General features: G+C 58.6%; 42 protein-coding genes and 2 pseudogenes (2 of these 44 running past the window's edge). 33 read left to right on the top strand and 11 right to left on the bottom strand.

What is annotated here, in order from left to right; all coding sequences use genetic code 11:
• The 9 genes from LJU29_RS15150 to LJU29_RS15110 all read left to right on the top strand — a co-directional run.
• On the top strand, positions 1-1884 hold the 3' portion of the coding sequence (locus tag LJU29_RS15150; RefSeq protein ID WP_257110879.1) for a translocation/assembly module TamB domain-containing protein. It extends 1797 nt beyond the left edge of the window; the window shows 1884 of its 3681 coding nt (coding positions 1798-3681); the start codon falls outside the window, past its left edge; its stop codon occupies positions 1882-1884.
• A gap of 105 nt (positions 1885-1989) precedes the next feature.
• Positions 1990-2907 (top strand): LysR family transcriptional regulator, encoded by a 918-nt coding sequence (locus LJU29_RS15145; RefSeq protein WP_057454064.1) that lies wholly within the window; start codon positions 1990-1992, stop codon positions 2905-2907.
• A 90-nt stretch (positions 2908-2997) separates the two neighbouring features.
• Positions 2998-3498, top strand: a complete 501-nt coding sequence (tpx, locus tag LJU29_RS15140) for a thiol peroxidase (RefSeq protein WP_005743607.1) — start codon at positions 2998-3000, stop codon at positions 3496-3498.
• A gap of 150 nt (positions 3499-3648) precedes the next feature.
• Positions 3649-4950: an MdtA/MuxA family multidrug efflux RND transporter periplasmic adaptor subunit gene (locus LJU29_RS15135; RefSeq protein ID WP_057424114.1), complete on the top strand. Its 1302-nt coding sequence runs from the start codon at positions 3649-3651 to the stop codon at positions 4948-4950.
• On the top strand, positions 4947-8057 hold the full coding sequence (locus LJU29_RS15130; RefSeq protein WP_257110878.1) for an MdtB/MuxB family multidrug efflux RND transporter permease subunit: 3111 nt from the start codon (positions 4947-4949) through the stop codon (positions 8055-8057). The genes LJU29_RS15135 and LJU29_RS15130 overlap by 4 nt, the downstream gene beginning before the upstream one ends.
• Positions 8054-11161: an efflux RND transporter permease subunit gene (locus LJU29_RS15125; RefSeq protein WP_257110877.1), complete on the top strand. Its 3108-nt coding sequence runs from the start codon at positions 8054-8056 to the stop codon at positions 11159-11161. The genes LJU29_RS15130 and LJU29_RS15125 overlap by 4 nt, the downstream gene beginning before the upstream one ends.
• Entirely contained in the window at positions 11158-12627 is a 1470-nt protein-coding gene (locus tag LJU29_RS15120) for an efflux transporter outer membrane subunit (protein WP_257110876.1), read from the top strand. The genes LJU29_RS15125 and LJU29_RS15120 overlap by 4 nt, the downstream gene beginning before the upstream one ends.
• A 168-nt stretch (positions 12628-12795) precedes the next feature.
• Positions 12796-14907: a putative bifunctional diguanylate cyclase/phosphodiesterase gene (locus tag LJU29_RS15115; RefSeq protein ID WP_257110875.1), complete on the top strand. Its 2112-nt coding sequence runs from the start codon at positions 12796-12798 to the stop codon at positions 14905-14907.
• 102 nt (positions 14908-15009) lie between these two features.
• Positions 15010-15756 (top strand): SDR family oxidoreductase, encoded by a 747-nt coding sequence (locus LJU29_RS15110; RefSeq protein ID WP_002553686.1) that lies wholly within the window; start codon positions 15010-15012, stop codon positions 15754-15756.
• A gap of 48 nt (positions 15757-15804) precedes the next feature.
• Here the strand turns inward: LJU29_RS15110 and LJU29_RS15105 are convergent, their stop codons facing one another.
• Positions 15805-15963, bottom strand: coding sequence for a hypothetical protein (locus LJU29_RS15105; protein ID WP_080394727.1), 159 nt, complete (start codon positions 15961-15963; stop codon positions 15805-15807).
• A gap of 293 nt (positions 15964-16256) precedes the next feature.
• Here LJU29_RS15105 and LJU29_RS15100 point away from each other — a divergent pair, with 293 nt between their 5' ends.
• From LJU29_RS15100 to glgB, 3 genes are read left to right on the top strand one after another with little or no spacing between them, the layout of a single operon-like run.
• Positions 16257-18275 carry an alpha-1,4-glucan--maltose-1-phosphate maltosyltransferase gene (locus tag LJU29_RS15100; protein ID WP_257110874.1) on the top strand — a complete coding sequence of 673 codons (2019 nt, stop codon included), beginning with the start codon at positions 16257-16259 and terminating at the stop codon, positions 18273-18275.
• A 19-nt stretch (positions 18276-18294) separates the two neighbouring features.
• A complete protein-coding gene (gene treS, locus LJU29_RS15095) occupies positions 18295-21621 on the top strand; it encodes a maltose alpha-D-glucosyltransferase (protein WP_122321384.1) in 3327 nt (1108 codons plus the stop codon).
• Positions 21618-23843, top strand: a complete 2226-nt coding sequence (glgB, locus tag LJU29_RS15090; RefSeq protein ID WP_257110873.1) for a 1,4-alpha-glucan branching protein GlgB — start codon at positions 21618-21620, stop codon at positions 23841-23843. The genes treS and glgB overlap by 4 nt, the downstream gene beginning before the upstream one ends.
• Before the next feature lie 30 nt (positions 23844-23873).
• On the opposite strand, the gene LJU29_RS15085 is transcribed toward glgB, so the two are convergent.
• Both LJU29_RS15085 and LJU29_RS15080 read right to left on the bottom strand, forming a co-directional pair.
• Positions 23874-26534, bottom strand: coding sequence for an autotransporter family protein (locus LJU29_RS15085; protein ID WP_257110872.1), 2661 nt, complete (start codon positions 26532-26534; stop codon positions 23874-23876).
• 252 nt (positions 26535-26786) lie between these two features.
• Positions 26787-27980, bottom strand: a complete 1194-nt coding sequence (locus LJU29_RS15080) for an MFS transporter (protein ID WP_257110871.1) — start codon at positions 27978-27980, stop codon at positions 26787-26789.
• A gap of 164 nt (positions 27981-28144) precedes the next feature.
• Here LJU29_RS15080 and LJU29_RS15075 point away from each other — a divergent pair, with 164 nt between their 5' ends.
• Positions 28145-29278 carry a lactonase family protein gene (locus LJU29_RS15075; RefSeq protein ID WP_054996418.1) on the top strand — a complete coding sequence of 378 codons (1134 nt, stop codon included), beginning with the start codon at positions 28145-28147 and terminating at the stop codon, positions 29276-29278.
• A 63-nt stretch (positions 29279-29341) separates the two neighbouring features.
• On the opposite strand, the gene LJU29_RS15070 is transcribed toward LJU29_RS15075, so the two are convergent.
• Together LJU29_RS15070 and LJU29_RS15065 are read right to left on the bottom strand one after the other, a co-directional pair.
• On the bottom strand, positions 29342-30931 hold the full coding sequence (locus LJU29_RS15070) for an ABC-F family ATPase (RefSeq protein ID WP_002553692.1): 1590 nt from the start codon (positions 30929-30931) through the stop codon (positions 29342-29344).
• A gap of 415 nt (positions 30932-31346) precedes the next feature.
• Entirely contained in the window at positions 31347-32177 is an 831-nt protein-coding gene (locus LJU29_RS15065) for a WaaZ-like lipopolysaccharide core biosynthesis protein (RefSeq protein ID WP_054994942.1), read from the bottom strand.
• 857 nt (positions 32178-33034) lie between these two features.
• On the opposite strand from LJU29_RS15065, the gene LJU29_RS15060 reads away from it, so the two are divergent.
• From LJU29_RS15060 to LJU29_RS14995, 14 genes and pseudogenes are all read left to right on the top strand, one after another.
• The gene (locus tag LJU29_RS15060) at positions 33035-33736 is read left to right on the top strand and encodes a DUF3053 domain-containing protein (protein ID WP_005732846.1); all 702 of its coding nucleotides are present in this window, start codon (positions 33035-33037) and stop codon (positions 33734-33736) included.
• 96 nt (positions 33737-33832) lie between these two features.
• Positions 33833-34399, top strand: coding sequence for a GNAT family N-acetyltransferase (locus LJU29_RS15055; RefSeq protein ID WP_162233761.1), 567 nt, complete (start codon positions 33833-33835; stop codon positions 34397-34399).
• Positions 34400-34516: 117 nt separating this feature from the next.
• Positions 34517-34942, top strand: coding sequence for a DUF3830 family protein (locus LJU29_RS15050; RefSeq protein WP_054994943.1), 426 nt, complete (start codon positions 34517-34519; stop codon positions 34940-34942).
• A gap of 115 nt (positions 34943-35057) precedes the next feature.
• Positions 35058-35501 (top strand): hemerythrin domain-containing protein, encoded by a 444-nt coding sequence (locus LJU29_RS15045; protein ID WP_057453527.1) that lies wholly within the window; start codon positions 35058-35060, stop codon positions 35499-35501.
• A gap of 49 nt (positions 35502-35550) precedes the next feature.
• Entirely contained in the window at positions 35551-35910 is a 360-nt protein-coding gene (locus tag LJU29_RS29350; protein ID WP_004665522.1) for a hypothetical protein, read from the top strand.
• Positions 35911-36256: 346 nt separating this feature from the next.
• Entirely contained in the window at positions 36257-37108 is an 852-nt protein-coding gene (locus LJU29_RS15035) for a transporter substrate-binding protein (protein ID WP_002553699.1), read from the top strand.
• Positions 37109-37171: 63 nt separating this feature from the next.
• Positions 37172-37834, top strand: coding sequence for an amino acid ABC transporter permease (locus tag LJU29_RS15030; RefSeq protein ID WP_002553700.1), 663 nt, complete (start codon positions 37172-37174; stop codon positions 37832-37834).
• A gap of 9 nt (positions 37835-37843) precedes the next feature.
• Positions 37844-38495, top strand: a pseudogene (locus LJU29_RS15025) (amino acid ABC transporter permease).
• The gene (locus tag LJU29_RS15020; RefSeq protein ID WP_002553702.1) at positions 38492-39283 is read left to right on the top strand and encodes an amino acid ABC transporter ATP-binding protein; all 792 of its coding nucleotides are present in this window, start codon (positions 38492-38494) and stop codon (positions 39281-39283) included. The pseudogene LJU29_RS15025 and the gene LJU29_RS15020 overlap by 4 nt, the downstream one beginning before the upstream one ends.
• Before the next feature lie 40 nt (positions 39284-39323).
• Positions 39324-39710: a RidA family protein gene (locus LJU29_RS15015; protein WP_002553703.1), complete on the top strand. Its 387-nt coding sequence runs from the start codon at positions 39324-39326 to the stop codon at positions 39708-39710.
• A gap of 59 nt (positions 39711-39769) precedes the next feature.
• On the top strand, positions 39770-40534 hold the full coding sequence (locus LJU29_RS15010) for an IclR family transcriptional regulator (protein WP_005732851.1): 765 nt from the start codon (positions 39770-39772) through the stop codon (positions 40532-40534).
• 16 nt (positions 40535-40550) lie between these two features.
• Complete coding sequence (locus LJU29_RS15005; protein ID WP_057453530.1) at positions 40551-41756, top strand: amino acid deaminase; 1206 nt, start codon at positions 40551-40553, stop codon at positions 41754-41756.
• A 28-nt stretch (positions 41757-41784) separates the two neighbouring features.
• Positions 41785-42708: a 2-dehydro-3-deoxygluconokinase gene (gene kdgK / locus LJU29_RS15000; protein ID WP_002553706.1), complete on the top strand. Its 924-nt coding sequence runs from the start codon at positions 41785-41787 to the stop codon at positions 42706-42708.
• Between the two features lie 129 nt (positions 42709-42837).
• Positions 42838-45330 carry a UvrD-helicase domain-containing protein gene (locus LJU29_RS14995; protein WP_257110870.1) on the top strand — a complete coding sequence of 831 codons (2493 nt, stop codon included), beginning with the start codon at positions 42838-42840 and terminating at the stop codon, positions 45328-45330.
• 10 nt (positions 45331-45340) lie between these two features.
• Here LJU29_RS14995 and LJU29_RS14990 read toward each other — a convergent pair whose 3' ends face one another.
• Positions 45341-45607 carry a DUF1652 domain-containing protein gene (locus LJU29_RS14990; RefSeq protein WP_002553708.1) on the bottom strand — a complete coding sequence of 89 codons (267 nt, stop codon included), beginning with the start codon at positions 45605-45607 and terminating at the stop codon, positions 45341-45343.
• Positions 45608-45995: 388 nt separating this feature from the next.
• Between LJU29_RS14990 and LJU29_RS14985 the strand changes: the two genes are divergently transcribed.
• Positions 45996-47075 carry a polyamine ABC transporter substrate-binding protein gene (locus LJU29_RS14985; RefSeq protein WP_257110869.1) on the top strand — a complete coding sequence of 360 codons (1080 nt, stop codon included), beginning with the start codon at positions 45996-45998 and terminating at the stop codon, positions 47073-47075.
• Positions 47076-47094: 19 nt separating this feature from the next.
• On the opposite strand, the gene LJU29_RS14980 is transcribed toward LJU29_RS14985, so the two are convergent.
• The 4 genes from LJU29_RS14980 to LJU29_RS14965 are packed head-to-tail and all read right to left on the bottom strand — an operon-like array spanning position 47095 to position 49890.
• Positions 47095-47808: an ABC transporter ATP-binding protein gene (locus LJU29_RS14980; RefSeq protein WP_005743637.1), complete on the bottom strand. Its 714-nt coding sequence runs from the start codon at positions 47806-47808 to the stop codon at positions 47095-47097.
• Entirely contained in the window at positions 47809-48660 is an 852-nt protein-coding gene (locus LJU29_RS14975) for an ABC transporter permease (protein WP_257110868.1), read from the bottom strand.
• The gene (locus LJU29_RS14970) at positions 48657-49667 is read right to left on the bottom strand and encodes an aliphatic sulfonate ABC transporter substrate-binding protein (protein WP_005743639.1); all 1011 of its coding nucleotides are present in this window, start codon (positions 49665-49667) and stop codon (positions 48657-48659) included. Before LJU29_RS14970 ends, LJU29_RS14975 begins: the two co-directional genes overlap by 4 nt.
• A complete protein-coding gene (locus LJU29_RS14965; RefSeq protein ID WP_257112919.1) occupies positions 49582-49890 on the bottom strand; it encodes a hypothetical protein in 309 nt (102 codons plus the stop codon). Before LJU29_RS14965 ends, LJU29_RS14970 begins: the two co-directional genes overlap by 86 nt.
• Before the next feature lie 278 nt (positions 49891-50168).
• On the opposite strand from LJU29_RS14965, the gene LJU29_RS14960 reads away from it, so the two are divergent.
• Positions 50169-50855, top strand: a complete 687-nt coding sequence (locus LJU29_RS14960; protein WP_011168719.1) for a hypothetical protein — start codon at positions 50169-50171, stop codon at positions 50853-50855.
• A 19-nt stretch (positions 50856-50874) separates the two neighbouring features.
• Here the strand turns inward: LJU29_RS14960 and LJU29_RS14955 are convergent.
• Positions 50875-51869 (bottom strand): annotated as a pseudogene (locus LJU29_RS14955) (aldo/keto reductase).
• A 181-nt stretch (positions 51870-52050) separates the two neighbouring features.
• Between LJU29_RS14955 and lexA the strand changes: the two are divergent.
• The 4 genes in view from lexA to LJU29_RS14935 are tightly spaced (at most 7 nt apart) and all read left to right on the top strand, a layout consistent with a single transcriptional unit that may run on beyond the window.
• A complete protein-coding gene (gene lexA / locus LJU29_RS14950; protein WP_010202582.1) occupies positions 52051-52668 on the top strand; it encodes a transcriptional repressor LexA in 618 nt (205 codons plus the stop codon).
• A complete protein-coding gene (gene imuA, locus LJU29_RS14945; RefSeq protein WP_005758443.1) occupies positions 52668-53288 on the top strand; it encodes a translesion DNA synthesis-associated protein ImuA in 621 nt (206 codons plus the stop codon). Before lexA ends, imuA begins: the two co-directional genes overlap by 1 nt.
• A gap of 7 nt (positions 53289-53295) precedes the next feature.
• Positions 53296-54711: a Y-family DNA polymerase gene (locus LJU29_RS14940; RefSeq protein ID WP_122322289.1), complete on the top strand. Its 1416-nt coding sequence runs from the start codon at positions 53296-53298 to the stop codon at positions 54709-54711.
• A protein-coding gene (locus LJU29_RS14935) for an error-prone DNA polymerase (protein WP_257110867.1) crosses the window boundary here: on the top strand, positions 54708-57671 show its 5' portion. It continues 132 nt past the right edge of the window; 2964 of the gene's 3096 nt are visible here — the first part of the coding sequence; the start codon lies at positions 54708-54710; its stop codon lies off the right edge, out of view. The genes LJU29_RS14940 and LJU29_RS14935 overlap by 4 nt, the downstream gene beginning before the upstream one ends.

Here is a 57671-nt window from a genome sequence, read left to right as displayed (position 1 = left end):
GGCATTCAAGCAGGCGACACCGGGTTGGGTACGTTGCTGGTGGACGGTCAGGGTACGCTCAAGGCGCAACAATTGAAGCTGGACCTGCAAGGGCCGTTGCTCAAGCTTGCGATCGCATTGGACGGCGGCCTTGACAAGGGCGACTGGCGCGGTCGGCTGGCCAGCGGCACCGTACAGAGCGGCGGACAGAACTGGCGTTTGCAGCAACCGGCGAAGATTGAACGCCTGGCCGATGGTCGGCTGAACTTCGGTGCGCATTGCTGGCTGTCCGGCGCCTCCAGCCTGTGCGGTGGCGATCAACGACTGATGCCGGAGCCACGTTTGCGCTATCAGCTAAAGAACTTTCCGCTCGACAGCCTGGCGCAATGGATGCCAAAGGATTTTGCCTGGAAGGGCGCGCTGAATGCCGACGTTCAGCTTGATCTTCCCGCAGCGGGCCCCTCCGGCAAGGTTACGATTGATGCCGGAGGCGGCACGCTGCGGGTGCGCAACAAAGACCAGTGGCTGGACTTTCCGTACCAGGCACTCAAACTCGACACCACACTGGCACCCAGACGTATCGATACGCGTCTGGATTTCGAAGGCGGCAAGCTGGGCCGGTTACTGCTCAATGCGCAGATCGATCCACTGGCCAGAGACAAGCCTCTGTCAGGCGATTTCAGTCTCTCCGGGCTGGACATCTCGGTGGCACGACCCTTTGCGCCAATGGTGCAGAAACTCAATGGCCGCCTGAACGGCAATGGCCGATTGTCAGGCAGCTTGCTGGCACCTCTGGTCAATGGCAGCGTGATACTTGAAGGTGGTGAAGTGGCGGGTGCCGAGTTGCCGATGGAACTGCATGACCTCAAGGTGCAGGCGTTGATCGCCGGGGAGAGCGTACAGCTCACCGGTGGCTGGAAAAGTGGCAGCACCGGGCAGGGGAGCATCGGCGGTCAGGTGGCCTGGGGGCAGAATCTGAACGTTGATGTGAGCCTCAAGGGCGCGCGTCTGCCGATCAATGTCGAGCCCTACGCGGAAGTGGAGGTAGCGCCTGACCTGAAAATTTCCATGCAGGGTGAGCGATTGGCTATTTCCGGCAAGGTGCTGGTGCCCAAGGGGGCGATCACCGTGCGTGAGCTGCCGCCGTCTACGGTCAAGCTCTCGGGTGATACGGTGATCGTCGGGCAGCAGACCGAGGAGGGCGCGCCACCGCTGGCAGTGGCCATGGATATCGATGTGGAGGTTGGTCAGGAAAAGCTCGCCTTCAGCGGTTTCGGGCTTACTGCCAATCTGGTCGGAAGGGTGCACATTGGCGACAACCTGGACACCCGTGGTGAGCTGAACCTGAACGACGGCCGTTACCGTGCCTACGGGCAGCGGCTGACCATCCGCAAGGCGCGCCTGCTGTTTGCAGGCCCTGTGGACCAGCCCTATCTGGATATCGAGGCCATTCGCCAGACAGATGACGTGATCGCAGGCATTCGTCTGACCGGCAGTGCCGAGCAACCCACCACCGAAGTGTTTTCCGAACCCGCGATGAGCCAGGAGCAGGCGCTCTCCTATCTGGTCATGGGCAGACCGCTGAGTACCTCGGGCGAAGACAACAACATGGTCGCTCAGGCTGCACTGGCGCTTGGCGTTGCCGGTAGCTCGTCGACCACCGGCAAGCTTGCGGACAATCTGGGTATCAAGGACTTCGAGCTGGATACCTCGGGAACCGGCGACAAGACCAATGTGGTTGCCAGCGGCAAAATCACCGAGAAGCTCAGCCTGCGTTATGGTGTCGGCGTGTTTGAACCGGCCAATACCATTGCGTTGCGCTATCTGCTCAGCAAGCGCGTGTACCTTGAGGCTGCAAGCGGTGTTGCCAGTTCGCTGGATATTTTCTATAAAAGAGACTTCTGAATATTGGCCTGCGGCTGTAGTGGCGCTGGCCTGCGTTCAACCGGTTTACCCTGTTAAAACAGTGTGACCCTTCTCACGCTCTCTCTATTCAGGCTGCCGGTAATCATGGATCGATTCAACGCCATGCGCGTATTCACCCGTATCGTCGAGCTGGGCGGTTTCGCCAGGGCGGCCGAGAGCCTGCACATGCCCCGTGCATCCGTGACGATTCTGATCAAACAACTGGAAGCTCACCTGGGCGTGCAGCTCTTGCAACGCACTACGCGTCAGGTCAGCACCACGCCTGACGGCAAGGCCTACTACCAGCGCTGCGTAAGCCTGCTGGCCGATCTGGATGACGCCGAAGCTTCCTTCTCTGCGGCAGGTGCCGAGCCCAAGGGGTTGCTGCGCGTTGACCTGCCAGTGAGCCTTGGGCGCATGATCGTGATACCCGCTTTGCCTGAATTTGCCCGGCGCTACCCGCAGATCCGGCTGGAAATCGGCATGAGCGACAGACCGGCCGACCTGATCCGCGAGGGCGTGGACTGTGTCTTGCGCGCCGGAGCAGCATTGGACGAAACGCTGGTCGCCAGGCCGCTGGGCAGCCTGACCCAGATCACTTGCGCCAGTCGCGATTACCTGCAGCGATACGGTACGCCGCTAAATCTGCCGGACCTCGCGCAACATCAGGTAATTGAATATTTCTCGACCAGCACCGGCAAACGCTATGGTCTGGAGTTCATGGCCGGTGGCGTGGAGGTCGATCAAGCGTTGGCCTGTTCTATTTCGGTCAACAGTGCCGACGGTTATGTAGCGGCTTGCGAGGCGGGTTTCGGCCTGATACAGGTGCCGCGTTACCATGTCGCCGCACAGTTGCGCAGCGGCATACTGGTCGAGGTGCTGCGGTTGCATCGTCCGCCGCCGCTGGCGTTGACGGTGCTTTACCCACCTCATCGCCAGTTGTCACGACGCATCAGGGTATTCGTCGATTGGCTGGTGGAATTATGTGCCCACCCAGATATCAGGGACAGACTGGTTTCCTGAGAAAAATCGGAATTATCCTATATAGGACACGGCACACTTTCGTGTTTAACTTCCGGTTCTTTTATTCATCTCAAAAAAGGAATGTGTTTCATGGCTCAAGTAACCCTCAAAGGCGGCCCTGTTCAAGTCAATGGCAAGCTGCCTGAAGTCGGCAGCAAGGCACCTGCCTTCACGCTGGTGGGTGAAGGTCTTGCCGACAAGACCCTGGCTGACTTCGCTGGCAAGCGCAAGGTGCTGAACATTTTTCCGAGCGTCGATACACCGACCTGTGCAACGTCGGTACGCAAATTCAACGCCCAGGCAAACGAGCTGAGCAATGCTGTTGTTCTGTGTATCTCTGCTGACCTGCCGTTTGCCCAGTCCCGCTTCTGCGGCTCCGAAGGTCTGGAAAACGTCAAGAACCTGTCTTCTTTCCGCGCTGCCGATTTCAGCGAGCATTACGGCGTTGCAATTGCAGACGGTCCACTGAAAGGTCTGACCGCTCGTGCGGTGGTTGTTCTGGACGAAAACGACAAAGTGCTGCACAGCGAACTGGTAACAGAGATCGCTAACGAACCCGACTACGACGCTGCATTGGCTGTGCTTAAGTAACTTTCCGCAACACTTCGACGGCCTGAATCCGCTCAGGCCGTTTTTTTGTTTGTGCTTCATACGTTTATCGAAAGTAAGCGCTTGGTAAAGGCGCTTTGCTTGTAACGCATCTGTGCTTATTGTTCAGCCTTCTGAAGAACCCCACCTGTAATGGTTGATTTATTCATGCAATCGTCTGGCTCTCGTAAATCCCGTCGCTGGTTGATCAGTTTGTTGATCCTGTTGGCCATTGTTGCCCTGTGCTGGTGGCTCTGGCCTGCCTCCACTCCCGGCAAAGGGGCCGAGAGCAAGAAGCATGGTGCAGGTGGCATGGCGCGGCCTGGCTTCGGTGCATCGGCTGCCGCTGTCCCGGTGCGGGTCGCCCCGGCAACCGAAGGCGATTTCCCTATCTACTACAAGGCGCTTGGCACGGTAACGGCGATGAATACCATCAATGTGCGCAGCCGTGTGGCGGGAGAGCTGGTCAAGCTTTATTTCCAGGAAGGGCAGATGGTCAAGGCGGGTGACCTGCTGGCGGAAATCGATCCGCGCAGCTATCAGGTCGCATTGCAGCAGGCGGAAGGTACGCTGGCCACCAATCAGGCGCTGCTCAAGAATGCTCAGCTCGACGTACAGCGTTACCGTGGGCTTTTTGCCGAGGACAGTATTGCCAAGCAGACCCTCGACACTGCCGAGTCGCTGGTCAATCAGTACAAAGGCACGATCAAGACCAATCAGGCTGCCGTGGCTGACGCGAAGCTGAGCCTGGACTTCACACGCATTCGTGCGCCTATTGCAGGTCGTGTCGGCCTCAAACAGCTGGATGTCGGCAACCTGGTTGCCGCCAACGACACCACGGCGCTGGTGGTGATTACCCAGACCCAGCCCATATCGGTCGCCTTCACGCTCCCGGAAAAGGACCTGTCGAAAGTCATTTCCCGCTACCGTACCGGCGACAAGCTGCCCGTCGAAGCCTGGGACCGGGGCGATACGAAAATGCAGGCTTCCGGTGTACTCGCCAGCCTCGATAACCAGATCGATGTGACGACCGGCACACTGAAGTTCAAGGCCCGTTTCGATAACGGTGACGAGATCCTGTTCCCCAACCAGTTCGTCAATGTGCGTCTGCGCGCCGATACGTTGAAACAGGTGACGCTGGTGCCAACGGCTGCCGTGCAGTTCGGCACCGACGGGACCTTTGTCTATGTCCTGGACGGTGACAAGAAGGTCAAACTCAAACTGTTGAAGACAGGCCCGAGCGACGAGACATCGACGGTGATTACCGAAGGTCTGGCAGCCGGAGAACGGGTCGTGCTCGAAGGCACCGACCGCCTGCGCGACGGCGCTGAAGTCGAGGTCGTCAACGACAGCAAGGATGTACCGGCGGGTCCGGTTCAGAAGCTGCAGGGCAAGCCTGACAGCAAGACAGACAAGTCGGCAGCACTCGGCAAGGTGGAAAAACCAAACGTATGAACATGTCGCGCCTGTTCATCCTGCGTCCGGTTGCCACCACGCTGAGTATGCTGGCAATCGTCCTGGCGGGTCTGATCGCCTACACCTTGCTGCCGGTGTCGGCGCTGCCTCAGGTCGACTATCCGACCATTCGGGTGATGACGCTGTATCCCGGTGCCAGTCCGCAGGTCATGACCAGCTCCGTCACTGCGCCTCTTGAGCGTCAATTCGGGCAGATACCCGGTTTGACCCAGATGGCCTCGACGAGCTCGGGCGGCGCGTCGGTCATTACCTTGCGTTTCAGCCTCGAAATCAATATGGATGTGGCTGAGCAGCAGGTCCAGGCCGCGATCAACGCGGCCACCAACCTTCTGCCTACCGATCTTCCGGCACCGCCGGTCTATAACAAGGTCAACCCGGCAGACACGCCGGTTCTGACCCTGGCGATTACCTCGAAAACCATGCTGCTGCCCAAGCTCAATGATCTGGTCGATACACGCATGGCGCAGAAAATCTCGCAGATCAGCGGTGTCGGCATGGTCAGCATTGCCGGCGGCCAGCGTCAGGCTGTGCGGATCAAGGTCAATCCGGAAGCGCTGGCCGCCAACAGCCTGAACCTGTCTGATGTGCGGACCCTGATCGGCGCGTCCAACGTCAACCAGCCCAAGGGTAACTTCGACGGGCCAACCCGGGTTTCGATGCTGGATGCCAACGACCAGTTGAAGTCTCCAGAGGAGTACGCCAACCTTATTCTGGCCTACAAGGATGGCGCTCCCCTGCGTCTGAAGGATGTGGCCGAAATCGTCGACGGTGCCGAAAACGAACGTCTGGCGGCCTGGGCCAATCGGAGTCAGGCGGTGCTGCTGAACATTCAGCGCCAGCCGGGCGCCAACGTGATCGAAGTGGTCGACCGGATCAAGGCATTGCTGCCGTCAATCACCGAGAACCTTCCGGCCGGCCTCGACGTCGTGGTCCTGACGGACCGCACTCAGACGATCCGCGCGTCGGTGACCGATGTTCAGCACGAACTGTTGATCGCGATTATCTTGGTGGTGCTGGTAACCTTCCTGTTCCTGCGTCGTTTCAGCGCGACGATCATTCCCTCTATCGCCGTCCCGCTGTCACTGGTAGGCACCTTCGGCGTCATGTACCTGGCGGGCTTCTCGGTCAACAACCTCACGCTGATGGCCATGACCATCGCGACCGGTTTCGTTGTTGATGACGCCATCGTGATGCTGGAAAACATCTCCCGGCATATCGAGGAGGGCGAAACACCTCTGCAGGCCGCCCTGAAGGGCGCGAAACAGATCGGTTTCACCCTGATTTCCCTGACCCTGTCGCTGATTGCAGTACTGATCCCGCTGTTATTCATGGCTGATGTGGTCGGGCGGCTGTTTCGCGAGTTCGCGATAACCCTGGCAGTCGCCATCCTGATATCGCTGGTGGTATCGCTGACCCTGACGCCCATGATGTGCGCGCGGTTGCTCAAGCGCGAGCCAAAGGAAGAAGAGCAGAGCCGTTTCTATCGTGCCAGCGGTGCCTGGATCGACTGGCTGATCGATATCTACGCGGGCGGGTTGCGCTGGGTGCTCAGGCATCAACCACTGACCCTGTTGGCGGCATTGGCCACTCTGGCACTGACTGTGCTGCTGTACATCGTTGTGCCCAAGGGCTTCTTTCCGGTGCAGGACACCGGCGTGATCCAGGGTATTTCGGAAGCGCCACAGTCGGTCTCCTTTGCTGCCATGAGCCAGCGTCAGAAGGCGCTGGCTGACATCATTCTCAAAGACCCTGCAGTGGTCAGTCTGTCTTCCTACATTGGTGTTGACGGTGATAACGCAACGCTCAACAGCGGGCGTCTGCTGATCAACCTCAAGCCCCACGCAGAGCGTGACCTCACCGCATCCGAGGTGATCCAGCGCCTGCAGCCAGAGGTAGACAAGCTTTCGGACATTCGTCTGTTCATGCAGCCGGTGCAAGACCTGACCATTGAAGACCGGGTCAGTCGTACTCAGTACCAGTTCAGCATGTCATCGCCCGACGCCGAGCTGCTGACGCTGTGGAGCGAAAGGCTGGTCGAGGCGCTCGGCAAACGGTCCGAGTTGACGGATGTGGCCAGCGACCTGCAGGACAAGGGCCTGCAGGTATATCTGAACATCGATCGTGATGCGGCCAGTCGGGTAGGGGTCACCGTTGCAGATATTACCGATGCGCTGTACGACGCATTCGGTCAGCGACAGATTTCCACCATCTATACCCAGGCCAGCCAGTACCGCGTGGTGCTGCAAGCCGCGTCGGGCAGTGAGCTCGGTCCTGCCGCACTTGAGCAGATCCACGTCAAGACCACCGATGGCGCACAGGTAAAACTGTCGAGCCTGGCACGCGTCGAGCAGCGTCAGGCGCAGTTGGCCATCGCTCACCTCGGGCAGTTTCCGGCAGTGATGATGTCGTTCAACCTTGCGCCCGGCGTTGCATTGGGCAAGGCCGTGCAGGTCATCGAACAGGTTGAGCAGGACATCGGCATGCCGATTGGTGTGCAGACCCAGTTTCAGGGCGCTGCCGAGGCATTTCAGGCATCGTTGTCGAGCACGTTGCTGCTGATTCTGGCGGCTGTAGTGACCATGTACATCGTGCTGGGCGTGCTCTACGAGAGCTATATCCACCCGATCACCATCCTCTCGACACTGCCGTCGGCAGCAGTGGGTGCCTTGCTGGCCTTGCTGATCAGCGGAAATGATCTGGGGATGATCGCGATCATCGGTATCATTTTGCTGATCGGCATCGTCAAGAAGAACGCGATCATGATGATCGACTTCGCGCTCGACGCAGAGCGCAACCGGGGTGTTGCACCGGAAACGGCGATCTACGAAGCGGCGCTGCTGCGTTTCCGGCCGATTCTCATGACCACCCTGGCAGCATTGTTCGGCGCCATTCCGTTGATGCTTGCCAGCGGCTCCGGCGCAGAGTTGCGCCAGCCACTGGGGCTGGTGATGGTCGGCGGTCTGCTGGTCAGCCAGGTACTGACGCTGTTTACCACGCCGGTCATCTATCTGTATTTCGACCGGCTTGGCCGTCGCTGGAGTCGCAGGCCTGCCGACCCGGACCGGCTGGAACGGGCTGACGCATGAACCTGTCCGCACCGTTTATCCGTCGCCCGGTTGCGACCGTACTGCTGAGCCTGGCGATCCTGCTGCTGGGCGCGGTCAGCTTCCGCTTGTTGCCGGTCGCGCCGTTGCCGAATATGGACTTCCCGGTAATTGTGGTGTCCGCCAGTCTGGCGGGTGCCAGCCCCGAGGTAATGGCCTCCACTGTGGCCACTCCGCTGGAGCGTTCGCTGGGCAGTATTGCCGGGGTCAATACCATGACCAGCAATTCAAGCCAGGGCACGACACGGATCATTCTGCAGTTCGATCTCAATCGCGACATCAATGGCGCGGCGCGGGAAGTGCAGGCGGCAATCAATGCTTCACGCAACCTGCTGCCCAGCGGTATGCGCAGCATGCCGACCTACAAGAAGGTCAACCCGTCCCAGGCGCCGATTATGGTCCTGTCTATGACGTCGACGGTGCTGGAAAAAGGTCAGCTTTACGACCTGGCATCCACCATCCTGTCACAGAGCCTGTCGCAGGTTTCCGGGGTCGGCGAAGTGCAGATCGGCGGCAGTTCGCTGCCAGCGGTGCGTATCGAGCTGGAGCCACAGATGCTCTCCCAGTACGGCGTATCGCTTGACGACGTGCGTACCGCGATTACCGGTGCGAACGTGCGGCGGCCAAAGGGTTTTGTGGAGGATGATCAGCATAACTGGCAGGTTCAGGCCAACGACCAGCTGGAAACCGCAAAGGACTATGCGCCGCTGATCATTCGCTACAAGGATGGGGCGACCTTGCGCCTCAAGGACGTCGCGAAAGTCAGCGATGCCGTGGAAGATCGCTACAACAGCGGGTTTTATAACAATAACCGGGCGGTGTTACTGGTCGTCAACCGCCAGGCGGGTGCCAACATCATTGAAACCGTGGCGCAGATCAAGGCGCAATTGCCAGCCCTGCGGGCCGTGCTGCCTGCCAGCGTGAGCCTCAACGTCGCGATGGATCGCTCGCCGGTGATCAAGGCGACGCTTCACGAGGCAGAGATGACCCTGCTGATTGCCGTGGTTCTGGTGGTGATGGTGGTATTTCTGTTTCTCGGCAGTTTTCGCGCATCGCTGATCCCCACTCTGGCGGTTCCGGTATCGCTGGTAGGCACCTTTGCGATCATGCACCTGCTCGGTTTTTCCCTGAACAATCTGTCGTTGATGGCCTTGATCCTCGCCACCGGACTTGTGGTGGACGATGCAATCGTGGTGCTGGAAAACATTTCCCGGCACATTCACAACGGTCTCGACCCCATGAAAGCGGCCTTTCTGGGGGCCAAAGAGGTGGGCTTCACCTTGCTGTCGATGAACGTCTCGCTGGTGGCGGTGTTCATTTCCATTCTGTTCATGGGTGGGCTGGTCGAAAGTCTGTTTCGCGAGTTTTCCATTACCTTGTCGGTGTCGATCGTCGTCTCGCTGATCGTATCCCTGACCCTGACGCCGATGTTGTGCGCGCGCTGGCTCAAACCCCACGATTCGGGCAAGGACAATGCCTTTCAGCGCTGGAGCGAGCGGGTCAACGACCGCATGGTCGCTGGCTATGACCGCTCGCTCGGCTGGGTCATGCGGCATCGCAGGCTGACACTGCTCAGCCTGCTGATTACCGTTGTGGTGAATGTCGCGCTGTATGTGGTGGTGCCCAAGACCTTTCTGCCACAGCAGGACACCGGGCAACTGATGGGTTTTGTACGCGGTGACGACGGTCTTTCGTTCTCGGTCATGCAGCCGAAAATGGAAATCTTTCGCCGTTCGATTCTGGCAGACCCTGCGGTGGAGAGCGTTGCCGGTTTTATCGGCGGTAGCGGTGGCACCAATAACGCCTTCATGATCGTACGCCTCAAGCCGATTGCCGAGCGCAAGCTGTCTGCCGAAAAAGTGGTCGAGCGCCTGCGCAAGAACATGCCGCATGTGCCCGGTGGCAGACTATTTCTGGCGCCTGATCAGGACCTGCAACTGGGGGGTGGTCGCGAGCAGACCAGTTCGCAGTATCAGTACATTGTGCAAAGTGCAGACCTGAGCAGCCTGCGGCTGTGGTATCCGAAGATCGTTGCGGCGCTCAAATCGATTCCGGAGCTGACGGCCATTGACGCCAGGGAAGGGCGTGGGGCGCAGCAAGTGACCCTGGTGGTCAATCGTGATACGGCCAAACGGCTGGGCATCGATATGAACATGGTCACGGCGGTGCTCAACAATGCCTACAGCCAGCGTCAGGTCTCGACCATCTATGACAGCCTTAACCAGTACAAGGTGGTGATGGAGGTCAATCCCAAATACGCTCAGGACCCGGCGACGCTCGAGCAGGTTCAGGTGATTACTGCCGACGGGCAGCGCGTGCCGCTGTCGAGCATTGCTCATTACGAGCGCAGTCTGGCGAATGATCGGGTTTCGCATGACGGTCAGTTCGCTGCCGAAAACATTTCCTTTGATCTGGCCGAAGGTGCCAGCCTCGACAAGGCGACGGTGGCTATCGAGCGCGCAATTGCCGCCATCGGACTGCCGTCCGACATCATTTCCAAGATGGCCGGGACCGCCAACGCCTTCGCTTCAACCCAGAAAAGCCAGCCCTGGATGATTCTCGGTGCGTTGCTGGCGGTGTATCTGGTGCTGGGGATTCTTTATGAAAGCTACATCCATCCATTGACGATCCTCTCGACGCTGCCATCGGCCGGTGTGGGCGCATTGCTGACGATCTACGTGCTGGGCAGCGAATTCAGCCTGATCTCCCTGTTGGGGCTGTTCCTGCTGATTGGCGTGGTGAAGAAGAACGCAATCATGATGATCGACCTGGCCCTGCACCTTGAGCGTGATCAGGGAATGACGCCGCAAGAGTCGATCCGCAGCGCTTGTCTGCAACGCCTACGCCCCATTCTGATGACCACAATGGCCGCCATTCTGGGTGCATTGCCGTTGCTGCTGAGTACCGCGGAAGGCGCTGAAATGCGCAAACCGCTGGGCCTGACCATTATTGGTGGACTGATCTTCAGCCAGGTCCTGACTCTCTACACCACCCCGGTGGTTTACCTTTATCTCGACCGTCTGCGCCACCGTTACAATAAATGGCGTGGCGTGCGTACCGATGCTGCTCTGGAAACCCCGCTATGACCGAACGCCTGGCCTTTATATCCCGCCCGACAGGGCTGATTCGTCCACTCGCGCTGGGGCTCTGCGTTGTGCTGCTCAGCGCTTGTGCTGTCGGTCCTGATTACCAGACGCCGTCGATGGCCGCGCCTGCGCAGTTCAAGGCCGCCGAAGGCTGGCGTGCAGCCACACCCGGTGACGCGATGGCCAAAGGTGCATGGTGGGAGGTGTACAGGGATCCGCAACTGAACTCGCTGATCGAACGGCTCAACACCTCCAACCAGACCGTCGCCCAGTACGATGCGCAGTACCGGCAGGCACAAGCACTGGTGCGTAGCTCCAGAGGCGCATTTCTGCCGACACTGGATCTGACCACCGGCAAGACCCGCTCGGGGCAGGGCACAGGCACATCCAATACCGGTACGAATACCGGCGCCTCGGGAATTCGCAACAGTTACAACGCTCAACTGGGCGTCAGTTGGGAAGCCGATGTGTGGGGCAAGTTGCGCCGTGGGCTGGAGGCTGACACCGCCAGTGCGCAGGCAAGTCTTGCGGACCTGGCAGCGATGCGCCTCAGCCTGCAATCGGAGCTGGTGCAGAATTATCTGCAATTGCGGGTCATTGACGAACAGAAACGCCTGCTGGAATCCACTGTGGACACCTATCAGCGTTCCCTGACCCTCACCCAGAATCAATACCGCGCCGGTATTTCAGGAAGTGACGCTGTCGCCCAGGCGCAGACACAGTTGAAAAGCACTCAGGCCGACCTGATCGATCTGGCCTGGCAGCGTGCACAATTCGAGAACGCCATTGCCGTGCTGATGGGTATGGCGCCCGCTGACTTCAATCTGCCGGCCAGCACTTCGATTCCGCAATTGCCGCAGATCCCGCCAGGGCTGCCGTCACAGTTGCTTGAACGCCGACCGGACATTGCCGCGGCCGAACGCTCGGTCATGGCCGCCAATGCCAACATCGGCGTCGCCAAGGCCGCTTACTACCCAGACTTCACGCTGAGCATGAGCGGCGGTTACAGCAGCAGTACGTTCGCCAACTGGATCAGCCTGCCCAACCGCTTCTGGTCGGTAGGGCCGCAACTGGCGTTGACGTTGTTCGACGGTGGCAGGCGGACGGCGGAAGTTGATCGTACCGAGGCCGTGTACGACCAGACTGTCGCCCAGTACCGGCAGACCGTGCTGAATGGTTTTCAGGAAGTCGAAAATTACCTCGTTCAACTCAAGGTCTACGAGCAGGAGGCCACCGTGCGCCAGGAAGCGCTGGTATCGGCTCGCGACTCGTTGCGCCTGACCAACAACCAGTACAAGGCCGGGTTGATCGGTTATCTTGACGTCGTCAACGTACAGGCCACTGCTTTGAGCAATGAACGCAGTGTGCTGAACGTTCTGCAAAGTCGCTTGATTGCCAGCGTTCAGTTGATTGCCGCATTGGGTGGCGGCTGGAATGCCGAAACAGGTTTGACCCTCAGGGAGTGAGTGCTTCACGTGGCAAAGGCGGTTTTTCTTGAACTGTTCGTGATAAATGAAAAATCAATAGCTAGTTGCCATCTTTTCGACCAGATACCGCGACATTTGGCAGCTATTGCGTACAATCATCCCCCGCAGTATCGGCATGGACGCGCTCATTGGGTTCCAGGTGCGTTTATGTTGATTGGCAGCTACACCCCGTCGCTCGTCGTGGTCTCCGTTCTCGTCGCAATTGTTGCTGCGTACACTGCTCTCGATCTGGTTGGCCGTATTATTTCGGCCAGGGGCCGCGCCGTTTATGTATGGATTGCGGGCGGCGCATTCGCAATGGGCGTTGGCAGTTGGTCGACGCACTTCATCGGTATGCTGGCATTCGTCCTGCCTATCGACGTTGGCTATGATGTGCCGTTGGCACTGTTGTCCTTGCTGATCGCAATACTGTCTTCCGGTTTCGCGCTGTGGCTGGCCGCCCGGCCACTATTATCCGCCGCGCAGATTGGCCTGGGTGGGTTGTTGCTGGGGCTTGGCATCAGCGCCATGCATTACACCGGCATGGCGGCAATGCGCATGCAACCCGGCATCGAATACACGCCCTGGTTGTTTGCGCTTTCCCTGGCGATCAGCATTGCCGCCTCTGCGGCGGCGTTATGGATAGCGTTTCGTCTTCGCCAGCAAAGGCCCAGGGTATACCTGATGCGTGCGGTAGCGGCAATTCTGCTGGGAACGGCCATCATCGGTATGCATTACACCGGCATGGCGGCGGCCACCTTTGCCGATGGCAGCTTTTGTGGTGCGTTGCCCGATGGGTTGAGCAGCAATGGACTGGACCGAATTGTTCTGGTCGCCAGTCTTTCGATACTGGGTATCGCGTTGTTCAGTTGTATTCTCGACTCCCACCTCGAGACACGTACCGCTGTCCTGGCCAATTCCCTGACTGAAGCCAATCAGGAGCTTACCCACCTGGCTCTGCATGACAACCTCACCGGACTGCCGAACCGTGTGTTGTTGACGGATCGCATCGAGCAGGCGATGAAGAAAGTCAGCGAAAGCGGCGGCTGCTTTGCGTTGATGTTCATGGACCTGGATGGTTTCAAACCGGTGAATGACGCATTCGGCCACCATACCGGGGACTTGCTGTTGCGGCAGGTCGCTTTGCGTCTTCGTAACAACCTGCACCGGCACGACACGCTGGCAAGGATCGGTGGTGATGAGTTCGTGCTGCTGGTCGAACTGCATGACCCGCAGGATGCGTTGGCTGTCGCAACGGGTCAGGTCAATGAAATAGGCAATCCGTTTACCATCGGCGAGCATCAATTGCAGATCTCGCTGAGCATCGGCATCTGCATGTACCCGGGCAATGGCAATACCCAGCACGAACTTCTGATCAACGCCGATGCCGCCATGTATCACACCAAAGCGGCTGGCAAGAACGGCTACAGCTTTTTCGATGCGTCGATGAACAGCAACGCACGCAATCAGCTGCAGATGTCTCAGGACTTGCGCAAGGCGATCAAGCACAGGCAGTTCTGTATCTATTACCAGCCCAAGTTCGACGCTTTGACCGGATTGCCCCTCGGCGCAGAAGCACTATTGCGCTGGAACCATCCGGAACAAGGCGTTATGGGCCCCGATCAGTTCATCGCCATGGCAGAGAAAACCGGCCTGATCATTCAGATCGGCGAGTGGGTACTGGATGAGGCTTGCCGACAGATGCGTGAGTGGTACACCCAGGGCTACGCGCACTGGCGCATTGCGGTGAACCTGTCAGCGTTGCAGTTCTGTCATGCCGGGCTGGTCACTGCGGTGGCGGATACCCTGGCCAGACATCAGCTCCCGGCCAACTGCCTGACCCTGGAAATCACCGAGACTACGGCCATGCATGACGCCGATGCCAGCCTGGCGGTGTTGCAAAGGCTGTCGGAAATGGGCGTGGATCTATCGATTGACGATTTTGGCACCGGTTACTCCAGCCTGATGTACCTGAAGCGCCTACCCGCCAATGAAATCAAGATTGATCGAGGTTTCGTGCGTGACCTTGAGCATGACACCGACGATGCCGCCATCGTGTCGGCCATCGTTGCGGTAGGGCAGGCGTTGAACCTGCGGATCGTCGCCGAAGGCGTAGAAACAGTGGTTCAGAAGCGCTTCCTGACGCACTTGGGATGCCACTCCCTGCAAGGCTTTCTGCTCGGTTATCCTTTGCCGGCTGAGCAATTTCTCGACGAAATTCGCGCCGCCGAGGCGAAGGCGGCAGTTGACGTGCCCGATGTTGGGCAACCGGCTTTCTGAAGCGCATGGATGGCGCTGGACGGCAAAGGCTGGCACGATCAGAACCGTTTGGCTAACCTGCGGGTGTTAGCTGCGCCTTGATGCTGGCTTCAGAGAAAAATCATGGAAAAAGTCCTCATTATTACCGGTGGCTCGCGCGGAATCGGCGCAGCCACTGCGCGTCTGGCCGCTGTACAGGGCTATCGGATCTGTATCAATTATCTGTCTGATCATGCCGCAGCCGAAAAGACGGCAGGGCAGGTCAGGGCCCTGGGTGCTCAGGCGATCACCTTGCAGGCCGACGTCAGCAACGAAGACGAGATTATGCGCCTGTTCTCCAGGGTCGATTCGGAACTCGGCCGCGTTACCCATCTGGTCAACAATGCAGGCACGCTCGCTCAGGCTTCAAGAGTCGAGGACATGTCCGAATTCCGAATGCTCAAAATGATGATGACCAACGTCGTCGGACCTATGCTGTGCAGCAAACATGCCTTGTTACGCATGCTGCCGAGTCACGGCGGGCACGGTGGCAGTATCGTCAACGTATCCTCGCTCGCGGCCCGCTTGGGCTCGGCGGGAGAATATGTGGATTACGCCGCTTCGAAAGGTGCGCTGGACACGTTCACCATCGGGCTTTCCAGGGAAGTGGCCGGGGAGAACATTCGCGTCAACGCGGTGCGGCCGGGGTTTATCTTCACCGACTTTCACGCCCTGAGCGGCGATCCGTTCCGCGTCAGCAAACTCGAGGGCGCACTGCCCATGGGCCGTGGCGGTACGGCGGAGGAAGTGGCCGAGGCCATTCTCTGGCTGCTGTCGGACAACGCGTCGTATGCCACAGGAACGTTCATCGATCTGGCGGGCGGGCGCTGAAGGCGTGCATGGTCTGGCAAGCGCCTTCAGATACCGCTTACTGATTCGTCACACCGTTACAGGTGGCGCATTGGCGGGCGGGTCGCCTAACGGTGTTTGATCGGGGGGCTGTGTTGAGGGCGGTGGCTCCTGCTCGGGTACGGGCTCGGGCAGAACAGGGTCGTCGATGTTTGGATCAGGTACTTCTACTGGATTGGGTAGAGTCATGGTTGCAGCCTCCTTGTTGACCCTTTTTACGCCCCCCCGGCCTGATTGATGATTCAATTGATTTGAACCGGATAACCCTTGCCCGATTGTTCTGCCCTGCGTTTGGCTCATGTTCAATTCGCCCACCTGACAACCTCAAAACCTTTGAACTTTACCTTCGTTGACCGCTCGGAACCTAGGCAGCTGAATTCGACGAGTCTTCTGCATTTCGCGATTGTCCGCTGCCATACCGTCAATTTTTCCATTGCATGGAATGCACAGGAGCGTCCCTGGGGCGTGAGGAGTGATGCTCGATGAGTGAACAGCCATACGGTCCGGATTCCCTGGCCACCGATGTACCGCACCCAACCCAACCCTTGTCACTGACCCAGGCGCTGCAATTGCCCCGCATCGTGATCGAAGACACGCTGCCAGTGATCGACGGTGGCCTGTTTGCGGCCAAGGCGATCATCGGGCAACCGGTCACCGTGACCAGCAAGGTCTACGCCGACGGGCACGACAAAATGGCGGTCAATATCCGCTGGCGTGCTGCCGATGAGGACACCTGGCATAGCGCGCCAATGCACGAACTGGGCAATGACAGCTGGGTCGGTGAGTTCACCCCGACTTCGGTCAGTCGCTATGTGTTTCGCCTTGAAGCCTGGATCGATCAGTTCGGCAGCTATCGTTATGAACTGGACAAGAAGTTCGGCGCTGGCGTGCCTGTCGACCTGGAACTGGAAGAGGGGCGCATTCATCTGGTGCATGCCGCTGAGCGCAGCCAGCACGAGCAGCGCCAGCAGATTGAAAGCCTGCTAGGTCAGCTGGAGCAGGGCGATAAAGACGAGAAAGTCGCGTTGCTGTTGCACAGCGAAACCGCATACCTGATGAAGCTGGCTGATAATCAGGCTTTCCTGAGTCGTAGCGTTGAATTTCCGCTGGATGTCGAGCGTGAGCTGGCCCAGTTCGCCAGCTGGTACGAGCTGTTTCCTCGCTCGATCACTGATGACCCTGCGCGCCACGGCACCTTCAACGATGTCCATTCGCGTCTGCCGATCATCCGCGACATGGGTTTCGACGTGTTGTACTTCCCGCCGATTCACCCTATCGGCCGTGCCCATCGCAAGGGGCCGAACAACTCTCTGACCGCAGGGCCGGATGATCCGGGCAGCCCGTACGCAATTGGCAGTGAGGATGGCGGCCATGAAGCCATTCACCCACAGTTGGGCAGCCGTGAAGACTTCCGTAACCTGGTGAAGGCTGCGGCCGATCACGGGCTGGAAATCGCACTGGACTTCGCCATTCAATGTTCGCAGGATCACCCTTGGCTCAAGCAGCATCCGGGCTGGTTCTCATGGCGTCCGGACGGCACGATCCGCTATGCGGAAAACCCGCCGAAGAAGTATCAGGACATCGTCAACGTCGATTTCTACGCGCCTCATGCCATCCCTGGTCTGTGGTTGGAATTGCGTGACATCGTTCTGGGCTGGGTGAATGAAGGCGTGAAGATTTTCCGCGTCGATAATCCGCACACCAAGCCGCTGCCTTTCTGGCAGTGGATGATCGGCGAGGTGCGCAATCAGCATCCTGAGGTCATGTTCCTTGCCGAAGCGTTCACCAAGCCTGCCATGATGGCGCGGCTGGGCAAGGTCGGTTACAGCCAGAGTTACACGTATTTCACCTGGCGCAACACCAAGGCAGAGCTGTCCGAGTATTTCACCCAGCTCAACGAAGTGCCTTGGCGTGACTGCTATCGCCCGAACTTTTTTGTCAACACACCTGATATCAACCCGCGCTTCCTGCACGAGTCTGGCCGTCCTGGATTTCTGATCCGTGCAGCGCTGGCCACCATGGGCTCCGGGCTGTGGGGCATGTATTCGGGGTTTGAGTTGTGTGAAGCGGCACCGATTCCCGGCAAGGAAGAGTATCTGGACTCGGAAAAGTACGAGATTCGCGTTCGGGACTATGCCGCACCGGGCAACATCATTGCCGAGATCGCCCAGCTTAACCGCATTCGCAGGCAGAACCCCGCGCTGCAAACGCACTTGGGCTTGAAACTGTATAACGCGTGGAATGACAACATTCTGTACTTCGGCAAGCGTTCGGCGGATGGCAGCAACTTCATTCTGATTGCCGTCAACCTTGACCCCTTCAACGCACAGGAAGCAGATTTCGAGCTGCCGCTGTGGGAAATGGGCCTGCCGGATGACGCGGCGACGTCGGGTGAAGACCTGATGACCGGACACCGCTGGACCTGGTACGGCAAGTATCAGCACACGCGTCTTGATCCATCACAACCGTTTGGAATCTGGCGTATCCAGGCTGCGCAATAACACTCCCAAGGAGTCAGTAATGGCCAAGAAGCCCGGTGACGCGACATTCATCAAAGACCCGCTCTGGTACAAGGATGCGGTGATTTACCAGGTTCATGTGAAATCGTTCTTCGATTCCAATAACGACGGGATCGGCGATTTCGCGGGCTTGATCGAAAAGCTCGACTACATTGCCGCGCTTGGGGTCAACACCATCTGGTTGCTGCCGTTCTACCCGTCGCCGCGCCGGGACGATGGCTACGATATTTCCGAATACCGCGATGTGCATAGCGATTACGGCACCATGGCCGATGCCAAGCGCTTCATTGCCCAGGCGCACAAGCGTGGCCTGCGGGTGATCAGTGAGCTGGTTATCAACCATACGTCCGACCAGCACCCGTGGTTTCAGAAAGCGCGTCATGCCAAGCCCGGCTCCAAGGCACGGGATTTCTATGTCTGGTCGGACACCGACCAGAAGTACGACGGCACGCGGATCATTTTTCTCGACACAGAAACGTCCAACTGGACCTGGGACCCGGTCGCCGGGCAATACTTCTGGCACCGCTTTTACTCTCACCAGCCGGACTTGAACTTCGATAACCCGCACGTACTGGATGCGGTGCTTGAAGTCATGCGCTTCTGGCTGGACCTGGGCATTGACGGTTTGCGTCTGGACGCTATCCCGTACCTGATCGAACGCGATGGCACCAATAACGAGAACCTTCCGGAAACCCATCAGGTGCTCAAGCGTATTCGCGCCGAGATCGATGCGAACTACCCGGACCGCATGCTGCTGGCCGAGGCCAATCAATGGCCGGAAGACACCCAGCTGTATTTCGGCGACAGCAAGGGGCCGGATGGCGACGAATGTCACATGGCGTTTCACTTCCCGCTGATGCCGCGCATGTACATGGCGCTGGCGCAGGAAGACCGCTTTCCGATCACCGATATTCTGCGCCAGACACCGGAAATTCCGGAGAATTGCCAGTGGGCGATTTTCCTCCGCAACCACGACGAGCTGACCCTGGAAATGGTGACGGATCGTGAGCGTGATTACCTCTGGAATTACTATGCCGCTGACCGCCGCGCGCGGATCAACCTGGGTATTCGTCGACGCCTGGCACCGCTGGTTGATCGGGACCGCCGCCGGGTCGAACTGTTGAACAGCATGCTGTTGTCGATGCCCGGCACGCCGACGTTGTATTACGGTGATGAGATCGGCATGGGCGACAACATCTATCTAGGCGACCGGGATGGTGTGCGTACGCCGATGCAGTGGTCGATCGACCGCAACGGCGGCTTTTCGCGGGCCGACCCGGCCAGCCTGGTATTGCCGCCGATCATGGACCCGATGTACGGCTTTCAGTCGGTCAACGTCGAAATTCAGGAGCGTGACCCGCACTCGCTGCTGAACTGGAATCGACGCATGCTGGCGGTGCGCAAACAGCAGAAGGCATTCGGGCGTGGCACGCTGAAAATGCTCTCGCCGTCGAACCGCCGCATTCTTGCGTATACCCGCGAGTACACGGCACCCGATGGTCACAGCGAAGTGGTGTTGTGTGTTGCCAACGTTTCCAGCGCCGCTCAGGCTGCTGAGCTTGAGCTGTCGGCTTACGCAGGCACAGTGCCGGTGGAAATGCTCGGTGGCAGCGCATTTCCGCCTATCGGGCAGTTAAGCTATTTGCTGACGCTCCCGCCGTATGGTTTTTACTGGTTTTTACTGGCTTCGGAGAATCAAATGCCCAGTTGGCACGTTGAACCCGCGCAGAGCATGCCGGACTTCCCGACTCTGGTGCTCAAGAAGCGCCTTGAGGAGTTGCTCGAAGAGCCGCTGCGCAGCACCATGGAAAAAACGTCACTGGCTGTTTATTTGCCAAAACGCCGCTGGTTCGCAGGCAAGGGCAAGGACATAGAGCAGGTCAATATCGCGTATGCGGTGCGTTTCGGCGATGAGGCGCACCCTGTGTTGCTCAGCGAAATAGAAGTGACTGCAGACGGCCAGACCGATCGCTATCAGCTGCCATTCGGCTTGCTCGCCGAAGACGACATCAGCAGCGCGTTGCCACAGCAACTGGCACTTGCCAGAGTGCGGCGTAATCGTGATGTAGGGCTGATCACCGATGCGTTCACTCTGGAAACCTTCATTCGTGCAGTGATTCAGGGCATGCAGTCGGATACGGTCATCCCCTGCGCTGACGGCGAGTTGCGTTTCGAGCAAAGTTCGCAGCTGGCACCGCTCGCCCTCACCGCAGAGTCGGAAGTGCGCTACCTGTCTGCCGAGCAGTCGAACAGCTCGGTGGTCGTCGGTGGCAGCCTGGTGCTCAAACTGATTCGTAAAGTCAGTGCCGGGACGCACCCGGAGCTGGAAATGGGTGCTTTCCTGACCAACGCTGGCTTCAAGAATATCTCGCCGTTGCTGGGCTCTGTGGTGCGTGTCGGCAACGACGGAAAACCGAATCTGCTGATGATTGCCCAAGGCTACCTGAGCAATCAGGGTGACGCTTGGGAGTGGACACAGAACAATCTGGAACGCGCAGTACGCGATGAGTTGGCGCATGGCGTTTCCGGCCAGGAACAGCATTACAATGCGTTGCTGGAGCTGGCGGACTTTTCGCGTAGCCTTGGTCAGCGTCTCGGTGAAATGCACCAGATTCTGGCGTCGCCTACCGACAATGCAGACTTCGCTGTTGAAGTCACCAGCAGTCAGGACAGCAAGGCCTCCGGAACCAGCGTCAATGCTCAGCTTGAGCGCGCCTTGCAACTGCTTGAGCAGCGCAAGGGCGATCTGGAACAGGACGATCAGCAACTGGTCAGCGATTTGCTTGCACAGCGCAAGCAGATTCGTCAGCGCGTCGAAGGTCTGGCCAAGCGCTCGGCAGGTGGCCTGCGGATTCGCGTGCATGGTGACTTGCACCTCGGGCAAGTGCTGGTGGTCAAAGGCGATGCCTACCTGATCGATTTCGAGGGTGAACCGGCCCGCGCACTTGAAGAACGCCGTGCCAAGCACAGCCCGTTCAAGGACGTCAGCGGTATTTTGCGCTCGTTTGACTACGCTGCCGCCATGGCAGTACGCAGCGCACAAAGCGTCGATACCTCGCCTGAGGCTGCCGGTGCTCGCAAACGTGTCGCCGAGACCTACCTGGCGCAGGCGCGGGAAGCCTTTATCGAAGGTTATCGCTCGGCAACGAGCGGAATGGCCCATGCCTGGAAAGATGCAAAAGGGGAGGACGCCGCACTGGAATTGTTCACCCTTGAAAAAGCTGCTTATGAAGTGATCTACGAAGCCGAGAATCGTCCAGCCTGGTTGGCCGTTCCCTTGCAAGGCTTGCGTGGGTTGCTGCAACCGTCTGATGGAGAGCCAATATGAGTGCGCCTCACAAAACCGGCACAGGCCGCCGCGCGATTCCCGCTGCTGCGGACCTCGACGCGCTGATCCGCGCGGAACACCGTGATCCTTTCTCGATCCTGGGTCCGCACGGTGACGGCGGCAGCGGGCAATGCGTTCGTGCCTATCTGCCCGCTGCGTTGAGCGTGCGTCTGCTGGCCAAAGATGATGGTCGCGAGCTGGGCGAGATGGAAATGAGCGAGGTGCCGGGGTTTTTCGTCGGTCATCTCGAGCAGCCACAGCCTTACCTGCTGAAAATCCAATGGGCTGGCGGCGAGCAGATCACCGAGGACCCTTACAGCTTCGGTCCACTGCTGGGCGAGATGGACCTTTATCTGTTTGCCGAAGGCAACCACCGCGACCTGAGCAGTTGCCTGGGCGCGCAAGTGACCAACGTCGATGGCGTCGACGGTGTGCGCTTTGCGGTCTGGGCGCCGAATGCCCGCCGTGTGTCGGTGGTCGGCAGTTTCAACAGCTGGGATGGTCGTCGTCACCCGATGCGCCTGCGTCACCCGACCGGCGTATGGGAGATTTTCGTTCCGCGTCTGCAGCCCGGTGAAGTCTACAAATACGAGATCCTCGGTGCCCACGGGATTCTACCGCTGAAAAGCGACCCTATGGCTCTGGCCACTACGCTGCCGCCCGACACCGCGTCAAAGGTCTCTGCGCCACTGCAATTCGAGTGGAACGACCAGGAATGGCTGCAATCACGGACAGGCCGCCACGATGTTGCCGCGCCGCTGTCGATCTACGAACTGCACGCAGGCTCGTGGCAGATGGAGCAGCACGAAGACGGTCAATGGCGACAGTACAACTGGCGCGAGCTGGCTGACCGCTTGATTCCCTATGTGAAGGAACTCGGCTTCACCCACATTGAGCTGATGCCGATCATGGAGCACCCGTTCGGGGGGTCATGGGGCTATCAGTTGCTGGCCCAGTTTGCACCGACTGCTCGCTACGGTTCGCCGGAAGATTTCGCCGCGTTCGTTGACGCCTGTCATCGGGCTGAAATAGGCGTGATTCTTGACTGGGTGCCTGCGCATTTCCCGACCGATACCCACGGCCTGGCGCAGTTCGACGGCACCGCGCTGTACGAGTACGCCGACCCCAAGGAAGGCTTCCATCAGGACTGGAACACGCTGATCTACAACCTGGGGCGCACCGAAGTTCACGGCTTCATGCTGGCCTCGGCGTTGCACTGGCTCAAGCATTATCACATTGACGGTCTGCGAGTGGATGCAGTGGCTTCGATGCTGTACCGCGACTATTCGCGTAATGCTGGCGAATGGGTGCCGAATCGCTTTGGCGGCCGAGAGAATATCGAAACCATCGACTTCCTGCGTCATTTGAACGACGTAGTTGCGCTGGAAGCCCCTGGGACCATGGTTATTGCGGAAGAGTCGACCGCGTGGCCAGGTGTCAGCGAGCCGACCCAGCAGGGTGGGCTAGGCTTCAACTACAAGTGGAACATGGGCTGGATGCATGATTCGCTGCAGTACATGGAGGAGGACCCGATCAATCGCGGACACCACCACGGCAAGCTGAGCTTCAGCCTGGTGTACGCGTGGTCAGAGCGCTTCGTACTGCCTATTTCCCATGACGAAGTGGTACACGGCAAACATTCGCTGATCGACAAGATGCCGGGTGACCACTGGCAGAAGTTCGCCAACCTGCGCGCTTATCTGTCGTTCATGTGGACGCACCCGGGCAAGAAACTGCTGTTCATGGGCTGTGAATTCGGTCAGTGGCGTGAGTGGAATCACGACCGTGAACTGGACTGGTACTTGATGAAATACGCTGAACATATTGGCGTGAAGAAGCTGGTCAGCGACCTGAACCGAATCTATCGTCAGGAAAAGGCGTTGCACCAGCGCGATGCTGATCCAGCGGGCTTCCAGTGGCTGATCGGCGACGACCAGGCCAATAGCGTGTTTGCCTACCTGCGCTGGAGCAATGATGGCGAGCCGCTGCTGGTGGTGGCCAACATGACGCCAGTGCCGCGCCTGGATTATCGTGTCGGCGCGCCGGTGTCAGGTGCATGGACTGAGTTGCTGAACAGCGACGCGGAAACCTACGCAGGTTCTAACATGGGCAATGGTGGGGAAGTGAACACCGAAGACGAGCCAGCACATGGGATGGAGGCTTCACTGAAACTGAACCTGCCGCCGCTTGCCGTGCTTATCCTCAAACCGAAGAAAGACTGACCAGGGTGCATCCCCGCGCTGACGGTCGCATTACCACACCAGCCTGAAACCCAGGCTGGTGTTCACTCCCTCCGTTCCTTGTTCGCCCAGATCAACAAGGTAATCAGCGCTCCAGTGCAGACTGGCCTTGCTGCTCAATGTCGCTATCATCCCGGCGCCGATACTGCCCGTCGTTGATCGATGCTCGGTTCTTATCTGATCTGCATGATCGAATGTCAGCGTGTCATGGCCGTCTTTGGTGTGCCAGAGGTTGGCTCGCAGATAAGGCGCTATCGGTACGCTACTGAATTGATAGCGCCCCTTGAAACGTATGCCGATGCGCCCTGTGGTGTAAGACTGACTGTCGAATCCGAGATGGGCAATGCCGTCATGCTGATCCTGAAGGTCTATGCGTTGGTAGATGATCTGTAGCTGAGGCTCTGCAACCCAGCGCTGTGAGAGTGGCAGCGGATACCCGGCCTCTGCAGACAGGCTCATCACATGGCCTTCAATGTCGACGCCTGTGCCCCTGACGGAGCGGCTGCGGCCGTCCAGGCGAGTGCCCATCGCGACTGCGTCAACGTACCCGCCACCGGGTGTCGTCAGCGTCCAGTAGGCGCCCAGGCTTTCCCCGTTCAGTTTCAGATGGCCTGTTTCGTAGTTTCTGAAACCTTCAGCAAAACCCTTCACCTTGCCATCCAGACGGTTATGGGCGACGAACAGCCCGACGCGCTGGCTCCGCCCGCTTTCCAAGTGCCAGGCATACAGATCATGGCCGATCTGGTAGCCCTTGAATGAAGCGTCCAGGCTTGGGCTCACGTCTCCAGACCAGCGTTGCCTGAAGTCGCTGCCAAACACACGTGCCCATCCGGCAGGCGCCATGCCGTATTGGGCCAGTAGCGCCTGATCACCCTGGCGCTCATGAAAGGTGCCCAGCGAACTCAGCGCCAGGACCGCAGCGCTTGGCGCTGCCACTGAATAGTTGGCGACCTCGGGGCGGTACAACGCGATGGGCGCGGCTCCGCGAACGGGTTCCGGCAGTGGCGGTGTTCCGATCGCGGGCACTGGCAGTGCGGCTGCCGGGAGGACCGGGGCCGGGGTGGTCGGCGCAGGCTCAGGCTCAGGGTTTGGGAGCGGGGCGGGCACAGGTTGCGGTGTTGGTGTCGGCTCGGGAGCAGGTTCGGGAGTCGGCTCAGGTGTCGGCTGTGCAGGTTCGGGGAGGGGCTCGACAGGGGGCGGCGCTGGCGTTGGCGGCGCAATCACCGTAGAGCGCAGGAACCAGCTGTTCTCCGAGCCGGCAGTGGCGCCGCCCTTGAACAGGTAATACTGATAAGCGCCTGCAGACAGCGGACTTTGCAACGAAAAGGCGCTGCTATCGCTGGTTGCACCGTTGATGGCTTGTACCACTTCAATGCCGTTGCCAAGGGTCAGGGCGCCCAGCCCACCCGCGTTGCTGACGATCATGCGCGTAGAACCACTGATCCTACCCTGTGCCACCACCAGTCGGTCGCTGGCGGATGCATCATCGCCCAGTGCCGAGAGCAACAGCAGCCGCCCGTTCTGGCCGGTGTAATTGCCGTTCACCGTCAATGTGCCAGTGAGCGCGCGTCCTGCATCGCTCACGTCCAGCGTTCCGGCATTCTCCAGTGAAGCGAGGGATGCGGCGCGCAAGGGCGCAATGCTGCCCGAGGTCGAGATCAGCGTACTGGTGGAATCAATGTTCAGAACGCCGGTGTTACTCACGCCGTCACCAAGGACCAGCTTACCGGCCAGATTCAGCTGCGAGCCGTTACTCACGTTGACCGTCTCCCAGTTGGCATAGCGACCCGGCTGCGACGATACAGCGTTGTCGAAAGTCAGCGCGTCATTGCCAGGGCCGCCGTCAAGCAACGGATTGGCGCTCAGGTAATATTCGCTCAGGTTGTACAGCCGCGCCGCATCATCGCCGTCGGCCATCAACACACTGTTGCGGGCGTAGCCACCGTTCAGCCAATTGAAGCTGTCATTACCGGCGCTGGCACGAACTTCACCACGAATATCGCCACCGCTGAGGGTGATCAGGTCGTCGCCGCCGCTGACGCTGACATTGCCGCCCACAGAGCCGCCCAAGAGGGTGATCGTATCCCTGCCAAAGCCGGTTACCAGATTGTTGATGATCGTGCCACCGGACATCTCGAACACGTTGTTGTCGAGCTTCATGTCAACTCGGCCAATGCTGCCGCCGGTCATCACCGCAACGTCGCCGTCCTCGAACGCACGAGTGATGGTGCCTCCGGTCATCAGAAAGGTATCTCGCCCGTCGCCCTGTGCCAGCGAGCCCAGCGTACCGCCGCTCATGAAAAAGTCGTCGGGATCGTCGCCCTGGTTCAGGCCGCCGCTGATCTCGCCCGCCGACAGCGTGAATGAGTCGATTCCGGCACTCTGGGTGACGTTGCCGAGAATACGGCCTGACTGCATATCAACGCTGTCGATTCCTGACCCATAGCTGATATCGCCGGCGACCGTGCCTGTTCCGCCTTTGGGAAATATCAGAATGTGATTGCCGCTCAGACCGATAAATGAGCCGCTGATGTCACTGTCGCAGACTTGAGCGCCGGACGACGTCGAGGACTCAAGTGCGCAGGCTCCCTCCGCACAGGACGGAATAATGGCCAGCATAATGAATGGCAGAACATTACGGGTGTGGTACAGATGAATACAACGAATTTTCATGACAGCTCTCCCGGCCAGGCAGGCAGCAGGGAGGCAATCGAAACGGATCAAGGCGCCAGACTGCCACGCTCAGTGACGTCGCCCCAAGGCTGGCGACGGTCGCTTTGCGGGCCTGTTTTCAAGGCCCGCAGTACGAAGTCAAGAGGTCGTTGGTCGATGCGTCAAGAAGTTGACCGACCGGTGGCGAGATTTAAACTTTTGCTACCAACTATTGGAATTACAAGTAAAAAACTTATGCGCTAAAGGTAGTGTTCATGCTGGATATGTTTGGTTGGCGGTGCGGCGTGATAACCAGATTGTCAGCGCCAGCGCGCACACCGACAGCAACGCCGCGTAAAAAAATATCCAGTCATAGCCCTGACCCAAGGCAATAGCCCCCATTACAGGGCCGGCAATTGCCAAGGCCAGATCGAAGAACACAGCGTAGGCACTCAGGCCTGCGCCTCGGCTGGGGGTAGGTACGCTTTTGATCGCTTCCACGCCCAGCGCCGGGTAGACCAGTGAAAGCCCCACACCGGTCAGTCCGGCCCCAGCCAGAGCAATGCCGCTGCTCGGTGAAAGCCAGAGCATCAGCAGTCCGCAGATCTCCACAGCCATGCAGAAGATGGCCGCGTTGTAGCCGCCGAGCCGGTTGATGGCACCGATGAACAGCAGGCGGGCGAGGATAAAGCACACGCCAAACATGCTCAGGCAATAGGCCGCACCTTCCCAGCCGCGGCTTAGATAAAACAGGGTGATGAAGGTGGTCAGCGTGCCGTAGCCGATGGAGGACAACGTCAGTCCCAGACCATAAGGCGCGATCCGGCCGAACACTGACCAATAGGGCAGGCGCTCACCGACTACGACCGGTACCGATGGCTTGTTGCGGATCAGCCAAAGTGCCAGCCCTGCCATCACGATCAAGGCGACCCCCAGGCTGTTGAAACCCTCGGCATCGATGACAATCACGCCCAGCGGTGCACCAATGGCTATCGCACCATAGGACGCGATGCCGTTCCACGAGATTGATCGGGCCGTATGTTCTGCGCCGAGTTTGCCGATGCACCAACTGATAGTGCCAACTCCGATAAGCCCTTGGGAAACGCCGAGAAACAGTCGCGCAACGATCAGAATCGACAGGCTCAACGTGGCGAACTCCTGAAGCAGCGTTGCCAGTAACGTCATGCTGCCACTGATGACGATGCCCCACAGTCCGAACACGATAGAGCGCTTGCTGCCCAGCGTGTCGGTCGCCCGGCCGGCAAAAGGTCGACTCAGCAGCGTTGCCAGGTATTGCGAGGCAATGGTCAGGCCTGCAATCAACGGGCTGAAACCCAGCTGGTCGTGAACATAACCGGGCAGCACCGCAATAGGCAGGCCGATGCACAGGAAGGCGATGAACGTGTAGAAAACGATGGAAACGATCTGCAGGGTAATCGTCATGGAACTGGAGTGTGCGGCAGGCATTGGGCTCTTCGCTGGCAGGCGGTGGGAGTGCCTCATCATGGCGTGCACTGTGACTAAAAGAAAGCAGGCTAACGGTTTTATGGGGGCTGATTATCAGGCAGTTGCTGTTCTGTAGATATGGTCATAGGATGACTGATCACACCACAATAATAAAAAGGTTCACCATGAGAAATATTCTGTTGCTGGCCGCTGCAGTCGGTTGTTCGTTTGGCCTGCCTGCCCAGGCAGCCACGTTTGCTTACATTTCCAGTCCCACTGACGGCCTTATATCCCAATACCGTCTGGATGAGCAGAGCGGCGCGCTCAGCCTGGTCGAGCAGACCAAAGCCGGAGACCAGGTCAATCCGATGGCCATCTCACCGGACGGCAAAGCGTTATTTGCAGCGCTGCGTTCCAAGCCTTATCAAGTGCTGAGTTTCAGCATCGAGCCTGCAACAGGGCATCTCAAGCCGCTGAGCCAGGCACCATTGGCCGAGAGCCTGGCCTATTTGTCTACCGATCGCAGCGGGCGCTTCCTGTTCGGCGCATCCTATGGTGCCGATTTGCTCAGCGTACAGCCCATCGATGCGCAACACCGCCCAAGCGACAGTATCCAGACCTACAAGACCGGCATGCATGCGCATTCGGTGCGCACCGACCCGAGCAACCGTTTTGTATACGCCGGTAATCTTGGCGTTGATCGTGTTCTGCAATACCGGCTGGAGCCAAAAGACGGCAAGCTTGTTCCCATTGGCGAGGGCTACGTTGCCGTTGCCGCTAATAACGGCCCGCGCCACTTGGCATTCTCTTCCGATGGCAAATTTCTGTACGTGGTTGGCGAAATGAGTGGCACCGTAACTGCCTTCGCGATCAACCAGAAAACCGGTGCGTTGAAGCAGACAGGCGAGGCGGACGGTATCCCGAAACGCTTGAACCTGGCGCCGGGCCAGGCCCGTGATGCGCGCAACAACGATCTCAAGGACGATCCCACCCCGCGTATCTGGGCGGCAGACATTCGCCTCGCGCCGAATGGCAAGTGGCTGTTTATCAGCGAGCGCACTACCAGCAGCGTGTCGGTGTTCAAGGTCGAGCCTGCCAGCGGCCAGGTGACGTTTGTTGAAAACTATCCGGTGCAGGAAAAACAGCCACGCAATATCGCTGTGTCACCCAATGGGCGCTGGTTGCTGGTGAGCGGTGAGAAAAGCGACAAGGTCGGCAGTTACGCCATTGCGGCGAACGGTGCCTTGCAGCGGGTCAGCGAAGCGCCCTCGGGCAAGGGTGCGTTGTGGATTGAAATGCTCAGCCAGCCGGGCCAGTAGCGGTTTTGAAAATAAAAAGCCCTGTCACAAGACAGGGCTTTTTGCTGTAGCAGTCTGACAGGCTTAGAACGAAACGCCCTGGCTGCGCAGGTAGTCGTCGTAGGTACCGCTGAAGTCGATCACGCCGCTTGGGCTGAGTTCGATGATGCGGGTTGCCAGCGAGGACACGAACTCGCGGTCGTGGCTGACGAAAATCAGGGTGCCCGGGTAGTTTTCCAGCGCAAGGTTCAGCGCTTCGATGGATTCCATGTCCAGGTGGTTGGTCGGTTCGTCCATCACCAGCACGTTCGGTTTTTGCAGGATCAGCTTGCCGAACAGCATGCGGCCCTGTTCACCACCGGAAATCACTTTGACCGACTTGAGGATCTCGTCATTGGAGAACAGCATGCGGCCCAGAGTGCCACGTACCATTTGCTCGCCGCCTTGCGTCCACTGGCCCATCCAGTCGAAGAGGGTAGATTCGTCTTCAAAATCGTGAGCATGGTCCTGAGCGTAGTAACCGATTTCCGCTGCCTCGGTCCACTTGACCGTGCCTGCATCGGGTTGCAACTCGTTGACCAGGGTGCGCAGCAGGGTGGTCTTGCCGATGCCGTTCGGACCGATGATTGCAACACGTTCGCCGGCTTCGACCTGGAAGCTGAAGTCCTTGAACAGTGTCTTGCCATCGAAGCCTTTGGCCATGCGATCGACAATGACCGCCTGACGGTGCAGCTTTTTGGTTTGTTCGAAACGAATGAACGGGCTGACACGGCTGGACGGCTTGACCTCGGCCAGCTGGATCTTGTCGATCGCCTTGGCTCGGGACGTGGCCTGCTTGGCTTTCGATGCGTTGGCCGAAAAGCGGCTGACGAACGATTGCAGCTCGGAGATCTGTGCCTTCTTCTTGGCGTTGTCGGACAGCAATTGCTCGCGGGACTGGGTCGCGACGGTCATGTACTCGTCATAGTTGCCCGGGAACAGGCGCAACTCGCCGTAATCCAGGTCGGCCATGTGCGTGCACACGCTGTTCAGGAAGTGACGGTCGTGGGAGATGATGATCATCAGGCTGTTGCGCTGGGTGAGGATGTTTTCCAGCCAGCGAATGGTGTTGATGTCCAGGTGGTTGGTCGGTTCGTCGAGCAACAGCACTTCCGGATCGGAGAACAGTGCCTGCGCGAGCAGAACGCGCAGTTTCCAGCCGGGCGATACTTCGCTCATAGGACCGTTGTGCTGTTCGATGCCGATACCCAGGCCCAGCAGCAATTCGCCGGCACGGGACTCGGCAGTGTAGCCGTCCATTTCCGCAAATTCGGTTTCCAGCTCGGCCACGGCCATGCCGTCGTCTTCGCTCATTTCCGGCAGCGAGTAGATGCGGTCGCGCTCGGCCTTGACCTTCCACAGCTCTTCATGGCCCATGATCACGGTGTCGAGTACCGTGAATTCTTCGTAGGCGAACTGATCCTGGCGCAGCTTACCCAGTCGTACGTTCGGCTCCAGCATCACCTGACCGCCCGAAGGCTCGAGGTCGCCACCGAGGATTTTCATGAAGGTGGACTTGCCGCAGCCGTTCGCGCCAATCAGGCCGTAACGGTTACCGGCGCCAAACTTGACCGAGACATTCTCGAACAAGGGTTTGGGGCCGAACTGCATTGTGATGTTAGCTGTGGAGATCAATTACTTTACCTATCAATAACTTGGGCAATAACTGGGGAGCGCTGGTGTCAGCGGTGTCGTGTTCGAGACACGACCGGAGCTGTTCAGCCTGCTCCGCCTGAGCATGAGCTGATCCAACGGGCATACGTCTACAGCAACGGCAGCCTGCCATGGCCGCGTTGCCGGGATATGAATGTGGGGGTTCATGCCAGACATTGGCGCGCATTGTCGCATAGGTCGGGCGGCAGTGACATGGTGGACAGTGCCGGATTGCCGAGTTGTCCACGTTCCGGCCTGCTCAGGAGCCTGTTGGGTAGCCTTGCTCAAAGCGTGTGCACAAGGCAGAGGCAGGCGCGATTTCAAAAGAAGTCGCAGAAGAAAGATACTGAGTCGTCAAATTGTCTGATCGGGAGGTCGTTTACGTTCGGCTAGCGCTCTAACGGGCAACGCTCACTTTAAGTCGAGCCTCATCAATGCTCAACTTGGGAATGACTTCATCCGGAACTCGCGAGCTGTCGGATAAATTGAACACTTGAAAATCATCCCCGACTACATGCTTCGACATAAGTTCCAGTGACGGGAGAATTCTTGATTCGTAGTGCTGGTCCAGTCCACAAGGCGAGCACACATCTGTCGACGATTCATAGAATCGGCCTGCAGACTGGTTCATATCAAAGCCCACGAGAAAGACGCTGTCAAAACCAAGGTGATAAGACAATTGCAAGGCGAGATACATGACCGTGCGAGCGTCGAAAAACCCCAATTCCAGGTTTTTGCTGAAGCCGATATCCCTGCTTCTATGACTCCATAAAGACACTTTTCTGACCAGTGCGTCGTCTCGTGAGCAGAGCGCCGCAACCGTGGATAACCTCGGTGATTTCTTCAGCGCATAGGCGCGCCCGGAAGGCCTGGGAATGCCGGAGCTGAACTGGTCTTCCCAGAGGCCGACATTCTCGCTTTCGCGCATTGCCGCGGCGAACAGCTCGGGCTGCTGGTTGGGAAAGTCCCGGTCAGTACACACGTAGAACAATGGCTTGATGTTCGTTTCTGCAAACATCGAGAACGCCCCGTTCATGGTAATCATGGGGACGTCCGAAAAATCTTGAATCGGGAAGTTTCGGGCAGATTGACCTGAGCCAATCAGAAGAACCGGGCCTTTTCTGGTGCCTCTACATTTGCCGAAATCAAGTACGCGGGTCGGCTTCGGAGTGTGGTCTTCAGCCGATTTGCGAAGATAAGCAGTCGCATTGATGGATTGACTAGTCATGACTACCCTGTAAGCACTAGTGGCAAATTAGTTGGGACATTTTGCGCGCAATACTACTGGCTGGTGGCCATTAGTTCAACATCAAAGAGTCTCAAAAGCGTACCATACTGGAAACATCACGCCACAGATTGATGACTCATTTTTGAGAATTTGCTATTCCTTTACAATGTTCTCGGATGTAAGGCATGGCGCGCGGCATTGTTTAATGTTGATTGGCCAGTATCAAACTAGTGGTAAATGCTCCTGCCGCTAGATGCACTTAACGCAACAATACTGTGTATGCACACAGTCTTGGCGCTGTGCGAGGGAAGGAAGGCGGGAGAGGGTGAGGCTGCAAGGCCCGGCATTACCGGGCCTCCTTGTTGTGGCGAATTTATTGATGGCTAATCGGATTTCCGTTCCTGCCGCTTCCTCCTGAACCAGCTCCCCAGCGCGTGGAAAGGGTGAATGAACATCGCAATCGCTCCGAGCAGAAAGACGATGGAGACAAGGATCAGGCCCAGGCCCTCGTGTGCAAACATAGTGATTGACTCCTGTTGTTCACTTTGTCGGTCCGCTGAAGACTAGCCGCTGAAACGTTTCACCTCATGAAGAAATGTTAATGAACTTTCCTGGCGGGCACCGCGAGGCGAGCTTTTGCCTGGCTAGTGCTGTCGCACCGAAGCTATGAAGTACTCGCGTTTGTTGACTCAAATAGCTGAGAAGGAGCGGATTTTCCGTGAGCCGGTCTGGGGACGGGACTTCTCAAAATTCACCCGTCGCGGAACTAGATGAGGTGACGACGAGACTATAAGCACGCTCGCGTTCATCGGGCCGTGCCTATGAGCGCGCATTCTCATCACCCGGAGGTTCCTGACATGAAGTCCCTTTTCCGTCCAGTCTTGCTGCTGGCTGTTGCTTTACCCCTGTTGCTGACTGGCTGCGGGGATAAGGAGCCCGAACAACGCACTGCGTTCACTCAGTTTCTGCAAACCCGAATTATCGACAAGCCAGGTGTGCACGTTCCCAAACTGACGGACGATGAAAAGAAAGCCTTTGGTGACTACAGCTCGCACTATGCCGTTATTTCCGACTTCGGCGCGGGCATGGACACTGCAGTGCAGCCTCTCGCTGGCTTGATGCAGAAAGGATCCTTTCGCTCGGTAAGCGATGTCATTCAACGTCGCGCAGACCTGGCTGCCGTGCAGACAGGTCTGGATGAGGTCGGCGAGAAGTTGACCATCGAGCAGGGCAAGGCCGATGCGGCACATGCCAAACTCAAGCAGCCCGATGACTTGAAAGTCGTTTACGACAAGGCTTATGACCGGACTGTGAGCGTGCCCGCCAACACGTTCCGTGAAGTCTTGCCGCAAATAAAGGGCACGTTTTCGAGCGGCCTGAAGGTTGCCGATTATGTGGACGCGCACAAATCGCAAATCGATATCTCCGGTTCGGCGATAACCGTCAAGGATCCGGTCGTACAGGCTGAACTCAACAAATTGCTGCAAGAGCTGAACGAGCAGGGCAAAAACGCTCAGCAGGCTCAGGCTCGCCTGCAATCGCTCATGACCGGTCGCTGAGACTGATCTGGCGGCTTGCCCCGGCCTTGTTGCCGGGCCAGGCCGTGTGTCGGGTATGATTCGCGTGTCTGTTTGCCTGACCCAGGGTCTGCCTGTTTGATAATCAAACCTCTCTCATCGACGATTGCCCTGCGTGAAGCAGTGCCCGCTGACGCTATATGCCTGAGCGCGCTGGGCATGCAGGTCTTTCTCGACACCTACGCAACGCAGGGCATCCGTGAGTCCATCGCACGCGAAGCCTTCGACGCGTTCTCCCCGCAGGCGTTTGCGCGTCTGCTTGGCAAACCGGAAGCGCTCATTATCGTGGCTGAATCCCTAGGGCATCTGATCGGCTTCGCTCAGGTAACGCTGTGCGTCGATCACCCGATGCTCGGCGTATCAACGGCTGCCGAGTTGCAACGCCTCTATGTGCAGGAACGTTTCACTGGATGTGGAGCAGGGCGACTGTTACTCGAAGCCGCCGAGCAGCGCGCTACGGCCAGAAAGGCGGCGTTGATGTGGGCGACTGTCTGGGTTGGCAACCCGCGCGCGTTGGGGTTTTACCCGCGGCAGGGTTATGAAGTGAAAGGTTCGCCACGTTATGAGTTTCAGGGCGAAACGCATGAGAATAGGCTATTCGCCAAACTGCTCGGCGGGTCAAATCTGACGCGGAATTCTGTTTGATCAACGATTGCAGATGTGTGTCCCTGTGAGCGCAGCGGAACTCCGTGACGCCTCACAAGACTCGCGTTTATCCTTGCGCATCATTCTGAGCATTGTTGCCTTCAAGGAGTCGTTGCAGTGACCACCATCAAAATTACCGCGGGCGGATACGAGTTTCTGGCCGAAGCCAATCCGGATGCGCCGCAAACGGTGGAAGCGTTTCTCAAGCTGCTGCCTTATCGGCAGAAATTCATCCATGTGCGCTGGAGTGGTGAGGGCTGCTGGGTGCCACTGGATGATTATCAATTGAAGCTGGATGACACGTTGATCGGTTTCGAGAACGCGACCAGTCATCCTTCTGTGGGCGACATTCTGTTCTATCCGGGCGGTTACAGCGAAACCGAGATTATCCTGGCGTACGGTTCGTGCTGTTTCGCCAGCAAGATGGGGCAGCTGGCCGGCAATCACTTTCTGACCATCACTCAAGGCAAGGAAAACTTGCGCAAACTGGGCGTCAAGACGCTTTGGGAAGGCGCTCAGGATGTGGTTTTCGAGCTGGCCTGAGCCTGCGGTTATTGCGCAGTAGTCATTTGCCAACATTTCTCGGAACTGCTGATCTTCGCCAGGGGTCTAGTCCACAATGCTTCCAGCTCCCGGAAGCCGACCTGGAGACAAGACCTTGAATATCTTTGAAGCATTGCGTGAAAGCCATGATCGTCAGCGCGGTTACGCTGACGCACTGATCCAGACCAGCGGCGACAGTGTCGAACGGGAAAAAGCCTACAAACAGCTCAAGGATGAGCTTCAGGCTCACGAGACAGCCGAAGAGCGGTTTTTCTACATTCCCCTGATGGCCCACGACAACGGCGTGGACCTTAGTCGCCATGCCATTTCCGAGCATCATGAAATGGACGAGATGATGGAAGAGCTCGATGAAGCCGAGATGTCGAGCCCGGCCTGGCTGGCGACTGCGAAAAAGTTGTCGGAAAAAGTGCATCACCACTTGAAGGAAGAAGAGCAGAAGTTCTTTCAGATGGCGGGCAAGTTACTTGATGAAAAGCAGAAACAGAGCCTGGCTGGCGAATACGTGAAGGAATACGAAGAGCAATTGGCTGAGGGGTAATAGGCCCGTGCAGTGCTAGAATCGGCTTTTTCATTAGCGAAGGCACGACATGAAGCTTCTGTTTTTGACGAGCGCAACGGTGATTGCGGCAACGGTTCTGGCCGGGTGCGCAGCGCCTTCAAACTCAGCACGTGCGGCAGGGCCATTCAAGGTCCTGTCGAGTGCCAAGCAGGATGCCGCCGTTGCCCAGTGCATTCAGGTGACCTGGCAGAACGAAGCGATGTTTGGCACATCTTCAGATGTGTTCCTGCATGATCTTTCCGGTGGCGGCTTCACCGTGTTCACTACCGAATCCAGGTATTTCGCAGACGTACACGCCAAAGGTCCTGCCACTGCTGTCGAGTTCTACGCCCCGCAGGGCGATACCCAGGCCGCCTTGCGATCTGCTGCGATTGCTACCTGCCTCTGACTGAATCTCTTGCCAATGCTCCCGCATTGGCAAGTAGTTCGTGGCGCTTTGCCTCCTATCTTCACTGCGGCGCGACCATTGCGCCTGCACCAGTACTGCGTACTCGATAGCGCGCGCGCACAAGAGTGGGGCCTTACCACTCAAACGTGACAAATGGTAGCGATGCCCTCAAGCCGTAATATCACCCAGCCATCAATTCCTTCATCTCCAGCCTTTTGATTTGCCTCGACATTTTTATGCGGTGTTTTTCGCAGGCCTCGTATGGCACACTTTCTGCTGTCTATTCCGTTGTTACACACCATTGTCCGCTATAGCGGAATAAAAATACTTCGGCGGAGTCTATGTCATGCATCGCGGACCTTCTTTTGTGAAAGCTTGTGCATTTGTCCTTGCAGCCTCATTCACGCTGGCCAACGCGGCTCAGGCCGCCGAAGGCAGCAAGCTGGATGCAGTATTGAAGCGTGGCAATCTGGTGGTGGGTACAGGCAGTACCAATGCCCCATGGCATTTTCAGGGAGCGGACGGCAAGTTGCAGGGTTTCGATATCGACATCGGCAGGATCATCGCCAAGGGCCTGTTCAATGACCCGAGCAAGGTCGAGTTCGTGGTGCAGTCCTCGGATGCGCGAATTCCCAACCTGCTGACCGACAAGGTCGACATCAGTTGCCAGTTCATCACCGTTACCGCCAGTCGTGCACAGCAGGTGGCGTTCACCTTGCCGTACTACCGCGAAGGCGTAGCGTTGTTGCTGCCTGCCAACAGCAAATACAAGGAAATAGATGACCTTAAAGCCGCAGGCGACGGCGTGACCGTTGCCGTGCTGCAGAACGTATATGCCGAAGAACTGGTGCATCAGGCACTGCCCAAGGCCAAGGTCGATCAGTACGACAGCGTTGACCTGATGTACCAGGCGATCAACTCGGGGCGCGCCGACACGGCAGCCACCGATCAGTCTTCAGTGAAGTACCTGATGGTGCAGAACCCTGGGCGCTACCGCTCGCCGGCTTTTGCCTGGAGCCCGCAAACTTACGCTTGTGCCGTCAAACGTGGCGACCAGGACTGGCTGAACTTCGTCAACACCGCGTTGCATGAAGCCATGACCGGTGTCGAGTTCCCGGCTTACGCCGCCTCGTTCAAGCAATGGTTCGGTGTCGATCTGCCGGTGCCTGCAATCGGTTTTCCGATGGAATACAAATAAGTCCACTCTGACCTTCAAGGGCAGGGCAGGCCTTCGGGCTTTCCCTGCCAGGTACGGGCAAGCATGAATTATCAATTGAATTTTGATGCCGTATGGCGTGACTTCCCCAGCTTGCTGGCGGGATTGGGCCTTGGGCTGGAACTGGCCCTGATCTCGATCGCTATCGGCTGTGTGATCGGATTGGCGAACGCATTTGCGCTGTTGTCACGTTACAAGGCACTGCGCATTGTCGCGTCGATCTACGTCACCGTGGTGCGCAACACGCCCATTCTGGTGTTGATCCTGCTGATCTACTTCGCCTTGCCCGGGCTGGGCATTCGCCTGGACAAACTGGCGTCGTTCATCGTCACGCTGTCGCTGTACGCTGGCGCCTATCTGACCGAAGTTTTCCGTGCCGGTTTGCTGAGCATCCACAAAGGTCAGCGCGAAGCAGGGTTGGCCATCGGTCTGGGCGAGTGGCAGGTGAGGGCATACATCATCGTGCCGGTCATGTTGCGCAACGTGTTGCCAGCGCTATCCAACAACTTCATTTCGCTGTTCAAGGACACTTCACTGGCAGCCGCCATTGCGGTGCCGGAGCTGACCTACTACGCGCGCAAGATCAACGTCGAAAGCTACCGGGTGATCGAAACCTGGCTGGTGACTACTGCACTCTATGTAGTGGCCTGCTATGTGATCGCCATGCTCTTGCGCACCCTCGAACAACGTCTGGCGATTCGCCGCTAGGAGGCTGTCATGTATCAACCCCCTGGCTGGTTGCAGGAATTGTGGACCGCGCGAGAAGTGCTCTGGTCCGGCTTTTTGACCAGTATCCAGTGCTCGGCGCTGGCGATTGCTGCGGGCACGCTGATCGGCATGCTGGCCGGTCTGGTGCTGACCTACGGCGGATTCTTCGCACGGTTGCCGATCCGACTCTATGTGGATCTGATACGCGGTACGCCGGTGTTCGTGCTGGTACTGGCAGTCTTTTATATGGTGCCAGCGCTGGGCTGGCAAATCAGCGCGTTTCAAGCTGGCGCAATAGGCCTGACGTTGTTCTGCGGCTCTCACGTATCGGAAATCGTGCGCGGTGCCCTGCAGGCCATTCCCGCTGGCCAGCTGGAGGCTGGCAAGGCGATCGGGCCAGTCGCTGCGCTATGTGTTGTTGCCGCAGGCCATGCGCCAGATCCTGCCGACGTGGGTCAATTCCTCGACCGAGATCGTCAAGGCTTCGACACTGCTTTCAGTCATCGGTGTGGCTGAACTGTTGTTGAGCACTCAGCAGGTGATTGCGCGCACGTTCATGACCCTGGAGTTCTACCTGTTCGCAGGTTTTCTGTTCTTTCTCATTAATTACGCCATCGAGCTTCTTGGGCGGCAAATCGAAAAACGGGTGGCATTGCCATGACACAGACTCATACCGCAACCCCCGGCCCGGCGCTGCTCAGCATTGAAGGCCTGCACAAGTCCTATGGCGCAGTGGAAGTGCTCAAGGGGGTCGATCTGCGTATGCAGAAAGGCAACGTTGTTACCCTGATCGGTTCCAGTGGCTCGGGCAAGACCACCCTGCTGCGCTGCGTCAATCTGCTGGAAGAGTTTCAGGGCGGTCATATCCGGCTCGAGGGGCAGGATATCGGTTACAGCGACGTAGACGGCAAGCGCACCCGTCATCCGGAGCGGGTTATTGCACAGCACCGGGCAATGACTGGCATGGCATTTCAGCAATTCAACCTGTTTCCGCACCTCAGCGCTCTGCAGAACGTGACCCTGGGCCTGCTCAAGGTCAAGAAGATGCCTAAGGATCAGGCCATTGCCCTGGCGGAAAAGTGGCTGGACCGGGTCGGGCTGCTGGAGCGCCGCAATCACTTCCCCGGCCAGTTGTCCGGTGGTCAGCAGCAGCGGGTCGCAATTGCCCGTGCCATTGCCATGAATCCCAGCCTGATGTTGTTCGATGAAGTCACTTCTGCTCTCGACCCGGAGTTGGTCGGCGAAGTGCTGAGCGTTATCAAGGACCTGGCCGAAGACGGCATGACCATGCTGCTGGTGACTCACGAAATGCGTTTCGCCTATGAGGTTTCAGACCAGATTGTATTCATGAATCAGGGGCGCATCGAGGAGCAGGGGCCACCCAAGACACTGTTCGAACAACCGAAATCGACGCGCTTGAGCGAGTTTCTCAAGAACATCCGTTTTTAACGTTTCACGACGTCCAATGCTTCAAGACAAGGAAAAACTCATGACTATTACCCGTTATGGCGCAGGCAGCACCGCAGGGGGCGGCCAGCCACGTCCATTCGCCCGAGCAGTCGAGGCCGACGGCTGGTTGCACGTTTCTGGCCAGGTGCCTGCGCAGGATGGCGAGATTATCGTCGGCGGTATCGTCGAGCAGACCCACCAGACCATGCGTAACCTGATCGCGATCCTCGACGAAGCCGGTTATGCGCTCGAAGACGTAGTACGTGTCGGCGTGTGGCTGGAAGACCCACGGGACTTCTGGAGTTTCAACAAGGTGTTCGGTGAATACTTCAGCCCCGAGCATGCACCGGCGCGCGCTTGCGTGCAGGCCAGCATGATGGTCGACTGCAAGGTCGAAATCGACTGTATTGCTTATAGGCGCAAGTAGCAGCTTCAAGCCATAAACATCGGGTTATCTGGCTTACAGCTCTACTTAAGGAATGAGCCATGACTGAAGACACAATCAAGCGCCGGGCACGTGGACTGGACCGGGCGTTCGATATTCTGGATTTCCTCAAGGAAAAGGCCAGACCCATGCGTCCCAACGAAATTGCCGGCGGAATCGGCAGCCCCAAATCGACGGTTTACGAGCTGGTGGCGTCGCTGCTGGAGCGGCGTATTCTGGAGACGGTCGGCAAGGACGGGCATGTCTACCTTGGCCGCCAGTTGTACTTTCTCGGTCAGGCGCATTTGCGGCACTTCGATTTCACTCGCGAGGCGGAAGTCTGCCTGGGCGAGATCGTCAGCCAGACGCGGGAAACCGCGCAGATGTGCCTGCTCAACGGCCGGAAATACACCGTTGCGCTGATGAAAGAGGGTGAGCGGCATTTCAGGATTTCCTCGGACATCGGTGAAAACGCGCCCATCCCGTGGACCGCTTCCGGGCGTCTGCTGCTCAGCCACCTCAGCGATCAGCAGATCATCGACCTGATTGATCCCGACGATTTCATCCTCCCGGGTGGCGAGCGTCTGCCGCTGGAAACCTTTTTGCGGGAGATCCGTAAGGCAGGCGAAGAGGGTTTCTTCTCCTTCGATAGCGTGGCCGACACCTTCACGCACTGCTTCGCCGCGCCGGTGAAAAACGAGCACGGTCAGTGCATCGCAACCCTGTGCATTGTCGCGCCGCGTGCCGATGCCAAGACCCATTACGACGATTATCGGCGGGTGCTGATCGACAGCGCCAACGGCCTGGCTCGTCGAATCAACGAATAACTGCAGGAGATTACTGATGAGCACCGCCGTAATGGACAAGGGTATTGCGCAGCCGGGTGACAGCCTGGTCACTGATGTCAGCCTGCCTGCACTGGTCATCCATCGTCAGGCGCTGGATCACAATATTCGCTGGATGCAACGTTTTGTCACTGACAGCGGTGCAGAGCTTGCACCGCATGGCAAGACCAGCATGGTGCCAGCGCTGTTTCGGCGACAGCTGGACGCGGGCGCATGGGGCATGACCCTCGCCACGGCGGTCCAGACCCAGGCCGCTTATGCGCATGGCGTACGGCGGGTGTTAATGGCCAATCAGCTGGTCGGCGCGCCGAACATGGCGGTGATTGCCGATCTGTTGGCTGACCCGATGTTCGAGTTTCATTGCATGGTCGATCACCCGGACAATGTCGCTGCACTGGGCCAGTTTTTCGCGGCACGCGGCCTGCGCCTGAACGTGATGATCGAATATGGTGTACCCGGTGGACGCTGCGGCTGCCGTACCGAAGAGCAGGTCTTGGCCCTGGCGGATGCTGTTCAGGCGCAACCGGCGCTGGCGTTGACGGGTATCGAGGGTTACGAAGGCGTCATCCACGGCGACCATGCCATCGATGGCATCAAGGCTTTTGCGGCGTCGCTGGTGCGCCTGGCTGTCGACCTGCAGGACAAGGGCGCATTCGCTTTGGATCGCCCGATTGTCACTGCATCCGGCTCGGCGTGGTACGACCTGATCGCTGAAGCATTCGATGCCCGGGCCGTTCGCGAGCGGTTCCTCAGCGTGCTGCGCCCTGGCAGTTATGTGGTGCATGACCACGGCATCTACAAGGCCGCGCAGTGCTGCGTGCTGGACCGACGTGCCGAGCTGAGCGAAGCGCTGCACCCTGCGCTGGAGGTCTGGGCGCATGTGCAGTCCATGCCGGAGCCGGGTTTTGCGGTGATCGCCATGGGCAAGCGCGACGTTGCCTACGATGCCGGCTTGCCCAACCCGCTGCTGCGTTACAAGGCGGGCGTGCAGCCTGCATCAGGCGACGACGTCAGTGCCTGCAAAGTGACCGCCGTGATGGATCAGCACGCTTTCATGACAGTCGCGCCCGGATGCGAGTTGAAGGTTGGCGACATCATTTCCTTCGGTACCTCACACCCGTGTCTGACCTTCGACAAGTGGCGTTCAGGTTGTCTGGTGGATAATGACATGCGAGTGATCGAGCCTTTCAGCACGTATTTCTAATTCCGGTATTGGCAGGAGTAATCGTCTCATGAGCCTTCCACGGGTCGCCCTGATCGGCGAATGCATGATCGAGTTACAGCAGCATGCCGACGGCAGCCTGCGTCAGAGCTTCGGCGGTGACACGCTCAATACGGCGGTTTACCTTGCCCGATTGTTGGGTGAGCGGGCCAAGGTGGATTACGTCACGGCGCTGGGTGACGACAGCTTCAGCGATGCAATGTGCCGGATCTGGGCCGATGAGGGCATTGGTCTGGGCAAGGTGCAACGCCTGCCGGGGCGTTTACCCGGGCTCTACTGCATTCAGACCGATGCCAATGGCGAGCGTCGTTTCCTCTACTGGCGCAACGAAGCCGCCGTGCGGGACTGTTTCATGACGCCTGCGGCCGAGCCGATCCTCGCGGCGCTGGCCAGCTACGACGTGCTGTATTTCAGTGGTATCACCCTGGCGGTACTTGGCGAGCAAGGCCGCGCCCGATTGCTGGAAGCACTGGACCGTGCTCGTCAACGTGGGGTCAGGGTTGCCTTCGACAATAACTATCGGCCTCGGCTGTGGGCCAGCGTGGAGCAGGCTCGCGAGGCCTATCAGGCATGCCTGCAGCATGTGGATCTGGCGTTGCTCACCGAAGACGATGAGCAGGCGCTCTATGGTTATGCCGACAGTGAGCAATTACTGGCGGCCTATCGAGGTCGCGGCATCGGTGAGATCGTCGTCAAGCGCGGCGCGCAAAGTTGTCTTGTGGAAGCCGGCGGCGAGCGTTTCGACATTGCCTCGCAAAAGGTCGAGCGTGTCGTCGATACCACTGCAGCAGGGGACTCGTTCAGCGCTGCCTATCTGGCCGCCCGGCTCATGGGGGAACACCCGCGACAGGCTGCCGAAGCAGGTCATCGTCTGGCCAGTGTGGTGATTCAACACCCGGGTGCGCTGGTACCAAAATCGGTCATGCCAGTCTGATGGCACCTGCGACGGAACATGCAGTTGATCGGCTAACGCACTGACAGACAAGCATTTCGCTGGAACCTGCGCGCAAATCCGGCCACCATAGGCGACCTTTTTGCCTGCAAGCCATCCACCGGAGTCTGCGTGCCTGACGACCTTCCTTCTGCGCTTCCTCATGACCTGGATGTCGATCTCATGCCGCCTCGGCAACTGCCGTTTTTCAGGCGTCTGTTATCGCGCCTGATGGGCCGCGGCCTTACAGCGTTGGGCTCGCAGCACACGCCGTCGTGGTTCCAGGGCCATGCCGACGGCTATCTGAATGGGCACATAGAGGGCGTGCGCGAGGGTTATGCCGACGGCTACCTGGATGGTGAAGAAGCAGGGCGTCAGGTGCTGGTCATCAACGACACCCGGCCTGTCCGACATCGCGGCCCCAGGGTTGACGACCATCTGTTCGACGAATGGCGGCTGGCGCTCACGCCTGAACTGAAAAAGCGTATCAAGGCCGATGTCGCCGAAAAGCTCCCTGCGCATGCTCAGCCCAGCACGGCGCAGTGGAAGATGATTTTCAGCGATACGCCATCTACCTACGTCATTGCCGGGGCGGGCGCAGGCAAATCCACATCGCTGGTGCTGCGCATTCTGCTGTTGCATCACTACCTGGGCTTTGAACTGAACGCGATGACAGTCGTGACCTTCACCCGTGAGTCGCGCAAGGACTTCATCGGCAAGTTGATCGAGGTCATGGCCTTGTGGGGGCATGTGACGGGGCAGAAACAGGCTCGTGACCTGGTTCGCACCTTTCATTCGCGTATTCTGCCGCTGGTGCGCAGCCTGCCGGGTTTTGAGCAGCTCAGGGCGTTCGAGAACCTGAGCAGCCATTCATCCGGCCTGGAAGAGGCGGACAGCAATCCTTTCGACCTGCGGATCAACGACGCGCAGCGTCAGCAACTCAATCTCTGCTACCGCGACCTGTACGCCGGCAATGAGCGTTTCCGCGAAGTCATGGCGCCGCTGTATCGCCATGCCTTGCAGCTCAAGGAACTGGATCGCGACCATCCTGACGTGCAGAAGCGTGTCGCGGTGACCGAGCTATCCTCGAAACGGGATGAGGAGTGGTGTGACACCGTCGAGGACTTGTGGATTCGCGCAGGAGCATGGCCTATAAAGGGCATTGAGCCTATGCGCCAAACTGTTGAAATAAATGGATTTTCCTTTTGTTTTCACGGCTATATTGCCGAGCTGGATGCTTGGGTTGTGCTGGGCCTGGACGCCAGTGAAGACCAGCAACTCAAGCGGCCGGGTGCCAAATTGCCAGTGTGGGCCGAGGGGGTCATAAAGCGCACCCTGTTTCAAGCTTTCTGCAGTAAGCCTTTGATATGGCTGGATAACTATCAGTCTGCCAGCAAGCTATTGCAGTCATTGGCGGGCGACGCAGTTGCCGGGCCCGGATTCGACTATCGGGTCAAGGGTGAGCTCGGTGCTGCGCCGCTACTGGACTGTCTTGTCACCGCCGCCAGCTTCATCGAGAACCTGGGACTGGATGTACCCAATGCCGTGTCCGAGATGAGCTTTGCCAGCGACGACCCGGATCGTTTCTTCTTCGAAGCGCTGAGTCTTTTCTGGAAAGCTTTCGAAACGCACCTGCTGGCTCAGTCGCCTCCGATCATGACCTATAACCGGATGTTTGCGTTGTTCGGTGAAACATCGCCGGAAAACCTCAAACACGTCAGCGACCAGATGCTCAGACCGCTGTCGCATTTGATGATCGACGAGTTCCAGGATGTGTCGCCGCAGATCGTCTCATGGATACGCGCCAGCCTGCGCGAAATCCGGCGTCGTGGTCCCGCTCTGCATACAGGCCGGATCGCTCAGCATTCATCACTGCTGTGTGTCGGCGATGACTGGCAATCGATCTACGGCTGGCGCGGCAGCTCACCCAAGTATTTCATGGAGTTCGCCAGGGAGTTTTCGTCACCGGCGACCACCAGAGTCATGCTCAGTGACAACTTCCGCAGCCATCAGCACATTATCGATGCCGCAGAGCATATTGTCCGGGCAGCTCCGGCGATTGCGGGCAAGAAGGCTCGTGCCAGCGGCATGCCGCAAGAGTTGCTGCCGGTCACGGTGCTGGATCGTGACGAAGACGAACTGGCCGAGCGTGTAGCCGAGCACTACAACGACGGTGACTCGATTCTGCTGCTGTACCGCAAAGGCAGCGAGAAAAGCCGGTTCTCGGAGCGTTTGCAGGCATTGATCGATGCTGACGCGGCGATGGGCGCGCAAGGTCGTCGCATCAGGACGTTGACGTACCACAGTTCCAAAGGCTTGCAGGCGGATGCCGTGTTTTTGTTGGGCGACTGCCAGCATCTGACTGTCTCGCCTTACAAGAATCAGGTTTACCGTTTGGCAGGGCTGGGTGATGCGAGCGATCTTCAGCCCTTTGATACAGCACAGAAGGATGAAGTCTTGCGCCTGGCTTATGTCGCCATTACTCGTGCGGCGCGGCATTGCTATTGGTATATCGATCAAGGCACCGGCGGCGGGGAAAGTGCCCAGATGCCTAAAGCTTCAGACAGAATTGCCCAGGACAAGCCTTTCTTTGAAGACTTGCGCGGTAAAGTCCGAACAGGCTGAGGCTGTCATCTCAGGAAAAACCGGCGACCTGTTGCTGCGTATGAGTGCCGAACAATTCCAGCTCATCCTCGATGGCTTCGATGATGCGCTCTACATCTGCGGCATTCATCACCGTGGAACACGGCAGGCCTGCGATGGCGACGACTGTCTCACCGCTGGCGCGGTCGAAAAGTCGTGCAATCATGCTGCCGGGAGCATCCATCGAGGCTTCAAAGCCTACCGGATGGAAGTGCCAGCGCATCAGTTGGCACGCATTGGGGAATGTGACTTTGTTCATGACAATGGCCCACCTTAATCAATCGAGCATTTCCCTTGCTCCAATGGGTAGGCAGACAGCCAGAATTCGTCCGGTAAAGCATGATGACGAGAAGATAATCAGCGCAGCGGACTATCGGTCGGTCGGGTTGCTTTCCAGCAGGATCGCTGAGCGGTCTGACGAGTACTGAAAATAGCATTTGCCAGCACCGTTCTGGAAAAATTTTTTATGACGCAGCACAAAAAAATCAATTATATGGCTGTCATCATCGCAAGGTATCAATGGGCACGTTCCATGCATTTGTCATTCACCCCGGAGAAGGCCCCGTAGTGAACTGAATTTGCTTGACGAAGGTGGTTTTCATGCCCGGTCTGGGGCAAGCTATCGATATTGACCCGAGGAGCTGAAAATGCTGAGAAAATCCCTTGCTGCACTGATGTTGCTGGTCTCGACCAGCCATGCGGCGGAGACGGTCAATATCTACAACTGGACGGATTATATCGCCCCGGACACTTTGAAAAATTTTGAAGCGGCCACCGGTTTCAAGACCTCTTACGAGACTTTCGAAACCAACGAGACGCTGAACACAAAGCTGATTGCTGGCCATTCCGGGTACGACCTGGTCTTTCCGTCCATTCATTTCATGGGTCGACAGATTGAAAACGGCTTGCTCAAGACCCTCGACAAACGGCAGCTCCCCAACTGGAAAAACCTCAACCCGGTTCTGCTCAAGGCACTGGAGGGCAGCGATCCGGACAACCAGCATGGGTTTCCCTACCTGTGGGGCAGCACCGGAATCGGCTATGACATGGCGAAGGTCAAGGCCATTCTTGGCAAGGACACACCGCTTGACTCATGGGATCTGGTGCTCAAGCCGGAAAACATGAAAAAGCTCGCCCAGTGTGGTGTCGCTTTTCTGGACAGCGCACCGGCGCTGATCCCTATCGCTCTGAACTACCTCGGCCTGCCACCGCACAGCGAGGTGCTGGACGACTACAAAAAGGCCAAGGCGCTGCTGGATGAGGTACGGCCGTATGTGCGCAATTTCAGTTCAGCCGATTATATTGGCGACCTCGCTACGGGCAAGATCTGTGTGGCAGTAGGCTACTCAGGGGATATTTCCCTGGCGCAGGAGCAGGCCCAAAAATCGGGCAACAACATCACAATCAGCTATGTGGTGCCAAAGGAGGGCGCGCCAATGTGGTTTGACATGATCGCGATCCCGGCTGATGCCCCTGATGTCAAAGGTGCCTACGCGTTCATGAACTACCTGCTGCGCCCGGAAGTGATCGCCAACATTACCAATACGGTGCATTACGCCAACGGTAACGAAAAGGCCGACGCCCTGATCAATCCCGGCCTGTGGACGGATACCACTGTCTATCCAGACGCCGACATGCTGAGCCGCTTGTTCGTGATGTCTCAGGTCCCGGTTAATATCGAGGCGTTGCGCCAGGGACTCTGGAAAGAGTTCAAGGCCGACAAGTAAGGCTGCGAGGCGACCGACGTCAAATGATATGCGCCTGATGCAGCTCGGTCAGTGCCTGAGCTTTCAGTCGAGCCAGTAACGGATCGCGGCGATCCCTTGGTGCTTGCAGCCCGACCGGCAGTTGCTGGGTGATCGTGCCGGGGCGGCTGCCCATCACTAATACCCGGTCGCTCAGGTACAACGCCTCGTCGACATCGTGAGTCACCAGCAACAGGGTGATAGCGTGACGCTCGGCCAATTGCAGCAGCAGGTCCTGAAGCTTCATTCGGGTAAACGCGTCCACTGCGCTGAAAGGCTCATCCAGCAGCAATACCGTAGGGTGCGAGTACAGACCGCGGGCAATGGCCACGCGTTGCGCCATGCCTCCGGACAATGCTTTTGGCAAGGCATCGGCGAAACCGGACAGGCCCACTTCCTCGATCAATTGACCGACCCATCTGCGGTCGTAGCCAGCATCGTCACTGAAGCCGATATTCTGTTCGACGGTCAGCCAGGGCATCAGGCGCGGTTCCTGAAACACAAACGCGACTTCTCCCTCAATGTTGTCCACCGAGCCACGAAAGTCCTGCTCCAGCCCGGCGACAATTCTGAGCAGCGTGCTTTTACCGCAACCGCTTGGCCCCAGCAGGCTGACGATCTCACCTGACTGTAATGACAGATCGATATCCTGCAGTACGGTATTGCCAGCGAATGCCTTGCGGTCTACGCGTATGTTCATCAACGATTCCGGCATCTATCGACCCTCGCGGCTTTGACCGGTGAATGTGTCCCGCCAGGCCAGAAAGCGTTTTTCCAGGCCTGCCAACAGGCCGTCGCTCAACTTGCCCAGTGTCGCCAGAACGATGATGGCCGCCAGCACGATGTCCGGGCGCGAGGTTTCGCGTCCATCACTGAGCAGGTAGCCCAGGCCTTTTGTGGCCGCGATCAGCTCGGCGGCTACCAGAAACATCCATGACAGGCTCATGCCGTTGCGCAAACCGGTGAACAGGCCGGGCAGGGCGGCGGGCAGAAGAATACGCCGGGTCAGGCGATAGCGACTGAAGCCATACATCTGGCCGACTTCCACCAGCTTTCGGTCAATGCCCCGAATCGCGGCCACGCCGTTGAGGTAGACCGGAAAAAACGCACCGATGCCAATCACGACGATTTTCGATGTTTCGCCAATGCCCAGCCACAGCAGCAGAAGCGGCACCCAGGCCAGGCTCGGGATGGAACGAAGCCCGGCGAACGTCGGCTCCAGATACGCCTCCGCCTCACGACTGAGCCCCACCCACGCAGCAAATACCAAGGCCAGGCTCGCGCCGATCACAAAGCCGCTGAGCACACGCAACAGACTGGCACTGATGTGTTTCCACAACGCACCATCGGCCAGATCGCGCAGTGTCAGCACGATCTCGCTGGGTGCTGGCATCTGGTAGGAGGGCAGCCAGCCGATGCGCACGATAATTTCCAGCAAAACAATGATTACAGCGGGGACTACCAGGCCTTTGAGCGGCGTTTTGTAGCGCTGCCAAAACGTGCGCTGCGCCTTGTCAGGCAAGGCCGCCTGCGCACAGGCAGGCAGGGACTTGTCTGGGCTGGTCATGGGGTTGCGATCACGGCTTTGGAAAACTCTGGCGTGATCAACTGATCGATCACTTGTTCGACGTTCACGCCTTTGCGCACCAGGTCCTCGGACACCAGAATCGGTGCTGCGGACTTGGATGCTTCTACATCTTTTTCGCTCAGTTGCGGGTTGCTCAGGTCTGTACGGGTCAATTGCAACCTGGCGACTTCCAGCGGCAGGCCTGACTCGGTCGCCAGCAGCCTGGCCAGCTCATCAGGATTTTTTACTGCCCATTCCCGAGCCTGCTCATAAGCGCTCAATACTGTTCTGATCGCCTGTGGATGCTCCTTGGCGTAGGTTTCCGTGACGCTCAGTACGCCATAGCTGTTGAAGTCCTTGTTGCGGTAAAGCAGGCGCGAGCCGGACTGTATTTCACTGGCCGCCATGTGCGGGTCAAGCCCTGCCCAGGCATCTACGTCGCCTTTTTCGAGGGCGGTGCGTCCATCGGGATGCTGCAGGTGCAGCAACTCGACATCATCCTTTTTCAGCCCGGCCTTCTGCAGCGCGCGCAAGGTGAACAGATAAGGGTCGGTGCCTTTGGTGGCGGCGATTTTCTTGCCTTTGAGTTCGGCAACCGATTGCAGGGGAGAATCCTTGCGCACCACCAGGGCCGTCCATTCTGCCCGGCTGTAGACATACACCGATTTGATCGGGCTGCCGTTGGCCCTGGCCAGCACCGCAGACAGGCTGGCCGACGAAGCAAAGTCGACGCTGCCACTGTTCAGGTATTCCAGCGAGCGGTTGCTGCCCTGGCTCAACACCCAGGTGACTTTCGCCTCCGGCAGGGCTTTCTCCAGCCAGCCAAAATGCTTGAGCGCCAGGCTGACCGGCGAATAATAGGCGTAATCCAGGCGGACTTCGGCAGGCGCGGTTTCAGCGGCCTGCGCTACTCCCTGCAGGCTAATCGCCAATGTGCAGGTCGTTACCATCCAGCGAATCAGGGCTCGCGGCGTTTGCAACCAAAAAGAAATAGGGGGTTGTGGCATAGTGAGCGTCCAGATCGGGGAGACAAGGGCTGCAAGACTGGTTTGCATATTTCAAAAACAGCAGTCCAGAGAGCATGAAATTCACAAATGGAATATTGCATGCTCTGTGCCAAGGGTCCGGGTGCTTGAACAGCAAGGTATCAGAGCAGTTTTCCAGTGTCAGTGATGTTGATCTGGCAGCAAGGTGTTGAACTGTTGTTGCCTGGTAAACAGCAAGGCTCACGGCCTGTTTTTCGACGATTTTCTGACAGTTTTTCTGCTTTTCGGGTGATTTTTTTCACTAGGTTTGCAACAGAATCGTTTTTTGACACTCCTAATCGTCCACATTCTTAATTTCGAAACATGTGAGCACTAAGATTCGCGCGTGATCCATGAGTGTGCGCCCACTGCGCCCTTGTTTGACTGATCCGCAGAAATTCTTGGGGCGAGCTGCATAAGCCTGCGTATTCGCACCAGCCAGATGGCTGATCCCTTTCAAATGCGCACCGGACTCAGAAAATAATGAATATGCCGAAAATGCCTTCGATCACCCGACTCCAGCGCCGCATCGCATGGTGCTTCTTCCCATCATTACTGGTGGCTTCTGCCCTGGCCCTGTTCACCATGGGCAAGGGGGTTCATGCCGAGCCCAAGAACGGCACGCAGACACTGGTATTTCTTCGTCATGCCGAAAAACCGGCCATGGGGCTGGGGCAACTGAACTGCCAAGGGCTCAACCGGGCCATCGAACTGTCGGAGGTCTTGCCCAGGGAATTCGGCAAAGCTGACTTTATCTTCGCCGCCAACCCCAGCCGACACGTGGAGGAGGGTGAGGGCGACCTGTCCTACAGCTACGTGCGTCCGCTGATGACGGTAGGGCCCAGCGCAATCAAACTGGGTCTGCCCGTCAACCTCGACTTTGGTGCCAACGACACCGCAGACCTGGCCGATGAGCTGATGCGGGACAAGTACCACAACGCAGTTATCTACACCGCCTGGTCGCATGGCTACCTGCCGGAGCTGATCAACAAGGTTGCTGAAGAAGCGTCCGGCAAGAGCACTAACCTGCTGGATGACTGGACGAACGATGATTTCGACTCAGTGATTGTCGTCACCCTGAAATGGGTCGATGGCAAGGCCACGCTCGATTACAAGAATCAAAAACAGGGCCTCAACAACGGCACTGAGACCTGCCCTGAGGCGACCTGATCTCGAACCACAAACGTTTTCAGCCGTTGAGCGACTTCATCGACTCCGGGCTGTAACGCTCGCCCGACACGGCCCCTTGCGCCGGGAAGATCGCATCCAGTTGAGCCAGCTCATCGGTACTCAGCGTCAATGAAGCCGCTGCCACGTTGCTTTCCAGGTACTTGCGCTGTTTGGTGCCCGGGATCGGAATGATGTCGTCGCCTTGAGCAAGTACCCAGGCCAGCGCCAGTTGCGACGCGCTGACGCCTTTGGCCGCAGCCAGTGCCTTGACCTTTTCTACCAGTGCCAGATTGCGTTTGAAATTTTCGCCCTGAAAGCGCGGGCTGAAACGACGTAGTCATCGGCAGCGAAATCGTCCGGGGTGCGCAATGCGCCAGTCAGAAAGCCACGGCCCAGCGGGCTGTAAGCCACGAAAGCAATACCCAGGCGACGGCAAGTGGCGAGCACATTGTCGTGCTCCGGATCGCGTGACCATAACGAATATTCACTTTGCACGGCCGCCAGCGGATACACGTTGTGGGCTCTTTCGATGGTCGCTGCGCTGGCTTCGCAGATACCTATATGGCGAACCTTCCCAGCCTTGACCAGCTCGGCCATGGCACCGATGGTGTCCTCGATGGGCACATTGGGGTCGACACGGTGCTGATAGTAGAGATCAAGATAATCGGTATTCAGCCGTTTCAGGCTGGCATCGATGGATTGGTGAATGTACGCCGGGCTGCCATTCACGCCACGTGCATGCGGATCGTCGCCACGCACGATGCCGAACTTGCTGGCCAGGTAAATACCTTCGCGTTTGCCTTCAAGAGCCCGGCCGAGCAACGTCTCGTTGGTGTGCGGGCCGTACATGTCCGCTGTATCGAAAAAGGTGACACCCAGTTCCAGCGCGCGGTGCAAGGTGGCGATGGATTCCTTCTCGTCGATGCCGGTGGTGTAGAAGTCCGACATTCCCATGCAGCCCAGCCCGATGGCAGAAACCTGCGGACCGTGGTGACCCAGTTGGCGCGTGATCACAATGAACTCTCCTGATCGTTGAAAGAGCCATCAAGTCTCTACGCTTTGGTTGGCGCAATAAACCGGGAGTTTCTTATTTCACTGTTGTGAAAATCCGAATAATTAACGTCCACGAAGCGCAAGAGCGTGCGGCGTCAATCCGACAAACCGTAATAGTCATAAAATCACGAGTGGAGTACAAGTGTACTCCATGAGCACATTATCTCCCCGTCGCAGCGCAATCCTTACCTTCATCCGCGATCGCATCGCGCAGCAAGGGCAATCGCCGAGCCTAGCGGAAATCTCCGAGGCTTTCGGTTTTGCTTCACGCAGCGTGGCGCGCAAGCACATTGTGGCCCTCACAGAAGCCGGTCTGATCGAGGTCGTCGCGCACCAGGCCCGTGGTATTCGCCTGCTCAACAGTGAGCCACGGCCCGAATTGCTCGAACTTCCGGTATTGGGGCGCGTAGCTGCGGGCGCACCTATCGGGCCGGACCTCGATATTCACACCACACTGCATCTGGACCGCAGCACGTTTACCCGTGTGCCGGACTACCTGTTGCGCGTGCAGGGCGACTCGATGATCGAAGACGGTATTCTCGATGGCGATCTGGTCGGCGTGCACCGTAACCCGCAGGCCAGTGACGGGCAGATCGTCGTTGCCCGCCTGGACGGCGAAGTCACTATCAAGCGCCTGCATCGCAGTGCCGATCAGGTGCGCCTGTTGCCGCGCAACCCGGCCTACGAACCGATCATTGTCACGCCTGATCAGGACTTCGCCATCGAAGGCGTATTCTGCGGGCTGGTCCGGCGCGAATGATGGGCGCGGTGGTCAGCCTTGAAGCCTTGCTGGATGAGCGCAGGGTCTGGAAAGGCCGTCAGCAGGGCGCGCCGCAGGTCAGCCCGCACCCCAGTGGCCATGCATTGCTGGACAGCGCCTTGCCCACTGGCGGCTGGCCTGCTGCCGCCCTGACTGAAATCCTCATCCCGGCCAATGGCAGTGGGGAATTGCGTCTGCTGTGGCCAAGTCTGGCAAGGTTGTCCGCGATCGGTGAGCGCATTGTGCTGATTGCACCGCCCTACATTCCGTACCCGCAAGCCTGGCTGGCCGCCGGGGTCGATCTGCGCCAACTGGTCGTCATCGAGGCCGGTCCCCGCGATGCCCTGTGGGCTGCCGAACAATGCCTGCGCTCCGGCAGCTGTGGCGCGGTCGTGTGCTGGCCCGGCATGGTCGATGACCGTGCGCTGCGACGTTTGCAGGTCGCTGCCGAAACCGGGCAGACCCTGGCGTTTGCCTGTCGCCCGCAGCAGGCCGCCGCCAACCCTTCACCCGCAGCCCTGCGCATAGCTATAGATACCCGCCCGGCACAGTTGCGGGTGCTCAAATGCCGGGGCGGACTTGCGCCGCCTTTCCCCATTCCGTTCCCGACCGACGCTTGAGGTTCTTATGCTCTGGGCCTGTGTCTTGCTGCCGCAACTGGCGCTGGACGGCGTCATGCGTCGTCACGGCAACCCCGATGAACCGCTGGCGCTGATCAGCGGCAGCGCTCAACGTCGCGTGTTGCAGAGCGTCAATCCGGCTGCGCGTGCGTTGGGGCTGAAAGCCGGGCAGTCGCTGACGGCCGCTCAGGCGCTGGTGCCGAACTTCTCCACGGTCGAGCATGACCCGGCCGACATCGAGCGCTTGCAGCAACTGCTCGCGGCCTGGGCCTACGGTTTCAGCTCCAATGTCAGCCTCAAGTACCCTCGAGTGTTGCTGATGGAGATTGAGTCCAGTCTCAAGCTGTTCGGCCCCTGGCCGGTGTTCGAGGCACGCTTGCGTGAAGAGCTGACCACGCAGGGCTTCCGGCATCGCATCGTGGTTGCGCCCAACCCGATAGCCGCACGGATGCTGGCCAACATGCATGACGGGCTGAGCATTGATTGCCCGCAGGCGTTGCGCCGCAGCCTGGAGCATATGCCGCTGGAACGCATCGGTCTGAGCCGTGAAACCGCCACGGCCCTGACACGCATGGGGCTGCGCTCTGTGCGGCAGGTGCTGGCCCTGCCGCGCGATACACTGGCGCGGCGGTTCCCGGCCAGCGTGCTGCAGCATCTCGATACATTGCTTGGCGAACGACCGGTGGCACTGGAGTGCTACACACCGCCGGACTTCTTCGATGTACGTATTGAGCTGAATTTCGACGTCGAGTCGCATCAGGCCCTGTTGTTTCCGCTCAAGCGGCTGATCGCCGATCTGGCTTTGTTCCTGGCCGGACGCGACAGTGGTGTGCAGCGATTTTCCCTGCATCTGGAGCACGTTGAAGGTCCGGAGACTGTGGTGCCAGTCGGACTGCTGAGCGCCGAGCGCGATGCGTCGATGCTGTTCGAACTGGCCCGCGGCAGGCTGGAACAAGTGCTGGTGGCGTCGCCGGTACGTGCCGTGCGCTTGCTGGCGCAGGATTTGCCGGATTTTGTCCCGGCGCACCGCCAGTTGTTCGATGAGCGCGTGCAGCAGACCCTGCCTTGGGAGCAACTGCGCGAGCGCCTGCGTGCGCGACTGGGTGACGAGTCTGTGAATGGCTTGCGCGCCCAGGCCGATCACCGTCCTGAATGCGCCTGGCAACCACACAGCACAAGCAAACCGGTCTTGCCGGCCAAAGCTTGTATGCGCCCGGGCTGGTTGCTGCGAGAACCCCAGCCGCTGCCACTTCATGCCACGCGCATCGTGGCGGGGCCCGAGCGAATCGAATCAGGCTGGTGGGACGGCGGCGATGTACGCCGCGACTACTATCTGGTCGAAACCTCCAGCGGCCAGCGCGCCTGGGCCTATCGCAGCGTGGGCGAGCAGGGTGAACTGCTGCTGCATGGCTGGTTCGCATGACCAGCGAATACGCCGAGCTGCATTGCCTGTCCAACTTCAGTTTTCAGCGCGGCGCCTCAAGCGCCCGTGAGCTGTTCGAACGTGCCTCGCGCCACGGCTATCAGGCGCTGGCCATCACTGACGAGTGCACGCTGGCCGGTATCGTACGTGCGTGGCAGGCGTCCATCAGCACCGGCCTGCCGTTGATCATCGGCAGCGAAATGCACATCGAGAACGGGCCGAAAGCCGTGCTGCTGGTGGAAAGCCAGACAGGTTATGAGGCGTTGTGCAAATTGATCACGGTGGCACGCCGCAGAGCCAGAAAAGGTGAGTACCGGTTGTTGCGTGAAGATTTCGAGCCTTCGTCGGACGGTTTGCTGGCCATCTGGCTGCCGGACATCGAAGGCGACGCGCAAGCCTGTCTGGCGCATGGACGCTGGTTGCGTGAGCGCTTTGCCGAGCGCCTCTGGCTCGGCGTGGAGTTACATCGCGGCGCGGATGACGAGCAGCGTCTGGCCGACTTGCTGGCGCTGGCGCAATCGTTGGGTATCCCGGCAGTTGCCAGCGGTGATGTGCACATGCACGCGCGCGGTCGGCGTGCCCTGCAGGACACCATGACTGCCATTCGCCATCACACGACCGTGGCCGAAGCAGGGCACCTGTTGTTTGCCAACGGCGAGCGCCATTTACGGCCACTGGATGCGCTTGCCGAGCATTACCCGGACTGGCTGCTGGCCGAATCGGTGCGTATTGCCCGGCGCTGCACGTTTGATCTCAAACAATTGAAATATGAATACCCGCACGAGCTGGTCCCCAAAGGCCAGACACCCACGTCGTGGCTGCGTGAACTGACCGAGCGCGGTGCCCGCAAACGCTGGCCGAACGGGCTGACGCCAGCCACCCGCGCGCAGGTCGAGAAGGAACTGGCCCTGATAACGGAAAAGAAGTTCGACAGCTACTTTCTGACCGTGCATGACATCGTCGAGTTTGCCCGCAGCCAGCACATCCTTTGTCAGGGACGCGGCTCGGCGGCCAACTCGGCAGTGTGTTATGCGCTGGGGATCACCGAGCTGAACCCGGAAAAGAGCAACCTGCTGTTCGAGCGCTTTATCTCCAAAGAGCGCAACGAGCCACCGGACATCGACGTGGATTTCGAGCACGACCGCCGCGAAGAAGTCATTCAGTACATATTCAGGCGTTATGGTCGGGGCAGGGCGGCGCTGACCGCAGTGGCCAGCACGTATCACGGCTCGGGCGCAGTGCGTGATGTGGCCAAGGTGCTGGGTTTGCCGCCTGACCAGATCAACGCCCTGGCCGATGCCTTTAGCCGCTGGAGCGATTCGCTGCCGTCGCCCGAACGCCTGCGCGAATACGGCTTCGATGCCGACATGCCAATCCTCAAGCGTGTGCTGGCACTCACCGGCGAGCTGATCGGCTTTCCTCGGCATTTGTCGCAACATCCGGGCGGCTTCGTGATTTCCGAGCATCCGCTGGAGACGCTGGTGCCTGTCGAGAACGCCGCGATGGCCGACCGCACGATCATTCAGTGGGACAAGGACGACCTGGACCTGGTCGGCCTGTTGAAAGTCGACATACTTGCACTGGGCATGCTCAGCGCTTTGCGCCGCACGTTCGATCTGGTGCATCTGCACCGGGGCAAGCGCTGGACCCTCGCAGACCTGCCGGGAGACGACCGGAAAACCTACGAAATGATCAGCCGCGCCGACACCATCGGCGTGTTCCAGATCGAGTCGCGTGCGCAGATGGCCATGCTGCCGCGCCTGAGGCCGGAAAAATTCTATGACCTGGTCATCGAAGTCGCCATTGTCCGGCCGGGGCCGATCCAGGGCGACATGGTTCACCCATATCTGCGTCGGCGTAATAAAGAGGAAGCCATTACCTATCCGCCTAAACTAAAAAGCGTCTTTGAGCGCACCCTGGGCGTGCCGCTGTTCCAGGAGCAGGTCATGGAAGTGGCGATCATCGCCGCTGGTTACACACCGGGCGAGGCGGACGAGCTGCGCCGAGCGATGGCCGCGTGGAAACGCCACGGCGGGCTGGAGCCGCATCGCGAACGGCTGCGCACAGGTATGCTGAACAATGATTACGACGTGGATTTTGCCGACCGGATTTTCGAACAGATCAAGGGTTTTGGCAGTTATGGCTTTCCTGAATCCCATGCTGCCAGTTTCGCCTTGTTGACCTACGCCAGTTGCTGGCTCAAATGCCACGAACCGGCAGCGTTCACCTGTGCGCTGATCAACAGCTGGCCGATGGGGTTTTACAGCCCGGATCAATTGTTACAGGACGCCCGTCGCCACCACATTGAAATCCGCCCGGTGGATGTACGCTACAGCGACTGGGATTGTTCGCTGGAGCCGCTCGATCATCCCGACAGCACGCGCAATCTGGCGATTCGCCTGGGGCTGCGCATGGTGCGTGGTTTTCGCGAGGATGATGCCCGGCGCATCGAAACGGCCCGCTCGAAACGGCTGTTCAGCGATGCCACAGACCTTACCCTGCGTGCCGGTTTGGACGCTCGCGCCGCTGAAGCACTGGCGGATTCCGGGGCCTTGCGTGGCCTGATTGGTCATCGGCACCGGGCGCGTTGGGAAGTTGCAGGGGTGGAAGCCCAGCGACCGTTGTTCAACGACTTGCCCAGCGAAGACACACAGGTAACGCTGCCGCTGCCGACGGTGGCCGAAGACCTGATGGCCGACTACGCCACTCTGGGCACCACCCTCGGTCCGCACCCACTGGCCTTGCTGCGTCGGCAACTGGCTGCCAAACGCTTTCGCAGCTCACAAGACTTGCTGAGCCTGGAAAACGACCGAACCCTCAGCGTGGCGGGGCTGGTCATCGGCCGCCAACGACCGGGCACCGCCAGTGGCGTGACCTTCGTGACGCTGGAAGACGAATACGGCATGGTCAATGTCGTGGTCTGGCGCGACCTGGCCGAACGTCAGCGCAAGGTGCTGGTG

This window comes from Pseudomonas ficuserectae (assembly GCF_024584585.1).
GTDB lineage: Bacteria > Pseudomonadota > Gammaproteobacteria > Pseudomonadales > Pseudomonadaceae > Aquipseudomonas > Aquipseudomonas amygdali.
The sequence above is the reverse complement of the archived record's forward strand: the minus strand, read 5'-3'. Positions and strand labels throughout refer to the sequence as shown.

Excerpts from the sequence above, each read along its gene's own strand:
- treS (WP_122321384.1), top strand. The coding sequence starts at position 18,295 with ATGGCCAAGAAGCCCGGTGACGCGACATTCATCAAAGACCCGCTCTGG.
- imuA (WP_005758443.1), top strand. The coding sequence starts at position 52,668 with ATGGGCGCGGTGGTCAGCCTTGAAGCCTTGCTGGATGAGCGCAGGGTC.
- LJU29_RS14990 (WP_002553708.1), bottom strand. The coding sequence starts at position 45,607 with ATGAACAAAGTCACATTCCCCAATGCGTGCCAACTGATGCGCTGGCAC.
- LJU29_RS14970 (WP_005743639.1), bottom strand. The coding sequence starts at position 49,667 with ATGCCACAACCCCCTATTTCTTTTTGGTTGCAAACGCCGCGAGCCCTG.
- LJU29_RS15105 (WP_080394727.1), bottom strand. The coding sequence starts at position 15,963 with ATGACTCTACCCAATCCAGTAGAAGTACCTGATCCAAACATCGACGAC.
- LJU29_RS15130 (WP_257110878.1), top strand. The coding sequence starts at position 4,947 with ATGAACATGTCGCGCCTGTTCATCCTGCGTCCGGTTGCCACCACGCTG.
- LJU29_RS14960 (WP_011168719.1), top strand. The coding sequence starts at position 50,169 with ATGAATATGCCGAAAATGCCTTCGATCACCCGACTCCAGCGCCGCATC.
- LJU29_RS14940 (WP_122322289.1), top strand. The coding sequence starts at position 53,296 with ATGCTCTGGGCCTGTGTCTTGCTGCCGCAACTGGCGCTGGACGGCGTC.
- LJU29_RS15125 (WP_257110877.1), top strand. The coding sequence starts at position 8,054 with ATGAACCTGTCCGCACCGTTTATCCGTCGCCCGGTTGCGACCGTACTG.
- LJU29_RS15030 (WP_002553700.1), top strand. The coding sequence starts at position 37,172 with ATGAATTATCAATTGAATTTTGATGCCGTATGGCGTGACTTCCCCAGC.
- LJU29_RS15110 (WP_002553686.1), top strand. The coding sequence starts at position 15,010 with ATGGAAAAAGTCCTCATTATTACCGGTGGCTCGCGCGGAATCGGCGCA.
- LJU29_RS15020 (WP_002553702.1), top strand. The coding sequence starts at position 38,492 with ATGACACAGACTCATACCGCAACCCCCGGCCCGGCGCTGCTCAGCATT.
- LJU29_RS15135 (WP_057424114.1), top strand. The coding sequence starts at position 3,649 with ATGGTTGATTTATTCATGCAATCGTCTGGCTCTCGTAAATCCCGTCGC.
- LJU29_RS15080 (WP_257110871.1), bottom strand. The coding sequence starts at position 27,980 with ATGCCTGCCGCACACTCCAGTTCCATGACGATTACCCTGCAGATCGTT.
- LJU29_RS29350 (WP_004665522.1), top strand. The coding sequence starts at position 35,551 with ATGAAGCTTCTGTTTTTGACGAGCGCAACGGTGATTGCGGCAACGGTT.
- kdgK (WP_002553706.1), top strand. The coding sequence starts at position 41,785 with ATGAGCCTTCCACGGGTCGCCCTGATCGGCGAATGCATGATCGAGTTA.
- LJU29_RS15060 (WP_005732846.1), top strand. The coding sequence starts at position 33,035 with ATGAAGTCCCTTTTCCGTCCAGTCTTGCTGCTGGCTGTTGCTTTACCC.
- glgB (WP_257110873.1), top strand. The coding sequence starts at position 21,618 with ATGAGTGCGCCTCACAAAACCGGCACAGGCCGCCGCGCGATTCCCGCT.
- LJU29_RS15120 (WP_257110876.1), top strand. The coding sequence starts at position 11,158 with ATGACCGAACGCCTGGCCTTTATATCCCGCCCGACAGGGCTGATTCGT.
- LJU29_RS14980 (WP_005743637.1), bottom strand. The coding sequence starts at position 47,808 with ATGCCGGAATCGTTGATGAACATACGCGTAGACCGCAAGGCATTCGCT.
- LJU29_RS15115 (WP_257110875.1), top strand. The coding sequence starts at position 12,796 with ATGTTGATTGGCAGCTACACCCCGTCGCTCGTCGTGGTCTCCGTTCTC.
- LJU29_RS15035 (WP_002553699.1), top strand. The coding sequence starts at position 36,257 with ATGCATCGCGGACCTTCTTTTGTGAAAGCTTGTGCATTTGTCCTTGCA.
- LJU29_RS15005 (WP_057453530.1), top strand. The coding sequence starts at position 40,551 with ATGAGCACCGCCGTAATGGACAAGGGTATTGCGCAGCCGGGTGACAGC.
- LJU29_RS14975 (WP_257110868.1), bottom strand. The coding sequence starts at position 48,660 with ATGACCAGCCCAGACAAGTCCCTGCCTGCCTGTGCGCAGGCGGCCTTG.
- LJU29_RS15065 (WP_054994942.1), bottom strand. The coding sequence starts at position 32,177 with ATGACTAGTCAATCCATCAATGCGACTGCTTATCTTCGCAAATCGGCT.
- LJU29_RS15145 (WP_057454064.1), top strand. The coding sequence starts at position 1,990 with ATGGATCGATTCAACGCCATGCGCGTATTCACCCGTATCGTCGAGCTG.
- LJU29_RS15010 (WP_005732851.1), top strand. The coding sequence starts at position 39,770 with ATGACTGAAGACACAATCAAGCGCCGGGCACGTGGACTGGACCGGGCG.
- LJU29_RS14985 (WP_257110869.1), top strand. The coding sequence starts at position 45,996 with ATGCTGAGAAAATCCCTTGCTGCACTGATGTTGCTGGTCTCGACCAGC.
- LJU29_RS15015 (WP_002553703.1), top strand. The coding sequence starts at position 39,324 with ATGACTATTACCCGTTATGGCGCAGGCAGCACCGCAGGGGGCGGCCAG.
- LJU29_RS15075 (WP_054996418.1), top strand. The coding sequence starts at position 28,145 with ATGAGAAATATTCTGTTGCTGGCCGCTGCAGTCGGTTGTTCGTTTGGC.
- tpx (WP_005743607.1), top strand. The coding sequence starts at position 2,998 with ATGGCTCAAGTAACCCTCAAAGGCGGCCCTGTTCAAGTCAATGGCAAG.
- LJU29_RS15100 (WP_257110874.1), top strand. The coding sequence starts at position 16,257 with ATGAGTGAACAGCCATACGGTCCGGATTCCCTGGCCACCGATGTACCG.
- LJU29_RS15085 (WP_257110872.1), bottom strand. The coding sequence starts at position 26,534 with ATGAAAATTCGTTGTATTCATCTGTACCACACCCGTAATGTTCTGCCA.